The sequence below is a fragment of the Bacillus sp. 5mfcol3.1 genome (assembly GCF_900114335.1).
In the GTDB taxonomy this organism is placed as follows: Bacteria; Bacillota; Bacilli; order Bacillales; family Bacillaceae_G; genus Bacillus_A; species Bacillus_A thuringiensis_S.
This window is the reverse complement of sequence record NZ_FOST01000001.1, coordinates 57,672-114,526: the sequence shown is the minus strand read 5'-3', so window position 1 is coordinate 114,526 and position 56,855 is coordinate 57,672. Positions and strand designations below refer to the sequence as shown.

The window sequence follows — 56,855 nt, the reverse complement described above, 5'->3', positions numbered from 1 at the left end:
CGCGATCTAGTTCAACTACATTTGTTTCATCAACTAAAACATATCCAGAAGGATGCCCTGCATTGACATATTCAACTGTTCTATCTTCTGTATTAACAACTAAGTATATCGCCGTAAAATAATAAGGAATATTATCATTTTCATTATGTAAAAGGGTCATATATTTATTTAATTCTTTAATAACGAGTTCTGGATCAATTAAACATTTAATTGTTTCACGTAATACAGACGAAATAAACATACAAACTAATGAAGCAGATACACCATGTCCCATCACATCTAATAATATAATACCGTAGCGATTTTCATCGATTTTATACCAATAATACATATCTCCAGCTAGTTTAAATGAAGGTAAGTAACTTGCTTCAATTTTTATATGATCTTCTCTTAATGGGCTACTTAATAAGTTTCTTTGTACTTGCGTAGCTAAATCTAGTTCATTCCGAAGATTTTCTTCTTGTTCTTTATGCCAATTTAATTCTGATTTCAAGCGTAACGCTACACGCATACGTGCTAATAATTCAACTTTATTTATAGGTTTCGTAATATAATCCATTGCCCCCATATCAAGAGCTTCGGCCAATTTATTTGCATCCTCTAAAGCTGTAACAAAAATAATAGGGATATCTTTAAACTTCTCCTCTTTTTGTAATCGCCTACAAACTTCAAGTCCATCAATTTCAGGCATCATAATATCTAATAGTATTAAATCAATTTCATTATGCCTGGAAGAATCTTTTCCAAACTGTATGTATTCGAAGAGCTCTTGTGCAGAATTGAGCGATACAAGATCATGATATCCGGCTTGTTTTAAAATCTTCTCAATTACAAATATGTTAACCGGATTATCATCAACAATTAAAATGGACACAAGTTATTTCCCCTTTTCTTATTTAAAATGTAAATCTATTATCATTTTCTATTTTTCTAGTATTACATACTCAGTTACAAAATGAAAATTTCTTACTCAAACATATTTATACAACAAAAGAACAAACCCCTAGAAATAGGAATTTGTTCTTTCACTCTATAAATGTCTACTTTTAATTTAACACCATTGCTTTATCATTTAAAAGACGATCTAATTCTTCCATATGATTAGTTTCATCTGCAATCATATCTTCTAGTTTTACAACTAACTCTGTCATATTTAATTTCGCTGCCTGTTCTTTTCTCGTTTCATAACGCTTAATTGTTTCATATTCTGATTGTCTAGCGGATTCTAACATTTCTCTAACATCTTCTACTTGTTTCACTGGTAAAGGGATCGTAGTAGGTGTACCACCTAGCGTCTTAATTTTCTCCGCTAAATATAGGGCATGTCCTTGTTCATCACTAATTTCAGATTCAAAGAAAGGTTTTAACACTTGTCTATATATACCAGAAACTGTAGCTGCATTATGGTTATACATAATAATTGCTGAGTATTCTCCTGCTAAATCTTCATTCAATCCTTCGATTAGTTCTTTCACATCGTGTGACATTTTCATATCTCCTCCTATACTTAATAAGTACCCCTTTTCTCATGTTTTAAACATAATTATTTTTAATTTTTATGTATCTAAAAATGCGGCTTGCTTCAATTTACTTATCGCTTGTCTTTTAATACGAGAAACGTGCATTTGTGAAATACCTAACCGTTCCCCTGTATCTTTTTGATTTAAATTTTCTCCAAATATATAATGAATAACACTCTTTTCCGTATCATTTAATACGTTAAAAATATCCTTTAAAACGAGACGCCTTTCTGTCTCTTCATATCCTTGCTCTACTTCACCTACAGATTCAATTCTCGCTACCGAACTACCATCAGATGCATTTTCAACTACATCATCTAAGGAAGATACTCGATAATTATTTTTCGCATCCATAATCTCTAGAACTTCCTCTTCCGATAGTCCTAAATGATTTGCGATTTCTATAATCTTCGGCGAACGTTGCAGGTGATCTGTTAACTCCTCTATCGCAAGTTTAATTTTCCCGCCCAAATCTTTAATTCGTCTTGGAACGTGAATGCCCCAAGTTTTATCGCGTAAATACTTCTTTATTTCCCCTACTATCGTAGGTATTGCAAAAGGCTCAAAAGCATTCCCTATCGAATAATCATACCTTCTTATTGCACCTAAGAGCCCTAACATACCTACTTGTATAATATCCTCATGCATCGGCCCGCCTTTTGAATAACGATATGCAATGGAATATACGAGATTTTTATAATGATCAACTAACCTTTCCTGCGCTTCATTACATTGGTTTTGTTGGAATTCTGCAATTAGCTTAATAACGTCTTCTTTAGTAAGAGTTGTAGGTTGAGATTGGATTTCCATCATTCTCCACCTGCTCTCTTTGTATATATTTTGTCATTAAAACTGTCATTCCCTCATCATGCATAATTTGTATATCATCCATTAACGTATTGATTAAATATAAACCTAAACCATTTTCCGGCAAATGTTCTACTGGTTTACTAATATCATACGGACCAACTTTCCTTTTTAAGCTATTAAAATCAAAGCTAACCCCATTATCCGCAACCATAATTTCTAATCGATCTTCATATAAGCCAAAGACAATTGTAATTTCTCCAACGTCTTCTTTGTATGCATGTTGTACAATGTTTGTACATGCTTCACTAATAGCAATTTTCATATCTTCTATATCGTCATAAGCAAAGCCCATTCGATTCGCAACACCAGCCATTGTTAAACGAATAATAGCCACATATTCTGCCTTTGCAGGAATTTTCATTTCTATCTTTTCAAATCTCTCCATCATCCCTAGTCACCTTCTTTCTACTTTTTCAAAATCGGAATTCAAATTTAATATTTCTGTTAACCCTGTAATATCGAATAATCTTTTTAATCTTTTAGATACACCGATAAACTCTAGTTTTCCATCATTTTTCTTAACTGCTTTTAATAGCGCTATAAAAACACCTAAACCAGTACTATCCATATAATCTACGTTATGAAAATCTACTACAATATGAACCTCTTTTTCGCTTGTAATAGGCATTACCTTATTTTTTAAATCTGATGCCGTATACGCATCAATCTCACCATTAAGTTGTACCGTATAACCTACATCATTTTGCAAAATATTTATTTCCAAATTCATCATTTCCGCCCCCTTATCTCAAACTTTTACTATTTAATTACCCATAAAAATTAGTTTTAAACATATTTTTTTATTTTCATTATAAATAAATTTTCTACACCTTTCTCGGCTTAACACTTAAAAAATACTACCGAATGTTTAAACCTTATAAATTTGTGTATGTATAATGTATAAACATTATTTTTAGGGGGATCTATCTATGGAAGAGCACAACTTTAAAAAGGGAGATTTTGTTCAATTTTCTTATCGACACGATCATGCTACAACGTTAGTTGGTTCCATTATTAACATACTAACAAATACAATTGTAGTTGATATAGGTAATAGCGAGGACTTATCTCATATAGAACCGAGGCAAGTCGTAAAAATAAATAATTGTGAAAAAGTAACGATGGTTTAATACATAATAGAAAGTGTAATTTTAATGAGTGGGGGTTCTTCATCCTCCACTCTTTCCTATGCAGATTACATAAAAAAACATCCAATTATTTTAATCGGATGCTTTTTTATGTATATTTATCAGTTCATTAACTTTATAGCTATATATAATAAACTTAAGATTACTATTTATTATCATACTTACGCTTTCCGCAGCATTCTAGAGAAGAATGTAACGATTAAAATAAAGACGATTGCACCTAATAACGCTGGAAGAACGAAAATGCCTCCCCATTCAGGACCCCAATGACCAAATAACGCACTACCTACCCAAGATCCAATTAAACCAGCAATTACATTACCAACTATACCTAAAGGAAAGTCTTTTCCTGTAATCATTCCAGCTAACGCACCAATAAGTCCACCTACAATACACGTAATAATAAGTCCCACAATTAAACCTCCTATATTGTTTTTATATTTGATTTATCAAGCTTTGGTATGTAACCAAAGCTTGATAAACATGTATCATTCTTTATTATCCAATCCATCACTTATCTTTTGTTTCACTTTTCCGACTTTTTCTTTTATAGTTCCCTTCGTCTTCTCCCACTTCCCTTCATTTTTCAACTCTCTATCTTCTGTAACTTCACCAATTCCTTCTTTTAATTGCCCTTTTTTCTTTTCAACTTTACCAGTAATTTGTTCTTTCAGCCCGCTCTCACTCATATTTCCCATCTCCTTTTCGTAATAGATTTATAGATGTAAAGGGTACAAAATTAAATAGAATACATGCATCTTCTTTCGTGTAACCATTCACCGACTCTTTCTAAATCCTTAACGAATAACAAGATTTTCCCTTCATCTAGCTTTTCTTCGTAGAAGTTTGCTTCTTCCTCATTAAGCCCTAACTCCTGCATCTTATTTCTTAACTGATCTCCCGTTTTTTGAAAGACGTTAATAATGCTTGTCCCAAGTCCTTCCTCTTTTATTCCAATCGTGTTCACGTCTGCATTATCTGCGATTCTATCTGTCCTCTCTTTCTCATGTGTTAACACGTAAATATCTTTTTGTTCTATTCCTTTCTTCACTAGATCATTTGCCGCATTCATGACCTCTTTCTCCGTAATAAATTCATATACAAAAGGTTTACTATACTTCGTTTCCATCTTTAACTTCCTCCTTTAAAATGAATTATTTGTTATATTATATGTAGTACACCTATTTTCGAAATGTTAAACATAAAATATGAAAAAAGTTATGTGAATTTTAATTTTAATAGAAAATGAACAACATCATTTACCACTTTAAAACATCTTCTCCTTACAATAACCACCTAAATTAACAGAAAATTATTATGTTTTAATTTGAGGAGGGATACTATGAAAAAAATCATATCTATATGCGCTCTAACCGCTCTATCTTTCACTTTAATAGATTGTACAAACACCTCGGCTACAGATAAAGCTTCACAAGTTAAGCAAGAACACACACAACATACCTTTCAATTAAACTCCGCAAACATTTCAGACATTGAAATACTAAAAACAACAAATCATACTACTTCCAAATCTCAAACAGATAACGAAGAAATGATAAAATCTATCGTTTCAGCAGTTCAAAATGGGACACCTAAAACAATCACTTTAGATCAAAAAAAGAGAGAATCTGCACATTCTACTATTACCGTTACATATAAAGATGAATCAAAAGAAGAATTTCTTGTATGGGTTGATAATAAGGAACAAATTACAATCGCTAAAAATGAGAAGAAAGATAAGGTAGAAGGTGTGATAGTGAATATTAAAGATGCTAAAATGATGAAGGATTTCTTTTAAAATTCTAGTTAACGTTAAAAAAAGAGTAGGATTATCCTACTCTTTTTTTAATCATGCTCAATAAATAGATTTTTATAAAAGCTATTTAAGGTCTAATTTTGCTAAATCATGTTGTAAAACATTATTTCCTTCTTGTGGGTTAAATACGATTGCACTAAGACCAAAAACATTCGTAACAACATCTCTATCTTTCGGACGAATGATTCTTACTTCATAAGCAAAAAGTGCTGGAGGAAGAGCTGCTGAACGAAAAGTAACATATCGATTAGGTGGCAATGTTTGCGTTGAAGGGTCTATTAATGGTAACAATACCGGAGAACCAGATGACCAATCAAACATTTCAACAGTTACTCTACGGGTATCGTCGGGATCAACATTCATAGCATCCACAGTAAGAAATAACGTAGCGGAATGTCTACGTAATATACCCGTTGATAAAGTTTCATTATGATGTTCACAGCATTTTTTTGGAGGGTGACCATAGCCATAACTCATACCAATCCCCCCCTTTCATTTACAATTAAGGACAAGTATTCCTTATAATATATAATGCTAGTATTCTTTTATTGAAAGGTATAAAAGCGGATTTCTATCTATATTTTTGGATATTTTGTTTTTTATTTATTCGCTTTTAAAGAATGATATAGACTCTCCTATTTTGCCTTTGAATTCCTTCTAAGAATAAAGTGCAACTTTATTCTGCCCTCATCAATCGAGGTCTTACTCCCCGGCAAATAGCGGGATAAATCTATTTTGAAAAGGACCTGCTCCATTCATTCGTAAAAGCATAAAGTAAATGGAATCCGTTAAAACACATGAGTGACCCCTTGGTTTTCCCTTCCTGTTAAAAGGAGGAACTGTTATGGGCTTTGGTGGTAGTTGTGGTGGCTGTGGCTTCGCTGGAGGATTTGCTTTGTTAGTTGTATTGTTTATTTTATTAATCATCGTTGGAGCTGCTTGCTTCTGCTAAAAAACTATCGGAAAAGACACTTTTATATGAGTGTCTTTTCTTCATAAAAAATACGCAATGTGCAGTTTAAGTGTAAGATGTAGTATTACATCCCTCTCCAAAATGAACTTCGATACTATAAATTTCGTTTAGGTGCAATCTTAAAATTTTAGTTTAATAGCAATATGGTGAAACTCTATTCCATATAATATTGCTATTGCAGAAAAGTAAAACAAACTGGACAACCTAGATTTCAAACTGTAAGATTAGATGTTGGTGAAATTGGGCAGCAAAGCATATATAGAAAATAGGTGTTAATTTTGAAAATCAATAAAAAATTCGAACCAATAATTTTTAATATCTTTATGATTTTAGGTATATCTAGTATTATCTCTTTCGTCATGGTTTCAATGAATGTTGGATATACAGCTTTATTTCTCAAATCATGGATGAAAACATGGGGAATTGCTTTCGTACTTGCATTTTTAGCTTCTAAATTATTACCCTTTGTAGTTAAAAAGATAATGAAAATCTTCACTTTTATTGAGAATGATGCTTAAGAATAAAGTGATGTACTACTCCGGTTCATTCCAATTAAAAGAGTTTATTATCACAAATACTTAACCTAGTAAAATGTTTCAAATCGAAGGAAGGCATCTTACAGGTTGTCTTTTCTTTATAAGTAAAAAAAGCCCACCTATTTCCGTAGGCGGGCTTTATCTTTATTACACAATACGAAAGTATACTCTCTTTTTCTCTGAAATTTTATGTAATTTTACATATTCATGAACATACATGTCTTGATGGACTTTATCTATATACTCATGGCAGTAATCCATTGAAAATGTATCTTCTTGAAAGCAAAACTCTCTTTTAGAAAAAAAAGACACCCTAAAGTTCATTCCTCCGACTTGAACCTCTTTAATTTTAATAATATGTATTGGACTCTTATCTAAAAAATAATCTAATGTATTCCAATAAGAGAAAGATAATGATAAAATAAAAGTGCAACAAGATGTTGCTTAGTTTTTAAATTTTATGGGAATAACACAAAAGCTAGGTTTGGTCGCCAAGTTTTTTCATTCCTATCGGTCATGAAATACCCCGGTTGGTCGCTGGGGTATTTCTTTTTTTATTAACGTATATATAGGTCTATTATGGACAAAATAAAATATAATCTTAGTAGAAGATAGAACACTGACATCTTTGCCGCTTCTAAATCACTTTGGTCTTGTGCAAAGAAAGTATGGTCAGTACTTTCAGCTCAGTGTTCGATCTACTTTAGTTTTTGAGTTGAGTGTTGCTAATCATAGCAGCACTTTTTTACATTCCAATTTGTTCTTTGATGAATTGAATTATATGTTTTACAAACTGGCTTTGCGTGAAGAAGTAATGAATATTTCTCAGTACTGTCGTCCACGATGCTAGATTACTTACGAAAGACTGGGATTCTGTCTTTTTGGTCGCCTTTTTTTTACGTTTTTTCATTCCTGTCCCTCCCTTCATAAGGGAAGGGCAAAGATGGCACATTTTATATTTTAAAGAGTTATATAGAAGAGGACAAGCTATTCATTAGCAAAATAAAGAAAAGACACCCTAAGGTGCCTTCCTCCGACTTGAACCACTTTAATTTTAATAATATGTATTAGACTCCTATCCAACTATTATTTTACTATGTTAAGTTATTTTTGTTTATTGAGAAATACAATAATTTATTTATGTTGGTCGTCTGTATGGTCCATGCAGCGATTAACAAGAGGACAATAGCAGTGATGACACCTAAAAGTCATTGCTTGAGCCGATGGCTAGAAACATAAGCATTACTGTGTATTTATGAAATCTCATTATAAGCAACCTCCTAGTGGAACTACACATTGGTAGAAAAATATATATACTTCTACTTGATAAGTTCTTATTTTAATCATATATAAAAGGAAATGAAACCAGCTATAACAATCAATGGAAGGATTACTGCGAGTTTATTTTTTAGAGGGACACGCTTGTCTGGGACGCCGGGGATGGATAACAAAAGCTAGTAAAACAATTACTCCAATAATACCTAAAAGTGTATGAATGATGATCATCCTCCTAAGTAATATTATTATTAAAATTATATCACATTCAAATGTTTATAAAGTAAATATTTTACAATATAACCCAGATGTTGCATTTTTAAATTCAAAAAAGCCCCTCAAAGTATCAGCTTTAAGAGACCCCATCCTATCATCTTCTCTCTTCATACAATCGATTTGCTTTATACGAGCAAACGAAAAACATACATGTCGCAACGGGGATAAATGTCAAAAAAAGTCCTCTCATTAATGCAAATGGCGTTTCAAATAACAATGACCATAGAAATGATACACCTTGCTTATCCCATAATCCTGGCGTCAAGTATAGTTCTTTCGGATTTACAAAGGCTCCTAAATTCATTGTATTACTATACATAAATAAAAATAATATCGGCAAATAACAGATCGCTAATTCTAAAAATGTTTTAGATAGACGCTTATACTTCCCTGCCCGTGACATTGGATCTGAAAAAATGTCATCTTCACTTTCTTCATCTACCTTTTTAAAATATTGCGTACCTGACCACCGATTACCAGCTATATGCTCCCAGCCACTATCTTCAAATAATGTGCAGTAATTAATAAAATCACTTTTTCTACTAAATACTCTATGGTCTATTTTAATCGTCGCATCTTCTGGTTCTGTATATCTAAATGTATAACCAAATGTATTGCTTTCTAGTTGATAGCCTTTCCAAGCCATCTCTTCTAACCATTTTTCCTCTTTCTCAAAATCTAAAAAGAATTTCAATCTCCACATCATCGTTTCCCCCTAACTATACGTGTAATAAACTTTTTGTAACCGCAATAATGTGCTGCATTCTCATAAAGTCTAAGTGTAATACCTCTTTCCCTCGTTCCGTAATGACATACACTTTTCTTCGTTTATCTTCACTTTTTACTGATTCTATTAATCCTTGTTTTAATAAATTTTCAACCGCGCCATACAGTGTACCCGCTGCGATTTTCACTTGATGATTACTCAGTTCCTCCACCTTTTGCATAATTAAATATCCATGAGCTGGCTCTAACAAAGCTAAAAGAACGTAATACGTTGTTTCCGTTAATGGTAAATTTTTATCTCTATTCATAAAGACCTCCAATGTAACCATAAGTATATAGCTAAACTGTATAGTTCAACTGAATAGTTTCATTTTATACAGTCAGACTGTATATGTCAAATGTAGGAATAACTTTATAACCCAAAACAAAAACGCTACCTTTTTAAAAGATAGCGTTTTTGTTTTATCCTTGCTTATTCTTCGCCTTCATTTGCTCTTCATAAACAAACTTCGCGGTCATAAAGTCGTTAGAAAAATCTTTCAATGCATTCTTCATTACATTTAATTCTTCTTGTGATTTAATTTCAATACTGTTTAAGAAATCAAATGCTTTTGATTGTTCCTCCGCAACAAAATTTTGTGTCATATAGTCATCTTGGAAGTCTTGCTTCGCCTTTTCTTTTACTTTATTCATTGCATCTGTTTTGTTTATGCTTTTCATAGGGTTTTCGAATGCTCCAGTAGGTTGTTCCGGTTTTGGCTCTTCTTTCTTTTCCGGCTGTTGCGCTGGTGCTGGTTGTTGTGGTTCTTGCTTTGGTTGTTCTTGTTGAACCGGCTGCTGCGCTACTTGTTGCTCTTTTTTCGCTAACTCATCTTTTAACTTCTTCACTTGCTCATCAAGAGATTTTTTTTCAGTTTCTAACACACTCATATCACTTTTCAACTTTTGCGTCTCTTCAAAATGTTCATCTACTAATTTATTATATTCTTTCTCAGAGTACATTTTTTCACTGGTTGATGTCGTTTTCTCTTTCGTAACAACTACATTAATAATTATAAATAAGGCTACAATTCCTATTAACGCAGCGAAAATCTTCTTTTTATTCATGATTAATCCTCCAAAATGTAAAATTTCAAAAATTATCATAACAGACCAATTCGTTTTCACCTGTCATATTTTGTCGAATCAATATAATAAAAAAAAGCATCTAAAACAGATGCTTTTTTCTCATTCTTAATACGTAAACGTAATTGTCACTAAAGAATACCCTTCTTTCGCATTGTAAGGCTCCGCTTTATAAGAAACTCGATTTGCCCCTTGCGGATAATCGATTTCGCCAATTGCCTTTTTCACATCTTGCAGTGCACCATTCATTGATTGCTTGTACAGCACTTCAATTTTCTCTGGTTTCGCACTATAGCGCTGCTGCATTTTATTTTTTAATTCAGTATAGTTGTTTACGATATATTCATTTCCTAAATAGTTTAACTTTGTATCTTTTAATATTTGCTGATATGCAGGCGTTTTCGTACTACCTGCCGCAATTTTGTTTGTCAGTGTACTATAATAATTTGTTGTAGCTTGCGGATAGTCTCCGCGGTTCCACTCATGATTTCTTGCGATTTGTTCATCTGATAAATTGAAATACGAATACGTTACGCGGCCCTGTTCATCTGGAACCGGATCATCGAATGTTGTATCCAGGTGATACCATTTGTTTTCGATTTTCACTAAATTCCAAGCATGAGGTTGTCCGTCCCCAGTTCCTGTCACGAAATGATTTTCAATTCCTGCTTCTTTTAATAATTGATAAGTTAATAGTGCGTAACCTTGGCAAACCGCAGAACGATTTACTAGTGCTTCATATGCTGTGTAAGCTTTATAAGACGTATCATAAGAAACATGTTTTACTACGTAATCATGAATCGCCTTCACTTTTTCGTGATCATCCATTCCAACTTGAGTAATAGAAGAAACGATTGCTTTCGCTTGTTTCATGACATATTCCGTCTGTTCTTTCGTTTCACGATATGTAATCTTAAGTGTAAATGTATAATTTCCAGGTGATCCAGAAAGTCCATATGAAACATTCGATCTATTATTATTTGTATACTCATTTTTACTTGCAACTTCTTTATATGCGTTAAAAAGTGTATTCATCACTTCGTTTGTATTATTGTTTTTCGTTTTATATGGAAGTGTAATATTTGTCTCGTATGTATTAATACGCTTTTGTACTTCCTCTTTAAAAGCTGTTAATAATGCCGCATCTCCTGTGTCTTTCACATCAGCATTTTTATACTTCAAAGTTTTATATAAAAACTGCGCATACTGTTCACGTGTTACTGTGCCATACGGTTCAAAATTCCCGTTCCCTGTGCCATCTGCGATTCCATTTGACTGCACCGCACTAATTGCGTTTTCTGCCCAAAATGGATTTGGAACATCCTTAAAGGTATGTTTTTGTTTTGCCGCAAGATGGAAAGCATTTGTAAGAATTTGTGCCATTTCCGCACGACTCACAGAAGCTTTCGGTCTAAATTGACCATTTTCATCACCTTTAAAAACTCCTAAATTCGTTAAAGTTAATACCTCTTCTGGGAACATTGTAGAACTTTGATTAATATCACCGTAAGGATTTTTAAACGTAGACCCATCCTTTAATACGTAACGAGTTCCATCATTACTAAACGAACCGCCTTGTTTATTCGGTACTAACACTCGATAAATTAAAGCCGCAACTTGCTCCCTTGTCGCAACATCTCCAAAACCAAATATCCCATTTCCATAACCGGAAATAATATTTTTACTCGCTAAATCTTTAATCGCAGGATATGACCAATGTGATGTCGGCACATCAGAAAAAACACCCACTTCAGCAGCTTTTACATCGCTACCATTTGTATATAACAACGCACCACCAATAAGTGATAATGATGTAATTGATTTTAATAGTTTTGTATACATAATGTCTTCTCCCAATACATTCTCTATTTTTGTTGGTTTATGTCGAAAAATCTAAAAATATGACAAAATATATTATACAATTAAAAGTTTTTGATGGATATATTGAATTTTAAAATATGCAAAAATTCATATTGTTATAAGGATTCATAGTAATATTATGTTATTTTACTTGCGAATATACAAATAAAAAAACGCTCATTTGAGCGTTTCATCTATATACCTAATAATTACTTTTTCTTCACTTAGAACTCTTCTTCGGTAATAATCCTTTGATATAACAACTCTTTATACTTCAATATTTCTTCAACCCCACGGCTCTCCATGCGTATATTGTATAACACTTGTTGTATTGACCTCTGATTGGTCCGTTGAAACATTTACTCCATTTAATAGTATGACCGTAATTATTAATCCAATTGAACTGCTGATGATCCTTTTCATTTTAAAGCCCCTTTCTGAAAACCTTTTTCTTTTTCTTTATATCCTAAATAGAAGTATTCACTAGATTTTATTGAATTTCCTTCTTCATGATATTTAACCGCTAATTTTTCAGCATATTCCTGGACATATTGCCATAAACCTACTTCATTAAAGAAAGAAATTCCTTTAGAAATGGCTAACTCTAATTCTTCAGCAGAAACATTCTCATTCATTTCTTTTAGAATTGTAAAATGATGTTCATATTCTTTTTGTTCCAGTTCATTACAAATTATTAATCCTTTTTCAATTAAGGACGCTGCAAGCTTTGTCTTTCCTAACTTTAAATTCTCTCTAGCTTCCAAAAAAATCGCTCTAAAGTGATTCGGAATTTTTTGTGATACTTCTGATAAGTAACGAAGTGCTAAATCAGATAGGTTTTGCTCTGCATACATAACCCCTAAACTATGTCGAACTCGTAACATTAGCTCCTCTTCATTCTGCTTTTTCAAAATATCCAGAGACGACATGAAATAAACTTCTGCTTGTTCAAATTCATTTAGCTTTACACATGCTAAACCCAGAACATTGTCACATGCTGCCACCTTCCTGCTATACCCGTACAGCCCTTCAAATGTATTCCTTGCTCTAGTTGCATATTGAATTACTAAAATAGGCTGGCAAACGTGATAATAATAGCTTGATAGCTTAAAGTTAAATTCTGCTTTTTCAATTGGATCCTGAATATTTCCCAACAAAGATTCTGCTATTCCATAATGCTTTTCAGCCACTTTAAAATCACCGTTTACTGTAGCATGAGAAGCCTTAAAGAAATGGTAATAATATAATAAAGATTCATCTGATGGAGCTTCATCTAACTTCATTTTTCTTAGATCATTCTTAGATATGTCAGATTGATGGGGATAAAACTCTGCACTTAACATTTTAAATCTAAAATCTACAAGTGAATAAAACTCTGTATTCTTTCTATCTTCTTCCATACTATTAACTTTTGTATCAATACTTTGTTTTAATTCCTTTGCCTTAGAGAAATTCTGTGAACGAATTTCTCTATACCACTCATGTAAAAGTAAATTGATTTCTTCCTTTTTTATTACATGTACACTCATATAATCCCTTCTCCTTTGTCTATAGATTACTAACATAATAACAAAAATCTCCCAGCAAAACTTTTAATTTTCTGAATATTGTTGTTTCAAAAAAATTTCTCAATACAATCCCACCATTTTATCCCTTTAAACTATAACTTGTTCTGTTCCTTATTCGTTTCTATATAAAAATAACACATCATTATTAATAGTGATGACACATGAAAGTCTATCCTTTCATAAGAAAGCCTCTTTTCTTTTGTACATTATATCCATTAGGACTCATTTATTTTTTACGAAACCCACCCTTTTGCTTCCGCCGGCGAAGAGGAGTGGGGTTTTTGTTATCTTTTTCTAAAATTTGTTTCCTAAAAACATACGCAGAAATTTTACGTACAATGGTTTTCACAAATACTTTTAGAAGTTCAAACAAAACTCCATTAGAGATAGTTTTATAAAATTTTTCACCACTAGCCGTAAAAATATCTTATAATCTCTATATAACAAATTAATGTATTAGGGGTAGATAAAATGCCAGTTACACTCGAACTTATTCTTTTCATTCTTATAGCAATTAGTGCTGTTGGCTATTTAATAAAAGAATTTCAAAAAACTAGGAAACGAACACTTGGAATTTCACTAGAATTTTTAGTTCTTTTCTGGTCAATATGGAGAATATCAACTATTATAATCTAATTTATAAAACATAAATTCCTTCGAATGAAGTGAAACTCTAATCAGCGGGAGTTTTATGGGATAAATTTACCAGTATTTTTACCACAACATTCATGTTAAAATCCCTTGTGAGTACGACATAACTCGACCTTATGAAGCTCCGCAGCTTTTATCGCGGAGCTTTTTTTATTAAAATTAACGCTTTTGTTCACTTTTTTGATACATTTACGAAACATTCATATGTTACGTTATATAAGTCCTTTTTTAAATCTTATTCATTCTAGCAAAAAGTCCTAGTCCCCCTAGGGCTTTTTTGCATTCAAACAATGAGTTGTATTTTTTCTCAATAACCGAAACTACTTAACATGGTAAAATAATAATCGGACTGGCATTCAATACCATATTACAATGGATCAAATCGCAAAAAGGCACCTTAGGGTGTCTTTTTTATAGAGAATCAGTTTAAAAACTAAAAATAAAAGAACCTCAATAAATGAGGTTCAAAAAATCTACTATTTTAAATTACCTTCGTAAAAAGCAACTCCATTTTGAACATGTTTTAAGTACCACGTAATCGTCCCGCCACAAACATTTTCATTAAAGCTATTAGCATATACTCCATTTGAGTAATAAAGAGTTCTTTTGAATTTACCATTAGAATACTCATAAGGAATTGAGCATGTTGCTTGCTTCGGAGAGCTCACAGCTTTTTGCGTATCAGCTGAAGCTGCACCAATTCCCCCTGTTAATGCAATACCTGTTGCTACTGCTCCTACTACTAATTTCCTGAACATAATAAATCCCCCTTTAATAATTTTTATAGCTTACAACTTAAATGTATCACTTTTGTAATTTATGTAAATATCTTGAATATGTAGAAATATTTATTTAATTATTGGTAATATTAGGATTTTATTTTATCAAATGGATAATAGAGGGATTAGAAAAGCATGTAAAAATACAGATAAGTTTATATTAAATGAATGTGGTTCAAGTCGGCGAAAGGAACTTTTGGTGTCTTTTTTTGTACATAAAAAAATCTCACCATCTTATAGAAACGATAAGCCCTTTAAAACAATAATTGCAACTATATTAATTTTACATTACATTAAGGTTAGAGAATGTTCTTATATTAATAAAGTGCTAAATAGTAGGTGGAAAAATGGAATTTAACGATTTGGGTATTACCATTAAAGAACTTAGAATTAAAAAAAATATATCACAATCCGAATTATGTCATGGAATATGTTCACAAAGTCAAATTAGCAAGATTGAAAAAGGTATGATTTATCCATCTAGTATATTGTTATATCAATTATCAGAAAGACTTGGTATTGATCCGAATAACATATTTGCACTAACTCAAAATAAAAGATTAAAATATGTAGAAAATGTAAAATACGTAATAAAAGATTGCTTAAAGCAAAAACAATATAAAGAACTTTATGAAATAGTGAAAAAAGAGAAAAACTTAAATAATTTTCAAACAAAAGAAGAGAAACAATTTCTAATATGGCATGAAGCAATTGCTATATTTATGGTGGATAAATCATTAAAAACTGCTTTAGATTTTTTAAATAATGCATTAAAACTGACTTTAACTAATTCTGATTTTTTATCAGAAAGAGAAATAGATATTATGCAAACAATGGCTATATTTTATGCGGAAAATAAAGAATATGAAAAAAGTATTAATATATTAAAAAGATGTTTAACTAATTTTAATAAGTTAGATTTTCCTAGAGATAAAGAAATTAAATTAAAAATCATGTTAAATTTAGCAAAATGTTTAGACTTCACATATCAACATGAAGAGGCAATAAAATACCTTGATAAGGGCATCAAATTAGCAATTAATCTAAATACTTTATACCTATTAGGTGAACTATTCTATTTAAAAGGTCAGTATTTATTAAAAATTAAACAACATAATGTAGAAGATGTTATTTATAACTGGAAAAAAGCATTGTTTATATTTGAACTAACAGAAAAAGAATATTATACAAAAACGCTACCAGATCAACTTACTGAAATACAAAATAAAAAAAACTCATAATTTCGTAAAAACTACTTACAAATCCCACAGAAAAAATCCTTATAGCTTTTAAACTTAGATCGATAATATTAAAATAATTTAAGTCGGCGGAAGGCACCTTTTGGTGTCTTTTCTTTATTTTTACAAGGAGCTGTTCAATTAATTCTTAAAAACATAATAGGAAACATTGTTTTATTTATCCCATTTTCATTCATGCTATATATAAAATTCGTTAATAAATCCACCTCAAACATACCTATATGCATAGGAGTATGTTTGAGGTGGAACTCCTTCAAATACTAGTTCCTTTTATAAGCCGTTTTTTTGATGTAGATGACATTATTCTCAATACAATAGAATGAATTATTGGAACATATTTAGCAATATATATCAAAAAACAATATTAAGAAACCCCCTCCACCTTAAGGTAGAAGGGATCTTTTAATTTCTATTTCAAACTACCTAAAATTTCCGTAAAGATAACCCCAAGCGTATGTGCACCTGCATCTGGATATCCTAAACTTCTTTCACCAACTACCGCTCCTCTGCCGAATGATCTTTCAACGATAAATTATATGCCTTGAAGTGCTACTTGCAACATTCAATTCAGATATACGACAGTAAAGAATACATCATCACGGTGTCAGCAAGCAAAAGTGTATTCTGCATTTCTGAAAACAGTAGATGGCAGATTATGACCTACTGAATCTGCTAAGAAAGAATATACAAGAACATCCTTAACATCCTCTTTATTTCCACTAATGATGACATCAAGAAAATCTTCTATTTGGAATTCTGGAGTAAATAACACAATCTTAGTTGTTCTGTTTGGTTCTAAAGAAACAAAAGTACGAGAGATTTCAACTAATTCATTTTGAGTTGGGAAAAAAGTGTTTCGACTTCTCTTAACAGTTACCGTCACATTACTAGTATGGCAACGCGAATCATTGTTTAGCATAATGTTGAGAGCAGTTGGAATAATCCCATTTTCAGAGACTGGAACTCGGAACACTCCAGTAGATTTATGGGCCATATAATCACATCCTTTCAAAATAAAATATATTTACAATATATTAGATGCAAAAAACGTTCATTTTGATATGGACAAATTACATGATTAATATATCTATAATAACCCTCGGTATTACTAAGCCAATGTTTTAAAAGATTAACAAATATCGCGAGAACCAATCGAATGTATATTAAAAGTAAAAAGAATAAGTTGTCTAAAAGACCCCCTATTTTGAGCCAATAATGAGACATTATGTTAATCTTATATGTATAGCTGCACAAAATTGAGAAACTTAAGGAGACAGATAAATTTTATGAGAAAATTATCTATATTACTTACTTTCATTCTAGTATTAGTCAGTGTTACGGCTGCTTGCACACAAGATAAAACAGATAGTGCCGTTGAAAATGGTCCAATAGAAGAACCAACCGCAAAAAATGAAAATGAAGAATTAATAAATTTTGAAGAAAAAGAAGAGATGAGCCGCTTGGAACAAGGTATTTTATTAGTTGGCGAGAGTGTTAAGGGAGGCTATTACTTGGCCGCTGTTCAAAGTGCATATTTAAATGCTAGCAACGATTCCGCCATTGTTAATGTCTCTGTAAAAAATGTACGAGGGCAAACGATTGGACTATCAGAATTAAAATATAACCTAAAAGATGAAAAAGACGGAAAGATCTATAAAGGAAAGGTACTTGATCAAAACCCTTCTGATATACAAGTTAAACCAAATGAAACGGTAGAATTGAAAATAGCTTTTGAAGTACCACGTACCGCAGATGAATATATGTTTTATATTGAAAGCTCTTTAGACCCTCTACAAACATACTGGAAAATTGATAAGCTGCAATCACAAACAAACTAAGTCTAAAATAAGCAAAAAGCAATGAAAAATTTGATATAGATACAAATGAATACTATATAAACGTAAGACCATCGATTTAATGAATCGTTGGTCTTTTTCAAAAAATGCCCCATTAAAAACTAAGAGATAAAAAAGAACTAATCTCTAGAAGAGATTAGCTCAATATATCCAAAGCTATTATGGTACATAGTTTTATGAGCAAACGTTATATAATGTTGTATGGGATACATAACCTGTCATCCCTTTATATGTAACTTTTAACCACTGTTTAGAATTACTGTAATGACCTTGAACATATTCACCAGTTACCCATGTTCCAGTAATTTTCGTACCATCATTAAATGTATGTAAGACAGGTGAATCGACAGTATAACCACTGCGCATCTTTGCACCATATACACCTACCGTACCTCCCTTTGCACAAGCTGCTACTACATTTTCATTTTCAGTAGCATTCGTAGCCGCGAAAGCAGAGCCGTTAAATGTAAATAAAGTAAATATAAAAGCTGTTAGTACTGTACAAATAGATAAACGACGTAACAAAATAAATTCCCCCTTTTTTTATAATTTACTTCTTCACAAATGATTATCTTAAATATTCTAACTATTTTCAATATATTAATGTTGAGAAATATTAGTTGTATTTTTGAAATAAGATTTTATCAAAAACAGTAACAAACTCATATTTTACTGAGAAAGAACCGAAAGAAGTCTTCTACATATCAACTATATAAAAATCCCTCCACCTTAAGGCAGAGGGACTTTCTAATTATTATTTCAAACTACCCGCAATCTCCGTAAAGATAACTCCAAGTGCATGTGCACCTGCATCTGGATAGCCTAAGCTTCTTTCACCAACTGTACCGGCGCGGCCCATGCGAGCTACGATTTCTTTCGTGTACTCTGCGCCTTTAACGGCTGCTTCTGCACCTTTTTCAAAGGCAGTTTTTACGTCTACTTCGTTTGAGGCGCTATCTAACCAAGAATCTACACATGGAGCAAGTCCGTCAACTAATGTTTTGTCACCAACTACCGCTCCTCTGCCGAATGATCTTTCACCGATAGATTGTATGCCTTGCAGTGCTGCTTGCAACATTTCAGCGAATTCTTTCACTGTTAACTCACGCTTCTCGCCTGCTGCTTTACTAGCTGCGCGGAATGCTCCGCCCCAAATTGGACCAGAAGCGCCGCCGCAATGTTCCATAATAATCATCGAACAACCGTCAAGGAATGATCCAATCGTTACATTTTCTTGTTCTACAATCGAATGCCACTCACGTTTTAATTGCTTAAATCCTTTTGCAACACTCATTCCGAAGTCGCCGTCACCTGCATGTGTATCTAACTCACAAAACGGTACTTCATTTTTAATAATAATATCGCTCATTTTATCAACGAGATAAATCATGTTGTTTAATGTAATGACATTATTTTTAATAACAGCGTGCTCTTCCGCTGTTTCTATTTCAAATGAAACTTCCTTCTCTTCTGCCTCTTCAAGTACATTCACGTACTCTACACTTTCAACTGGTCCATCTACTTTAAACGCAGGTGTATTACATTCTTTAGATAGTAATGTTTTTAGCTCTTCATCTAACTTCATTACCGTTAAAGACATACCAGCCATATCAATACTTGTCATATAGTTACCGACGAATACTCTATTAATTTTAATGTTTCTAGCTGCTAGTTCTCTCGTAACGGCGTTGTTAAATAAGTAAAGTTCTTGCAGTGGTGTTCCGCCAAAACCGTTAACTAGAAGTGCGATTTCCTCGCCATCTTTTACTCCTAAATCTTTCATTAAATCATTTGTCATACGGTTAGCTAATTCATCAGCCGACAGCATTTTTTCACGCTTAATTCCTGGTTCGCCGTGAATACCTACGCCGTATTCCATTTCATCTTCCGCAAGTGTGAAAGTAGGTGATCCGCTCGCTGGAACTGTACAAGACGTTAACGCTAAACCGATTGTGCGCACGTTAGCCGCTGCTTTTTCTGCTACAGCTTTCACCGCTCCTAAATCCATACCTGCTTCCGCTGCTGCGCCGGCAATTTTATGAACTAAAATAACTCCCGCAACGCCGCGGCGTCCTACTGTATATAGGCTATCTTCTACCGCAATATCATCGTCCACTTTTACGTAGTCGACTTCAATTCCATCTTCCGTCGCTAAATGCGCACCGTTTTTGAAATTCATAATATCGCCGCTATAATTTTTAATAATTAATAACGTACCTTTTTTACTAGCTGTTTCTTTAATTGCTTGATATACCTGAATTTGTGAAGGTGACGCAAACACATCTCCGCACACTGCCGCATCTAACATTCCTTTTCCGACTAATCCTGCATGTGCCGGCTCATGACCACTACCGCCGCCGCTAATTAACGTTACTTTATTTTCGTTCATTTCTTTCTTCTTAATGACTTTATGTTTTTTCAAAAGCTCAAGCTCTGGGTGAGCCATAACCATTCCGTTACACATTTCCATTACTAATGTTTCTGGTTTGTTTATAATCTTTTTCATTGTAGTTCTCCCTCAATTCCTTTAATATATTGTGATATATTTGAAATCTTCTTCTTACTACTCATGTTAAAATGAAAGCGTTTTATAGTAAACGGACAAAATGGACAATCTGTCTAAAGACACCGCTCTCATTTATAGATAGGATTTTTATATTAATAACATTCTAGGGATGATTCAGATGACCTCTTCTATAATTTCTAAAAAGATAATCGCGAACTCATTGAAGTATTTAATGGAAACAGAGTCGTTTCATAAAATATCAGTGAGCGATATTATGTTACACTGTCAAATGCGTAGGCAAACTTTTTATTATCATTTTAAAGATAAATTTGAACTATTAAGCTGGATTTATAGAGAAGAAACGAAAGAAAATATTATAGACTTTCTCGATTATGAAAAATGGGAAAACATTTTCGATTTATTATTTGATTACTTTTATGAAAATCAAAAATTTTACCGAAATGCTTTTAAAGTCATTGAGCAAAACTCGTTTAATCACTATTTATTTGAGCATACGAAAAACTTATATATGAAGATTATTGATGAATTATCTGTGAGCTGTGGATTCAGCCTTTCTGATGAGACTAAAAATACGATTGCCTCCTTTTATAGTCACGGCTTCGTTGGAACGATAAAAGATTGGATTGAAAGCAAGTGCGAAGTAGATCCATCCGTTATGTCTTCTCTTATGAAAAATATGATAAACAATCAATTACTACTATTACTTGAGCAATCAGCAAAGTAATTAAAGGGTGGCAAAAGCAATGAAAAAGATTATGAATGATGTACAAAATATCGTTCAAGATATGCTGCATGGCTTTTATTTTGAACATAACGACAAAGTAAATTACGATGAAACAAATAACATCATTTATGTAAAAGATATCGAAAAAATGAAGCAAGACGTCGCTATTGTAAGCGGCGGTGGTAGCGGACATGAACCTGCTGATATTGGTTATGTAGGAAAAGGTATGCTTACAGCGGCAGTAAACGGCAATATTTTCATTCCGCCTACAGTGGAACAAATTGCGGCGGCAACTCGCCTCATACCAAAAGATAAAAGTATACTATTCATCATCAAAAACTTTAAAGATGACGTAGAAAACTTTCTAGCAGCAAAGCAAATTGCTCAAGAAGAAGGAAGAAAAGTTGACCATATCATCGTAAATGACGATGTTTCAATTGAAGATGATGCTTCGTTTAATAAAAGAAGACGCGGCGTCGCTGGTACTGTTTTCGTTCAAAAAATACTTGGTGCGGCCGCTCTTGAAGGTCACTCTTTAGAAGAACTAACAACAATTGGCCGTTCTGTTACAGAAAACTTACACACATTAGGAGTTGCTCTTTCACCTGCAAACGATCCAGTGAAAGGAAAAGCTTCCTTCACATTAAACGATGATGAAGTGTTTTATGGCGTCGGCATCCATGGAGAAAAAGGTTACCGTAAAGAAGCACTATCCTCTTCTGAAATATTAGCGATTGAACTGATGAACAAACTAAAAAGCATTTATCGCTGGAGAAAAGGAGATAACTTCGCTATCCTCATTAATGGACTCGGCGCAACTCCATTAATGGAACAATACATTTTCGCAAATGACATTCGTCGTTTGTGTGAATTGGAAGGCTTACAAGTTACATTCGTAAAGGTTGGTACGTTGTTAACTTCTTTAGATATGAAGGGTGTTTCGCTCAGTTTGCTTAAGGTAGAGGATTTGGATTGGGTGAAGTGGTTGAAGGCGGATGTTAGAGTGGGTAATTGGTAAGTAAAAATCATGATGATAAAAGCCTTTAACTATAACAAGTTAAAGGCTTTTTACAAATTGAAATATCGCACGAGCGTTCAAAAAAAATTCGTAATCACCTCACTGAATGATGACAGGTCTTCCAAATAAAGCTGGATGATAAATTAACATCGCCCCTACAAATGAACACACTAAACAAAAAACAGCCTCGTATTTTATAACTAGAGAAGAGTTGATATCAAGCTTTTTCCCCTCTCTTCTTAATATCATTTTAAAAGCTCTATATAATAAATATCCAATAATCGCCCCGAGAGTGTTCGTAAATAAATCATCAATATCTGTAATTCTATTATTAAGTAATTGATTTAACTCAATTGCCAATGAAAAAAGAAATCCTGCACATACGGTGTTTTTCATTTTTCTAAAGTGCGGCCAAATCATCGGTAATAAAAAACCTAACGGCATAAACAGTACAATGTTCAAAAGATACGTAGTACTACCTGCCGTATCAAATAGAGTCAAATTGATTTGACTTACACGAATCCACGTTTCATATCTACTTATATCCCATACAGTCGCGATTTGCGTCACCTTATACACTAACGAAAGATAGAACAGAAAAACATACACCCACAAAAAATGCCGAATAGATATAGTTCTTTTCGCTTTAAAATAAACTCCAATTTGAAACACAATACAAAACATAATAGTAAAGAAATAAGTATACAAATAACTAATCAAAACTCCTGTATCCATGTAGAATCCCCTAACTTTACATTTTCATCTATGACTTTGTCTTTTTTAGTCTCCTTCATGATGTAACTCATTTATAGGATAGGAAAAACTTTTAAAATAAAGAGTGGGGTAAATATAAAATTTTTCTTAAATCTTCAGTTGGGTTTTATTATTACTCTTCTGAGGCATCCGCCATTGATAGCTAGGCAACAACATGCTTAAACCTAACAATACTATCATTTTTGCACGTAATCCTCGTAGTACTTTAACCGATAAAGCATATATAAAATCATGTGACTCGTTTGTTCAGTTAAAACATGAAATTAATAAATATATGACGTACTATAATCACTCTTGCTATCAATGGAATTTAAAGAAGATGACTTCTGTTTGCATACAGAAATCATCTTTTTTAGGTTGCCTAACTTTTTTTAAAATGTCCTTTACAAAGGGTACAGATCAAGAGCACCTTATTCCTATTCGAGGGGATCAACTATACCTTCTTCCCTTAAAATCACACAAACCCATTTACAAATCTATAAAAGTAGATATAATATCCTTATGGAACCTTCATTAATTTATAAAGCATTGTCAAATGAAACAAGATGTCAAATTCTATCATGGTTAAAAAATCCAGAAAACCATTTCGACGAAAAACCTTATTTAGAACAAGGGATTAATTTTCAGATTGGAGTGTGTGTAGGAGATATTCAGCTTAAAACTGGCTTAGCCCAATCGGTTATTTCTAGTTATTTATTAACTATGAAAAAGGCAGGACTACTAGACTCTGACCGAATTGGAAAATGGACATATTATCGTCGAAATGAAAAAACAATACAAGCGTTTTCTGAATACGTTCAAAATGAATTATAAAGTAAAAGCAAATAATCAACCTACCATTGATTATTTGCTTTCACACATTCTGCTTTTATATAGCTGCCCAATACATTCTTTTTAAAACTTCGCTACCTATAAAAGAAAGAAACATAGAAAGGAGCATCTTTTTTAACATATCATATCTAGTTATTTAGATATCTGTGTTTGTGTTTAACATTACATAATTCTATTACTATTGACATCCAATCATGCTCATTTCCTTGTTAATAAATCGATTTCACTTTCAAAATAATAAGAAGAATGGAGAGTTTTACAAATGAAAAAAGTAAGTCCTTTACTTATTCTTACACTAGCAATAGGGGTGTTTGGAATTATTACTACCGAGATGGGTATTGTCGGTGTATTACCACAAATCACTCAGAAATTTGGCATTTCAACTGCACAAGCAGGGTTTTTAGTAAGTATATTCGCACTAGTCGTTGCTATTTCTGGTCCGTTTTTAATTCTGCTCGTCTCTAGTATTAATCGTAAAATAATTTTATTAATAGCAATCTTTGTTTTTGTTATTTCAAATATAATTTACGCTTATACAACACAATTTGAAATCATGCTTATTTTTCGTATTTTACCTGCAGCACTTCACCCACTCTTCTTTTCAATCGCTCTTGTAACTGCTGCTAAACTTGTCCCTCCTGAAAAGAGTGGTCAAGCGGTTACAAAAGTTTTCATGGGAATTACGGTTGGCTTTGCACTAGGTGTACCATTAACCTCTTACCTTGCAGATCAATTTTCATTAGAAATTGCTTTCTTATTCGGAGCGCTTATTAACGCCCTTGCATTCATTGGAATACTAATCTCACTTCCTTCTATGCCCGTTAAAGAAAAAATGTCTTTCGGCAAACAAATTCGTATACTCGGCAAACCAGGATTATGGTTAAATATTTTAACTGTCACATTCCTTTTTGCAGCCATGTTTTCCGTATACAGCTACTTTGCCGAATACCTTGCGAAAGTAGCTTCCATGAATGGATCGCTCATCAGTATCATGCTATTCATATTTGGTATAGTTATGATTTTAGGCAATCATTTATTTGGTAGTCTTCTGCAAAGAAGCATAGTAAATACAGTAATATCGTTCCCTATTTTATATTCTATTGTTTACATATTGGTTTATTATTTAGGTCCTTATCTTGTTCCAATGATTTTTATGGTATTCATTTGGGGAATCGTGCATGCTGGTGGATTAATTGTTGGTCAAACATGGTTAATAAGTGAAGCAAGAGAAGCACCCGAATTTGGTAATAGCCTATTCGTTTCATTCTCAAATCTTGGAATTACTCTAGGAACAACTATTGGAGGCTGGTTCATTTCAAACTTAGGTATTCATCAACTTATTTGGAGTGGATTTATATTTACACTACTTTCATTTCTATTAATTATAATAAAACTAAAATTTTTCACTTCTAATAACCTAGCTTCATTATCAAGCTAGTACATTTTCAGTTCCAAACTGGATAAAAAACATTATACAGTGAAACTTTAATCAGCTCTCACCAATCGGGCGTTTATGGGCAGCCCGGCAAATAGTGGGATAAATTCTATATAAAATACTGGTTATTCTTCTTATAAGATTTTATAAACTATAAAGTATGACACTCAGAGCCTTTAGCTATAAATACAAGTTAAAGACTTTTTATATAAAAACAGCTTTAAAAGGTGCTAATTTTATGGAACATCATCAAAATAGAATACTAAAAAAGGCTCCATTGCTGGAGCACTCAAAAAATAATATAACTAAACGAATTAAAACAAGGAACAGACAATTAAAATATACAAATAAAACATAAATAAATCTATATATATGTAATATTACATATAAAAATCCTATTTATCACTGCTATAATAAACTTACTCGATGATTGTTATATTATTCATAGGTTAAAAGCAATAAGTTACCTTCTTAACACCAATTTACAAAGAAAAAAGACATCTTAATTGATGTCTTTTTTTATTTTCCAAAGGACCTGCTCAATTATTGCGTAAAAAACATAAAGTAATTTGAATCCGTTAAAATACATGAGTGTACCCTTGTTTTCCCCTCTTATTAAAAGGAGGAACTATTATGGGTTTTGGTGGTAGTTGCGGCGAAGGCTGCGGTTTTGCTGGAGGATTTGCTTTATTAGTTGTACTGTTTATTTTATTAATCATCGTTGGAGCTTCTTGCTTCTGCTAAAAAACTATCAGAAAAGACACTCTTATATGGGTGTCTTTTCTTTATAATAAAGTGAAACTTTATTCCTCCGCATCCCTCATACTGTAATACCCCAAATTAATAATAACCAAGAAATACCCACCCATAATTCCGGCAGCGAATGTCCACATGAATTCATGGTGTTCAATTTCATACATAATAATCGCACCTAGTATTGCGGCTGCAAACCGATTTATCATTCCGAGCATCGGTGCTTTTTCTTTTTTTACAATGCTATCTCCGAACTTTTCAATACGCCTTCCTAAAATCCAGGCGCAGTACATACTCACCAAAAGGCCAATGCTTATCCCTACAAACTGGGCTGAAAAAGGTGTCACGAGCCAGCCCAATAACATTACGCCTAGCAAACAATACATTTGTATGTTAAACGATTTTAGTGCCATACGAATCATGTTATTCTCCTTTATCTTTCTCATTGTAATTCCGTATCATCAGTCCAATCTTCCAGGCTTCAAGCTTTCAGCTATATCTTTTTTAAAATGAGGGAATTTGATTTTGCTCACCATTAAATAAGCGAGTGCGCATGTACCAAACGCCACGGAAACTGGATTCTTTAAAAAACATAAAATGAGGAGACACATTGCCGCAAATGGAATCGGCATGCCGATAAAGGTCGGGAGTTTGCTTTGCTGTGTGTTAAATCTTGCAAGCCGAAGCATTCCGCAAATACTATAAGCAAGCGCACATATCATCCCGATAGACTGCAAATCTTTTAAAGCGACACTATATGCAAGAATAGACGGTGCCACACCAAAAGTAACTAAATCCGCAAATGAGTCCAACTCTCCACCAATTTCTGAAACAGAATCCAGTTTCCGAGCGACCATGCCATCAAAAAAGTCAAACAGCATACCTGTAATAATAAAAACTGCTCCCAAATAAATATCGTGAACGAAAAGAGCGTAAATAGCTAAAAGCCCACATACAAAATTTGCTATCGTAATCATATTTGGTATGAAACTCATAATGCACTTCTCCTCCTTTCTACTAATTGCTTCATCTAAGTTCTTACTCATTACAATCAAGATCCTTCTGCTTTTCTTCCAATATCACTTTATTTATTTTCGTTAACGTATCTGTCATTTGCTCTAGGGCGTTTATATCGATTTTAGAAAAATATTTCTCAATTAATACATCATCTAACTCAGACAACCGCTCTATATACTTACTACCGTTTGGACCAAGTGTAAGAAAATACTCCCGTTTATTATTAGGGTTTACTTGTTTTGAAATCATCTTCTGTTTCTCCAATTTCGATAAAACTTGGCTAACGGCACTTTTTGATACATTAAAAGTAGTCGCAATGTGATTTGCCGTCGTGTTTTCATTTAAATTAATATGAAATAGCATGCTCTCTTGCTGTCCTGTAAGACCGAACTCATCTTTTAACTCCTGGAATAGTAAAATGTAGAATTCATTATAAGCTCGGTTCATTTCATTAATTACTTCTTTATACGTTCTAGTCATAGCGTTATTCCTCCATGCTTTTATTTCGTTTCACTCTATAGTTAAGTTTACTTAACTTAACTATAGTATACCGTTATGTTCGTGTAAAGGGAAATATAACTCTACACTTTACTCACAATGATACAAAAAAGAAGACACTCTTCTAAAACAAGTTAAGTCCCTTCTTCCTCACCGCTTCCTTCATCCAAATACCCGATTAATCGTTCTGAATAATCAAAAAGAAAATCAATTAAATTCCATATAGACCCATTACTGGTTAAAATGTTATAATGGAATTACCCTACATAGTTACTCATAGCCAGACTGAGGAACTAGCGTCTTATTAAGTAATGCGCATAACTAAAATAAAAAAGACACTTTACGGTGTCTTTTTTATTTATATTCCTAGGAATTATCTCTTTTATAAACAGACTCTATCAAACAGTAAAGGAGACAAACAGATGGAACATCCTGTTGCAAGAGAATTACGTTTTATACGGGTATGTCTTATCATTTTGATTATTGTCATTGCATTCTGGAACCGGGAGAAAACTGTGGAAATTACTGATCACGGTAGCGATCCTATTTTAAACACCAGCAATATGACCCAAGTTGGTGAGAATACATTTGCATACAAAGACGAATCGAATCAAATTAAAATATTTAAGTTTAATCCAGATACAAATGAAATAAAATTAATAAAAGAGTTTTATGCTAACGAATATTAATTACATGAATTAAATAATTCAAATCTGTAGAAGACACTTTAAAGTGTCTTTTCTTTATGAACTACAAAGTATGAGGACCCAAGCCATTAGCTGCAATTACAACTAAGGCTTTTACTATATAAAAAATAAAACATAGTAAGAATAGAATACTCACTTAAATTATTTTTCACTTCACAAACTACATCCAAAAAGTTGGATAACTTCTTTTACTACTCATATTATTAACGAATAAAGCAATAACTACAATAACAACGGAGCCAATTAAAACTGGTGTTACTAAATAACTCCAACTATTTGCCCCTAAAATAACGATAATCGGATCGGCGCCTGCCGGAGGGTGCGTCGTTCTCGTTAACATCATAACGGCTATTGCCATCCCCACCGCTAAAGCAATTGTCCAATATTCATTCCCAAACAAATGATATATTGATAGACCAATGAAAGTTGAAATCAAATGTCCTCCAATAATATTACGCGGCTGAGATAATGGCGCATTCCAAACTCCAAACGCTAATACACAACTCGCACCAAATGGAGCCATTAATAATTCTGTAGAGGTTATGCTCGTTAAATATGTTAAGGTAAGAATTGTTAAACCCCCCCCTAGTAGTCCCGTTAAAGAGTCCTTTACATTTACTTGTAATGGGCTTCTTCCTTTCCCTTTCATTTTTGTAAAATATCGTACACTTATTGGTTGAGGATCTTTCTGCTTAGTTACTGTTATATTATCCATCGTTCTCCTCCTTTATTTACCAACAATTATAACTCGACATAACTAACCTGTAAATATTAATTTAAGGGGTTAGTTCTAAAGTACAAAAAAAGAATCAACTGTTATAAGTTGATTCTCTAAACTTCTTCAAATTTTCGATCCTGAAATTTTGCTACCTTTTTCCGGTTCCCACATATTTTCATAGAACACCATTTTCGTTTTCCACTCTTATCTATAAATAATAAAACACAGTCAGGATTTGAACACCTTTTAAGGGAAATAAGCTTATTTTCTGCTATTAACGTTAAAGCGTCAAATGCAATTAACGATGCGAGTACATCCTCGATTTCTCCAACTGGGATAGATACTAGCTGCTGTTCAATGATTTTATATGTAAATGGTGCCTTCTCAATTTGTTTTTCTAAATACGTAATAAAATCATTAGAAATTTCTTGCTGATCAGCAATTGCCTCAAACTGTTTTCTCAATACTTCTCTTACCTCTAATATGCTAGATGTAACTTGATCCATTCGCTTCTGAATTCCTATAAGTGTTTTTTCATTCCAAAAAGGAAGATTAACCTTTATTACATGTAGCCATTCTAATACATCTTCATCTGTTATTAATAAATCATAACGTTGTCCACGCCTAACTAACTCTGTATTTACTAAATCTAATGAGAGATTTCCCGATATAAGCGGGAATTGTTTTGTTTCCTGCATGTACTCATCACCTTCTCTTTAAACAATCATATTCCAGATTAATACAGCAGTGCAACTTTTTTATAAACTACAAAGTATGAAGATTAAAGCCTTTAGCCATAATTACGACTAAAGGCTTTTTGTATGTAAGTAAATGAAAAAGGAGCTAATTTTATGGAACATAATAAAAATGGAATGCTTGCTTTAATTGTTTTATTTTTAGGATTAGTGTTTTTTGTTAGTGGAATGGTTTATCATTTATGGGGCTCATTTTAATTTCAACTTTTAGACAGATAAATAATTCGAATCAGAGAAACGCACAAATCTTTCCCTTTTCCTTCCAAAATCAATATAATAAGATATAAAATGTAATACATATAAAGACAAATATATATAGCACTCATTAAAAGTGCTTCTATTTTGGAAGGAAGAAACAAACGATGAACAAAAAGTTATTAGCATCATTATTATGTAGCACATTCTTGTTTGGAGCATCGGCTTGCAGTTCACATGATGCGCCTGCGAAAAATGAGCAGGCGACTTCTAAAAAAACAGAGAATGACAAACTTAGCAGCAAGGATCCGCAAAAAGAACTTCCTACCAATGTAGATTCCTCTGATGTATACATGTCAATGGGATCTGCCGAGTCATTAGATGTTCTAGGGACTGGAGAAGTTAAAGCACAAGGTGTCTTTAAAGTATTAGACATCGCCGTTTATAATCGTAAAGAAGAACCCATTACACTAGATATTAACAACTTTAAATTAATTGATGGATTTGGAAGAGAATATCACATTTCCAATGAATATCAGTCAGTACTTAAAGCTGCAAATATCTCCACATTCAAATTTAATATTGTTAATCCTAATGAAAGTTCGGAAGGAAACATTGTATTTGATGTACCGAAAAACACGCAAGGATTAACTTTAAAAATTAATAATGATAAGTTAGATAAAGAACTCCAATTAAAAGTGGAATAGGCCAATAAATGCGTCTCCCTTAACATTCTCTACCGACATAAAAAAGTACAGTCTTTTCTACAGCAGACTGTACTTTTTTATTTATCATTTCACATAACATTCCCTAATTTTTTTGACTAGATGCTCTCCAATCACGAAAAGATGTTGGGCGTCCAGAAAAAGCTCTTTGCTTTGTAACAGATGGTTTTTCTTCAGGAGTCATTGTTTTTTCTTTAAGAGTCGCTGGTTTTTCTTTAAGCGTCACTGATTTTTCTTCAAGAATAGTCACAGCTGTTTGCATTTTCTCTAACTGTTCTTTCAACAATTGTTGTTCAATCTTTAAATCCGTAAGTAAACGTAAAATCATCTCAGAATTAGCCATAAGATCCTCCTTCCCCCAATACACAGAATAAAATACAATATGTAGCAGACGAAATACCGGTGACAAAAATAAGGTCGTCAACTCTTTTTAACTTCCAAAATCCTTTTATTTTTTTAAGGACCTGCTCCATTCACCCTTAAAAACATAAATTAAATTAAATCCATTAATAAATGGTCTTTATGGAAGGAGGAGTTAATATGGGCTATGGAGGTAGTTGTGGTGGAGGCTGTGGTTTCGGCGGCGGATTTGCCTTACTTGTTGTGCTCTTCATCTTATTAATCATCGTTGGCGCTAGCTGTTGGGGCGGCGGATTCGGCTGCTAAGGAGAGGCACTCTTGAGAGTGTCTTTTTTTTGATATGTGGCTCGTATACATATTGTTCAAATCTATATAATTTTTAAAAATATAGTTTTAAAGCATATTTCTCAATGAATAAAACAACTTAACATGGTAAAATAATATTTGGATGGGAGTCCAATATATTATTAAAATTAAGATGGTTCAAGTCGAAGGAAGGCACCTTAGGGTGTCTTTTCTTTATGACTTCTAACATCAATAAAGGGTGGTACAAACTATTACATATGTTTGTACCACCCTTTATTGATGCGTTTAGACTTCACAGGTGTTGAAGTTTTAGACTTCTCCCTTAGTGTACCCATATTATTAGAACATCCTGTAATCTGTAGACAAAATGTAGCTAATAAAAACAATATTAATAATTTCTTCAATAAATCCTCCTACATACATAAAACACCATATGTTACAAAACAAACATAACATCAACTCTTCATAAAAACAATATAATCCTTGGTCCTTAAGCTATCTCTTAACATAGGAGTACTTCTACATATTCATCAAGCTAAGATTTTTAAATATCCCCTACTTAAGGAATTTGTAAGTATCAAGTAAGAAAAACGAGAACTTTGTTTCGTATAATCAAAATATAAAGTGAAGGAAGAAAGATTATTTCTGGGATTAATATGCATGTGACAAGAGAAGAAATCTACGTTTTTTTAGAATAATAATATGAGTATGTCCAAGTTTTGGAGATTGCTTGCAAATATTTTTAAGTTTTCGCACCAGAACCCTAATTACCCTACCTGTTTTTTACCATCACATATTGGAGGTTAAAACATGAATAAAAAAAAGAAAATACAAAGATCAGCACTTACCTTTACCCTACTCTTTTCTTTAGGCGTTTCATCTTTCCCGCTTACAACAACTATTCACGCAGATACACGTGAGAAACAATCTGCTGAAAAGAAATTAATCTCTTTAACGGAGCGTACATCATTATTTTTTGAATATCTCCAGCAAGGTAAGTATGCAGAGGCACTACAGTTGACGTCTACTGCTTTTCAATCCAAATTTACAGCAACCACATTACAAAACTGGTGGACACAAAGTGGCTGGAGCGGGATAAAAAGCATGGGAACCCCCGTGATAAAAGAACGAAACTCGGTCCATCAGACGGTGGAAATTCCAGCAGCTACCGAAGGAACTACCATACCGCTACTCCTTAAATTCACACCTGGCGGGAAAGTAGATGAAATTGGAGAAAGGCCACCCGAGGAATATTTTACCATCCCCCATCCTAGCTATGATCAACCTGACTCCTATCAAGAACGTGAAATCGTCATTGGAAATTCTACCTATCCGTTACCAGCGACATTAACAGTTCCGAAACATAAGCGTGGTGAAAAGCTGCCCGTAGTTGTTCTTGTTCATGGTGCTGGCATCCATGATCGCGATAGCACATATATGGGAACTAAAATCTTACGCGACCTTGCGGTGGGCCTTTCATCCAACGGAATTGCAGTGTTGCGCTATGAAAAACGTACCTTAGAACATGCATTAAAGATGAGTGCAGAACCTGTTACGTTAGATCGTGATACTACAGATGATGCTATATATGCAGCAAAATCAGCAGCGCAGCAGGAAGGCATTGATCCAAATAATATTTTCATTCTTGGACATAGCCTAGGAGCCGGCACAATGCCGCGTATACTGAGCAAAGCGCCTTCCTCACTTGTCCGAGGAAGTATCTTACTCGCACCACCTACACGCCCTTTGACTGACATTGCCATTGATCAGTATCAATACCTTGGGGAGTCAAAGGAAGTAATCGATGAATTAAAAAGACAGGTCGCTTTTATCCAGGATCCTGCTTTCAATCCTGACCATCCTCCAGCTGGCTACAATTTTGGGTCACCTCATTTTATGTATGATGTTTCTAGGTGGCGTCCAGTTGAAGAAGCACAATCACGAAAGGAGCCTTTACTCATTTTGCAAGGAGCACGCGATTATCAAGTAACAGTAAAAGATGAATATACAAAATGGCAGAAAGGACTTTCAAACCGCGGGAATGTTCAGTTCAAAAAATACCCGAAATTGAATCATTTCTTCACGGAGGGTGACGGGGAATTAAGTCTTCCTAGTGAATACGAAATTCCTGCTAATGTTCCCGAGTATGTCATCCAAGACATTATTACATGGGTTAACGAGACAAAAAAATAAGAAAACATCAAAAGCCTTCATGCAATCATCATTGCGTGAAGGCTTTTTGAAACTAGTGATTCAGAGATAGCTATTATAATGGATCAAAACGAAAATTATATTTTTCTACGTACTAAATAAAACGCTAAGGAACCCATAATAACAGGTGCAACGAAGTCAAAGAAATATGAAAAAGAAAAATTAAAAAGAAAAAGAAATGGTATAAGTGTATAGATAACTGCTAGTCCTATAAATAAAGGAATTCCAAATTGAAACTCTCGACATCGTTTAATTTTCCTATATAAGACTTCCCCAATTAGACAAGCTATAAGAGCTGGTATACTACCATAAGTGACGATAGTTTTTATGAACCCCTGTAAAACGTCTGGGTGAATAAAGCTAGGATTAAAAATATATGAAATTAAGAACCATCCAAAAATAAAAGCAAATAGACTTGCAGCATAACTAACTACAAATTTTATCAAAGTAAGCAACGTAATCATCCTCACAATTCCCTAATATTATCTTCATTTTATCATTTTCTCTTAAAAAGATTCCAAAAGGGTATACTTGCCCTTCAGCTTTCTTTTTTAACGCTTGTTCAAGACGTATTTTTTGATGTTATTCTGTATAAAAAACTTTTGGGAGCAACCTGTTCGAAAAATTGATAAAGAATAAACGATTGAAGGATGAAAACAGAAGACTACAAGGAAAACTGTATGAACAAATATAATGAAACAAGGCTCTTACTTTGTAGCGGTATCCACGAAGTAAGAGCCTTGTTTTTTCTACTCATTTTTTATATCAGTCTTGATTTTCCAATGGAAAGGCACAGAAAATCTACTACAGAAGTTGTGATACCTCTAGGATTAACAAATTCTTTAAATTTCTGTGTACTACGTACAAGCCCTCTACTTTTTGCATGTGCCTCTAATTCAGCTCGAACTTGTATTGTATCCGGAGCCATTCTTTCTAAAGCATGTTCAGAATATTTACGAACATTGATTTCAAGTTTTTAAAACTCATTTATTGTAACTGTAAAATGTGGCTTGAATTTTACTTCGATTGTTTTGTTTTCTACGCCACCTTGGACATATAATGAGTCATTACGGGTATAGATTCGTTTCGCCGAATGCATCTTGGTTTCAAAGATGCGTTTATTTTTATAATACAAATTTAATTCAACAGTTTCCTCGTAATAACACATAATCATTACTAATTCAAAGCCTAATTTATCTATTTTATTATATCTATATGCACCTGCACCTGGAATAAAATAATCTTCTGGTTCACTCTCGAATATTTCTAATAATTCATATTCATCATATTGCATATTCAATTTAATAACTCCTTACGTGAATGGGCTCAATCCACTTTATTTATAATATTCACGATTTATTAGGTACAACGGATACAACATCGCCATTATCATTCAATACGACTCTAACATCTTTCCCATCGTATTGCCATAGACCAGGTTTATTTCCAGGTTTTTTAGTAGCATGCTTAATTGTTTCTTCTACTACACTTGGTGTTACACCACGTGGATCAACTTTTTTTAATTCCTCCATGTATTCTTTTGATCCGAATGTGTAACCATTCCTTTCAGCTCTTTCACGTGCACGCTTTGTAAGCTCCGCTCGAACTTGAACTGTATCAGGTGCCATTCTTTCAAGTGCATGTTCAGAGTACTTACGTCCATCAATGACGCCGTCACCTCTTGGCATACTCCATCCAATCTCTTCAGTTACCTTTGATACTTTTCCTAAATCCTTCGCTTTTTGCTCTAACTCTCCATATTTACCAAATACTCGACCAATAACTTTAGGAGTGCCACCTACAACTGTAGAAACAGTTCCCCATACATAATCATTCGGCTCATATTTTCTGTCTGTGAAAAATTCTCTTCCATTATAAATTTGTAAACCTTGTTTAATTTGTCCAACAACTGGAATAAAATCAAGCGCCATAGATCCTAATTCATTCGTTCGCTTTTGTTCTTCCAAATATTCTTTCATTTTTCCAGGTGGTACACCAAAATCTTTAAGGCGGGTTGTTAACCCATCCATATTACCAACATTTTTAACAACATTAGACGTATCTATTTTGTAGCCTGAAATCTTATTAGCAGAATCCATCATATTATTAGCAGCATCTAATCCAGACATAATATCTGTATGTAGTGTTGGAAATGCTTGTTGAGCTTCTGCAACATGCGTTGAAACACTATTAATTAGTCCATTTTTGGTCATATGATAGATAAATTAGATTACAAAGATTGTCAAACCTTTGAATCCCTTGAGCTCAACATAAAGGATTATATAGAAGAGTATAATTATAATCGTTATCAGTGGACATTAAAAAAGATGGCCCCCGATCGAATATCGGAACCATCTTTTAAGTGCTTGATTTTTTAGAGCTTTTTTATTAAACTGCCCATTTTATAGGGTACAGTTCACAAAATACCGTAGCTATTTTAAAAGCAACATAAGAATATCGACAGTTCTAAAAACACTGATAGTTAGCTGCCTCATTAACCCGTACTTATAAATAGGAGAAATGATCATTATTATAGATAGGGTTGAAAACCTTATTAAAGTTCACATAAAAAAAGTAGGGGAAGCCCCTACTTTTTTCATTCACTCCTTATTCTAAAATCTCTTTCTTATTACCAATACGTACTTCACCTTCATGATAAAACTCTATTGCATATCCTAGATTTGGAGAATAGAGCCAAGTATCAAAACTTACTGCTGTAACATCATCAATTACCTGTAGTATTTGATGTAAATTCGTTTTTATGATTGGTAAGGATGCTTCATCCCAAATAATATAAATGATATAAGAGTCTAAACCGTATTGTTTATTTAGATATGCTTCTATATCATCCAAATAAACGATATTTTGGAAATCACTGAATTTATCCCAATCAATTCTGGCCCAACTTGTAATTGGAAATGAGTTTTCAAAGCTATCTAAGATTTTTTCTCTCTCTTCACCTTCAAAAACTACTATATTTTCTCCTAATGCCTCGATACATTCGTCTAACAAAGTTGCCATTATATTTATCACCTTACTTGTTTAAATGTTTTAATAGTGATTTAAATAACTCTTCATCACCTTCTATTGGAATTGCATATTTAGTAGATTTACTTCCTTTACCGTTTCTAAAATCGTCTACATTCATATGTAGACCTTTTTCAGGATCATAATCTAATCGCCATCTTGCTTTTTTATCAGCAGTTTGTCTTCCAATTACTTTACCATATCCTGCACTTTTTTTCATTGTTCCAACCATTGGAATAGAGTCGCTACCTAAATTCCCTAAAAGATCCATTGCTTGATTTCTAGCTTGTTCATAGGTTTTGACTTTATCAAGAACAATTTCACCCGATTGAGCACCTTTTGAAACCTTGCCTAGTTTCTGTGCATTTTTCTCAAGATCGCCAAGTTTACCAAATGTACGGCCAATTATTTTTGTTGTACCGCCAGTAACTGCAGCAAGCGTTCCTGTTACAAATTCACTTGGACCATATTTTTCATGAGTAAACATATCCTCGCCCGTAAAGAGCTGGATACCTTGTTTTAGTTCTCCAAATCCAGGAGTAATATCAAGCAGGAATGAAGTTTGTTGAGCAGAACGTTTTTCTTCTTCCAAATACTCCTTCATTTTTTCAGGTGGCACACCAAAATCACGTAACGTGTTTCTTAGTCCATCCATATTCCCTATGTTTTTGGATGCCGCAGGCACATCAATTTTATAACTCGCAATTTTATTAGCAGAATCCATCATATTATTAGCAGCATCTAATCCAGACATAATATCTGTATGTAGTGTTGGAAATGCTTGTTGAGCTTCTGCAACATGCGTTGAGACACTATTAATTAGTCCATCAGCCATTACTGCTTGTTTATGAAGTGATGCACCAGCTTTTTGTACAGAATCTCCAAACTTATGGAAACTTTGATTTACTACGCGTAAATCACTGGCCATTTGTTTATATTCAGGCAATCTGCTTTTAAAACCTTCATGCATAGCTGTAACTTGTTGTCCGTAGTCCCGAACCCCATCAGCAAATTTACTGATTTCATCTTTTGGTAATGTACCAACCCATTTTTCTGCTGGCTCAACAAATGTGTCATTGATTGTTAGCCAGTAAAGACTTGTTTGGTCAATAAGCGATACCGTTAGATCCGTTACTGCATTCAAAGTATCAGCATACCATTCGACCAATTGTTTTTTATACGCCGTCATATCATTAGCATAGTTTTGAAGCTTAATTTTATCTTGTTGTGCTAGGTTTTTACCATTCTGAATTTGTTGAATAATATTACCTGAATCCTGATTCGCTTTATCTAAAACCATTATGCTATCTTTTAGTAGCATTAATTTGTGGATCTTGCCAAAATCCTCATTCATCATCTCTAAAGTAGCGATGGTAGAATTGTATTTTTCTTTTATAGCTGGATCAGCTTCTTTTTCGTAGATTTTATTCACTAAATTCGTCATATCAGAATTTTTTATGGTAGTTAGAAATCCTGATAAGCTTGCTGCAAGTTCACTTGAATCTACTAGAGCCATATCATAATTTTTAGTTTCTTTTGCTTTTTTAAAGCGTTCGGAATATATTTTTACCAAATTTGCAGTAGTTTTTAAATCTGCAATGTCCTGACGAATTGTATCTATTTTATTAGATAGAGATTGATCAAACACGACTGCAAATAATTTTTGCACAACGTATGTTTGACCATTGTAGTTCACCTTAAACCATAGAGGACCGTCTTCCCCTACTACTTCAAGAATTTCATCCTTTCTAACTTTTATTGGGTCAAATCCCCTTACAACTGTTCTGGATTTGTAGATATTTTGGTCGAGGGATTGGATTGTTATCCACCCTTTTACCATTTTACCTGTTCTATCAAATTGGAATTGTTTTCCTTTGTAGGTTACATTGCCTTTTTGAATCACACCGTTATCGTCTGCATAATACCAATGGGTAGTTTGAGAGAACCATCCTTTTTGTGCAGCTCCACTTACCGTATCAAAATAGTAGTCCTTTCCGTCTACGGTATTCCATCCTGAAGCTAGATTACCATTTTTATCGAAGAAATAGGTATCCTCCCCTGAACGTAATAATCCAGTATGTTTCACGCCTGGTTTGTCATAATAGTATTTCTTTTCTCCATCTACAACCCAGCCAACCGATTCATTGTTTTTTATACCTGATGTTGCCATGATTGTCCTATATAAGAACACAGAAAATTGCTCTCTTGTGACAAGTCCATTTGGATTAAAATTGCCATCACCAGTACCATTTGTGATTTTATTCCCAGCTAATATTTTGACATATTCGTTAGCCCAATGACCTTTCATATCCGTAAAGTCAAAATTCCCTTTCGGTTTTAAATCGAATGTTCTGACCAGTACTGCAGCCATTTCAGCACGCGTCATATTATTTTTCGGATTGAATTGTTTCTCTACATTTACGCTAAATATGCCCCGTGCAGTAAGTGCCAAAATTTCCTTTTTAAAATTGCTATCACCAATATCAACAAATGGATTATTGGTACTATCTTGCGGTTTTAAATATCGATACAAGAATGCAGCAAGATGTTCGCGAATAATAGGATCCGTAGCACCGAAATATCCATTTCCGTATCCTGTTATAATCTTATTTTCAGCCATATACATCATTTCTTTATATGCCCAGTGGGTTTTAGGAACGTCAATAAAAGATGATGAATTCACTTGACCATTTTGTTCTGCATACGCTGTTCCTACTGTACTGAATAATAAAATACATATCACAGAACTTAAAAATAATTTCTTAATTGTATTCATAATAGATCTCCTATTCAATTTTTAAAAATATAATTGCAAAATCAGCACTTATTTTATCCTTCATTTACGGCGTTTTATATAATTATCAAATTTCTATTCATACTAATATTTCGCATAAGGACAACCTAAGTCATTCTGTCTAAACAATAATTAGTTCATAAGATGTTTCATGTTTTAAATGTAGTAGCCCGTTTATGGAACCTTCTTAATAAACAGTAAAACCAAGTTTTTTAATTTGAAAATCCCTTAGTCTAAAATTCGCATTATGTTGAAGAGATCCATAATAATACTAATCTCCTTTCTCTTTGACGCGGCCTATTTGATTTAAAACTTCGACTTCCTCTGTAAACATTGGTGCATAGGTAGAAAGTAATTAAAATAATGATAATATAAGTCCTATGGTTTTCTTCATACTCGCATCTCCTTATCAATTCGTAAAAAACTTTTTAATTATATATTAGGTTTAATTACTATTAAAATAAAAAAATATAAATATGCATAATTACATATTTACCTTCTCAATAGAGTGTACTCTATTGAGAAGCTTACAAGTTATTGATTTTAAAGGATTTAGAGTTTCTCAAATACACTTATCAAAATCGAAGCGTGGTATTTAATTTCAGAGTGGCCCTTGAAACCCATAATCGTTTCCGTACCCCTATAATGCTATTCATTTTTTTATACATTCCTATCCTGGCGTGGGTTGCAGAGTTTCCGTTTTTTACTGAATTAGCCGAAAAACTGTATAAAATCCTGCATGCTCTTAGCGTGTTTTTTTCCAAAATGCTGGCCGTACCCCATCGCTATCAACTTAAGAAATTAATTGTTCCCCAAAACGAAAAAAATGAACTAAATTCCCATGGACACCTATGAAAAGATGAAATTTTAGTTTTGGGGCAACCTGTTCTGTTAGGTTGATGGGCATGAGGTGCCGCCAGCATTCCGAAAAAATCACGCTAAGCAAAAAATATAATAAGCTGTCGATATAGACAGCCCTTTACATAATTATCTTTATTGGAATCAAAATAAGCTTACACATCCAAGCTGTTGATGATAGCTAATATTTGATGATCTGTCCATTTGCCATTAATCCTTATATTTTCTTTCGCTATACCTTCTTTTTTAAATCCCACTTTTTCTAATACACGAATAGATGCTAAATTATCAAGCATCGCTCCTGCTTCAATTCTATGTAACTTTAATTCCCTAAAAGCAAAATCTACAACAAGTTGAAGAGCCTCTGTTGTATAGCCCTTTGCATTATGCTCCTTATCTAAAGTAAATCCCGTATAACAGCTTTGGAGGTCTCCCCTAACAATTTGAGTTAATGAAATGTCTCCAATCAGTTTATCATTTTCTCTTAAAAAGATTCCGAAAGGGTATACTTGCCCTTCAGCTGTCTTTTTTAGAGCTTGTTCAAGACGTATTTTTTGATGTTCTTCTGTATAAAAAACTTCTGGGAGCAACGGGCAAACTCGTTGAAAAAATTCGCGATTTCTAATATGTAAGTTAGCTAACTCGTTAGCATCAGCAGTTTTATAAAGCCGAATATAAATGTGCTTCCCTACTAGTTTCATAACATCCCTCCAACATTTTTATATGTCTAATGAGGAAAAAATATACCGTATACTATATACAGTTGGATATTATCAGGAATCATTTTGCACGAAAGAAAAGACACTCCATATGAGTGTCTTTTCCAATAGTTTTTAGCAGAAGCAAGAAGCTCCAACGATGATTAATAAAATGAATAACACAACTAATAAAGCAAAGCCTCCCGAGAAGCCACAACCGCCACAACTACCACCATAACCCATAATAGTTCCTCCTTTAGATAAGAGGGGAAAACTAAGGTTCACTCATGTATTTTAATGGATTCGTTTCATCTTATGTTTTTTCGTATTGATTGAGCAGGTCCTTTCGAAAACTATTCACATATTAACTATATTTTTAAAAATGAATAATTTAACTATAACAATAAATAGATAAATTAATATAATGTATTAATTCTAAAAGAAGGGAGGAATAGCTATGCAATTAGTTTGTTTTAAAATAGTAAGTGGTCAGTATTTCTTATTTGTAGAAGGTATTCAAATTCCTGTACCAATTCCAGCAGTTGCCGCAGCTTTATTAATTGGTTTAGGAGTAATTCCACTTTGTTCTTAATGTAAGGAATTCGGATCATTCCTATCTTTCCATTGGAAAAGCCTCAAGTATATGAATACTTGAGGCTTTTCTTATAATTGAGAAAGACACTTTAACGTGGCTGAAGATCTCCTGATTTAACTAATGCGGCCGTTACATCATCACCGAAAGTATTGAAACAGAATACTTTCTCGTCTATCTTATCCATTACTGTAGCTTCACCTATCTTGCCACCTTGAAGTTTAATAAAATAGTTATGTTCTTCTAAAATTTTACTAAAATCTCTGTTTGCCCATCTTTCAGTAATTGCTAATAGCTCTTCTTTATTCTTGAAATTGTTTCCGTTTAGAATGTTTCTTACTTTCTCTGCATTCTTTTTGGACATAGGGGTTGCTCCCTTTCCTTCACACGCTTTTACTTTTTGATGAGTCATGCTATGCATAGCTGAAATAACTTCTTCTTCAGTAGAAGTTACTGTAATGTGAAGTTGTGCATTTGAGCCTTTCACTTCTGCTTCATTCGATAGTGTGTCTTCTTTATTAACCTCTGCAAAAACATGGTCCTCACTCTCAAGCGGGACTTCAGCAAACTGTAACATTCCATAAGTCATACCAGTTGCAAGTACTACTCCCCCTATAATAGATGCTAGCCAATACGTTAGCTTCTTGTCCATCTTCATTTCCCCTGTCTTCGTTTAAATATATTAACTAAAGAATACCATATTTAATTCCTTTTTATTGAAGTGTCTCTAATTTTTACTATAAAAAACGTATAAATCATTTAATACCAATATAACAACTTCACAATCATGACTATGCCTATTCTCATAACAGGATCTATATACGATGTCACTAAATCATCTGGTGAACTATTAGTTATTAGTACGGCTTTGCATCCTTATTCTCAAAAAGGATAATTATTGTACATACCAATTCTTATGTATGAAGACCCCAAAACAAGTGTTACGAAAAAAATATAAAAAAGACATCTTTTCTAGGGAAAGATGCCTTTTTTATATAAACCTTAATGTTCGTTCTGTAAAACCCTCGCTGCCTTTACTCCTTCTTTCTCTTCTTTTAAGAATAACGATACGATAAATGCAACAATAATAAAGATTAACCCAAGTGCAAATGCACCTTGGAACCCTGACGTTAAACCGTTTAACTTCTCTACTGGATCCAGTGGATTTGCGGAGCTTTCCATATACTTAGTTGTTCCTGAAGACATTTTCGAAATAAAGATAGCTGTACCAATTGCACCAGCTACTTGTTGCAACGTACTAAATAGTGCTGTTCCGTGCGGATATAAATCTGGTGTTAATTGATTTAAACCGTATGTTTGTGCTGTCATGACAAACATGAGTCCAACCATTAATACGCTATGCATGACAATAATTTGTACCATTGATGTATCAGGAGTAATGCCTTTAAATAAGAACATTGCAATTCCTACTAAGACAATGCCGGGAACGATAATAACTTTCGGACTAAATTTATCAAATAGTTTACCTGCGATTGGTCCCATTATGGCGCTAATAACACTTCCCGGAAGCATGATAATTCCTGATTTAAAAGCTGTAACGAGTAAAACAGTTTGCAGGAACATCGGTAATAAAGTCATCGTTGAAAATAACGACATCATCACAATGACAATTAATCCAACTGATAATGTAAACATCGGAACTTTAAATGCTCGTAATTCTAAAATTGGATTCTCAATTTTCAATTGTCGAACGGCAAAAATACATAATGAGATAAGCCCAACAATTAAAGTGCCATACACTTTTGCATCGGACCATCCTAAATCACCCGATGCACTAAAGCTATACACAAGCCCGCCAAATCCTAATGTCGATAAAAGGATAGATGGGTAATCTACTTTTGGCCTTGTTAACTCTGAAACATTTTGAATGTACTTCATCCCAATCATAATGGAAATGATCACGATAGGAATAACAATATAGAATAACCAGCGCCAATTTAATGAATCCACAATTACTCCAGATAATGTAGGGCCAATTGCCGGAGCTGCCATCATCACGAGTGCGATTAATCCCATTGTCGCACCACGTTTTTCAGGTGGACAAATGATTAAAATCGTATTCATTAATAACGGTGTAATTAACCCCGTCGCTACAGCTTGGACGATACGGCCAATTAATAAAACGGAAAATGTCGGTGCGAATCCCGCAATTAATGTACCGACTAAAAACGTTACCATAGCGATCAAAAACATTTGTCTCGTTGTGAGCCATTGCTGAAGTAACGCTGTAATTGGAACTAAAACCCCAACTACTAACATGTAAGCTGTAGAAAGCCATTGAATCGTTGAAGCGGTTACGTCAAATTCTTTCATTAATACCGTTAACGCATTACCAAGTAATGTTTCATTTAATAATGCAACCATTGCTCCTAAAAGTAATGCAATTAAAATGGGGGTATGTTTCAAATTAGAAGTATCAACTTTGCCACTTGTAGGGCTCTTAGTTGTCATATTCATTTACAGATTCTCCTCCTGTTTCTTACTTAAAAAACTTTAAATACACCAGAACACATGTAATATAATATACATATGTAGATTAAAAAGGGAGAATCAATTTTCAGCCACTGTATATTTAATCTACAAAAAAGGAGAATTGTAGATGAATGATAATGAAAAACAACTTGATTTACGTATTAGACGTACACATAAATTACTGTGGGATTCCTTATTTGAATTAATGACGCAATCAAAACAGAAATATAGTACGATTACGATTAACCAAATATGTGACCGCGCAATGGTACACCGAACAACCTTTTATAAACACTTCGAAGATAAAGATGCTTTATTAGCATTTGGATTTAAACGATATAGCAAGATGATTGCTGAAATACCGGTTTCAGATCGATTAAGTAAACCATTTCAAGTAATGGAACAATTTCTACACCATGAAGAAATCGGTAAAATATTAGAGACACAAATGTCTGATGAACAATTTATTAACCGGACACAGTATTTAAGTCACGAAACGAGAAAACAAGAAATAGAAGCGTTACATCAACTGCGCAAAAATCATACGATGCCAAATGATCTAATCATTGAATTTTATTCAGGGGCAATCACCTCATTAAGCGCATGGTGGTTTAAAAATGAAAGAAGCGTTTCTGCGGCTGAAATGGATAGGTATCTCCACCAACTTATTAACCGGGATATTTTTCAGTTTGAAGAGGAATAACTTCCCAACAAAAAAAAGGCTGTTTTATAAACAGCTTTTTTTGATGAAATAAAACGTCGATAAATTTAAGTTAAAAATATTCAGAATTAATATTAAAATGAAGGATGGGGATAGGGGTATGGGATTATAAAATTTATACATAACGAGGGAATAGAAATGAAACTACAATTAAAAGCGGATTTAGGGCTACTACTAGTTACATTCTTTTGGGGTGCATCCATCTTACTTACAAAGGTTGGACTCGAAGGCATTGAAGAATACAACTTAATCGCATTACGATTTATTATCGCCTTTCTTTTATCAGGTTTAATATTTTACAAACATTTATTCAAAATCGATTTTAAAACGGTAAAACATGCATTTATACTCGCTTCTGTCTTATTTATCGTTTACATTTTCGCGACTTTCGGCACAAAGTACACAAGTGTTTCTAACGCTGGTTTCTTACTATGTCTCACAGTCATTTTCATTCCGATATTATCAGCCCTATTTTTAAAACACATTCCGGAAAAGAAAGTGATAGTAGGAATCCTTTTAACGATAATAGGAATCGGCTTATTAACATTAACGAGCGAATTCAAGATCGGTAACGGCGATATATTTTGCATACTGTCTGCCTTATTTTATGCAATCCACGTCATCATTACTGGCAGCGTAACAAAACATGTGAACTCCATTGCACTTGGCGTCATACAACTCGGTTTCGTCGGCCTATTTAGCCTTATATTTTCATTCATTATCGAAACACCAAAACTACCTAGCACAACCAACTCATGGCTCATCATCTTAGCCTTAAGCATATTTTGCACCGCAGTTGCTTTCATCGTGCAAGTAATCGCCCAGCAGTACACGACGCCTACACATACAGGACTTATCTTTTCATTAGAACCTGTCTTTTCCGCAGGCTTCGCTTTCGTTTTCACAGGTGAAACGCTAACAGGAAAAGGATACTTAGGGGCGACGCTTATATTAGTAAGTGTGTTGATTGCTGAGGTTGATTTTAAGGGATTGTTGCGGGTTAATTATAAGAAGAATATGGAATAGTTATTTCGCTAAAGTACATAAACATACCCCGAAAATATTCATTTGTATTATTTTCCCCCTCTTACCTTAATTGTTTTAGATGCTACCTTCGAATAAGGTAGCATCTAAAATATGTTACAAGGAATTATTATATTTATGTAGCCTGCATAGTTAACCTTTTCTACATTACTTACTGCACATAGTCATACAGATTTTTCGCTAACAATAAACAAGTTACTGTAATGAAAAGAGCACGAACATACCCGCTTCCTTTTTTTATAGCAAATTTGGAGCCAACAATCCCTCCAGCAATTTGAGCAATCCCCATTACAAAACCATACGCATAGTTCACTTGCCCCACATACATAAATATTAACAATGCACCAACATTACTTCCTAAATTAAGAAACTTCGCATTACCTGCTGCTTTTAAAAAATCATACCCAATAAATAAAAGAGCAAACATTAAAAACGAACCTGTGCCAGGCCCTAGAAATCCATCATAAAAACCAATAGCAAAAATAAAAAAGGTAAAAATAATGACGTGTCGACCAGATAATTTCTTATGAGTAGAAATACTACCCCAATCCTTTTTAAATATCGTATAAATAGCGACTGCACCAAGCATTACCAGCATCAATGGCTTCAGTACTTCTGGGTTCATTAAATGAACGGTCCATGCACCTACTATAGAGCCTATGAAAGTGATTGGAAATAATTTTAAAGCCGATTTCAAATCAAGATTACCAGAACGATAAAACACAATATTACTAGTTGCACTCCCCATTGTTGATGCTAATTTATTCGTGGCTACTGCACTTGCTGGATTCAGCCCTGTAAATAATAAAGCTGGTAAGGCGATCAGTCCACCACCTCCTACAACTGAATCAATAAATGCAGCCACAAACCCAAAAACAATTAAAATCATTAATATAGATGGGTCTAAATACAAATCCATACTAGTAGCCTCCTCTTTAGTCACTATTGTAATAGTAACTATCAATTTGCTAAATGTAAAGAGTTATTGTAACGTTGAAATATAAAGTGAAACTTTAATCAGTGGGGGGCTTTGTTCATCCCCCACTGATTATTAGTTGAACCAATCGGGCTTTTACGGGCAGCCCGACCCCCACCTAACTTCTTTGCTTCCGCTGAATTTTGAGGTGGGGGTCTTACTGCCCGTTAAAGCGGGATAAAAGCAAACATCGGAGGACGAAAAAGTGGACTACATAGTACAACAGCTTAAAAAAATTGGTTTTAATGAATATGAAGCTAAATCTTATGTATCTCTTGTGAAACAGGGGCCTGCTACAGCCTACCAAGTAAGTAAGGATTCAGGGGTCCCAAGAGCGCGAATTTATGAGATTTTGGGTAACCTTGTAGAAAAAGGAATTGTCATGAAGGAAGAAATAAATGACACCACTCGCTATTCACCTCTACCTGTTGAAATCTTTTTACAGAAAGCTCAATCAGAATGGCAGTCTACTTATGAAGGAATCAGTGATTCATTAAAAAAACTCGAAACTTCCGAGGAAAAAACGGATAATCGAGTGATTACTTTAAAAGACAACAAAACAATCATTAGCTATTGTCAGACATTAATAAAAAAAGCAGAACAACGTATTGTCATTTCAATGTGGGATGAGATGTATGAAGCGTTAAAAGAGGAACTATGTGAGGTAGCTGATAAAGTTTCAGTACAAGGTATTACCCTACATGTTGAAAATCCAATTAAAAATCTAGAAGCTCATCGTATCACACCCTATACAGAAACTCTGTCTACAGAACATTGGTTTATTTTATCGATAGATTCTAAAGAGATGATTTATGGACCATCAATTGAAGAGCGTAATATTGCTTTTTATACAGATGACCCCGTTCATATATACTTACTAGAGGATTATGTATGGCATGATGTTTTAGTAAATCGACTTGTCCGACGTAGCCAAGATGATTTTGAGCAATGGATTACGGCAGAGAGAAAATCTTTCTTTATGGGGAAATAAGAAACATATTCAAAGAATCAAAAAATAAAGCATAAGTTAATGAAATGGTACACTTATGCTTTATTTTATTTACAAAGTGATACTCAAGTCTTTTAACTATTTCCCCTCCACAAACCGCCCAAACTCCTTCAAAAACCTCAGCTTAAAACTCCCCACAGGCCCATTCCGATGCTTCGCCACATGAATCTCCGTCATCTCTTTCTGCACCGTTTCCTTATCATAATAATCCTCTCGATACATAAGCATAATGACATCCGCATCTTGCTCAATTTGTCCTGTCTCTCTTAAGTCAGATAAAAGAGGTCGCTTATCTTGCCGTGCTTCTACGGAACGAGATAATTGCGATAATGCTACTACGCAAACATTTAATTCACGTGCTAATACCTTAAGCTTACGAGAAATTTCACTAATCTCCTGAAATCGATTGCCCTTATGCTTCGGATCGCCCGTAATAAGCTGCAAGTAATCTACAATGACTAAAACCTTCTTATCACCGTGCTTTCTCTTTAACTTACGAGTTTGCATCCAAATATCTTGCACCGAAATGCCTGCGTTATCGTATATTTCAAGTGGTAATTCCCCGATCTCCGCAAATGCCTTACTCACCTTTTCCCAGTCCTCTATCGCAAAACGATGCTTCGGATTTTTCAGCCTACCTCCTGACACTTCACCTATACAAGACGCCATCCTTTTCAGCAATTGCTTACTACTCATCTCTAACGAAAATAGTCCAATGGCGGCTCCAGACTTCGCCGCATGCAGTCCAACATTTAACGCAAACGCAGTCTTTCCCATAGAAGGACGCGCACCAAGAACGACAAAATCACCTTCCTGCAATCCGCACGTCATTTTATTTAGCGACATATAACCAGTCTCAATACCCGTAATCTCTTTCGCATCTTGATGAAGCTCTTCATATAAATCAACTAGTGCATCCTTCAAATCAAACTCACATACACAGTCCTGTTCCTCTAACTCACAAAGTGCCGTAATCGTCTCACCAATAATCTTCTCATTCTTCTCCGCAATAAGACGCTCTCCCATCTTGTGCCCGAGAACACCCGCCTGATACATTTTCCAGGCACCTCGAACAAGCCCCTCATAATAAGAAAAGTTGGCAGTTGTAGGCACACCATCCATTAACCCTATAAAATACTCCATTCCCCCGATCCCCTCTAAAAACTTCGGATCTACCCTAGAAATGAACGTCACAAGATCAATCGGTTGCCCCTCTTCTTCCATTTTCGCATTAACTGAAATATAGACTTATGCACTGACAGAGAAAAATACTGCTCCGTCAAACGGCACTCCTTAATAAGCTCTCCATCAAGTAATAGAGAACCTAACACCGTCTTTTCCGCCTCCACATTTTGAATACTCATGGACGCCACCCGCGCTCCGCTAAAAAGCGCTGCAACTCTTCCTCAGACGGCGCATTCTTCTCCCACTCCTCACACCTCGCCAAAAACTCCTCCGTCTCCCCCGTACTAACAGACGAATCCTTCTTCCGAAAGCTCGCCGTATCCGCCTCAACCTCAGAAACTTTCGTAAATCCTTTCCCGTGCCACCCTCTCAAAATTCCCTTCACATAAGCAACCGTCCGCTTATTATTCTCAAACGCAATTTGAAGAGCCTTTAGCACAAGCTCTTCTGACAAATCTTCCATCCACGCACTCAGTTCCTCCACAGTATGCGGAGACAAACTACCAAAATGTTGCTCATAAAAAAAAAACACGCGACTTCCCGTTTCTTCCTCTATAACCTCTTCTTCCACCTCTGTCTCTTCACAAACTGACTCGGCATCATCCATAGCCAAATCACTCGGCATACCGAAATGTGCTAAAAGCATCGGAACATTCAGCTCCTCCTCTACGCACTTCTGAAGAAACATATGTACAAACTCCTTATTCTTCACACCCTTAAGCTCACGAAGCACACACTTCTCCACATTCGTATTCGTCACCGGATTATAACGAAGCCAATTTAAAACGAATAACTCTCTGGTATCCGCATCATAAAGAATCTTCCCATAATCAATGAAGCGCTGCACAAGCTTATCCACAGTCTCCCGATTATAACCCGTCTCCATCTCAGCTAACCGCTTCGGAAAAGGAAAAATCCCACACTGCGTCGTCTTCGAACAAGTTAACAAATAAACATAAAAATACCGCTCCTCCGGCGTCAAATCCAAAACAAAATCATCCTGCCAAAAATTCACCTGCACAGTACGATACACCGCCATCCTAATTCCTCCCGTCTCCGTTCAAAAGTAAAAGCCCCTTCATAATATATATGGGGGACTGGCCGGGTTTTTGGCGTGTTATTTCAAAATTTTTTTCGACTACTACTACGGTGTTTGTTGGTGTTTTTGTTTTGTTATGTTTTTTCTTAGTGATTTATTACTTGGTAGGGGCTTAGGAGGGGTTAGTTACCGGTTACTTCGATTAGAAAGACTCGATCTGAGAAGCCACTTCGCTCTTCTGCTTTCTTTTTACGGATGTTGTTGATTTCTTCTAGTGTTGTGCCTTCGTGTTCGGCTAGGGCGTTAATTAGTTCTAGGAGGTCGGAAAGTTCTTCTAATTTATATACAATACAATATATTATATTTCTTACCCCTTAATAAATTTATTAATTATGTTATAATGCTAATGTAATATTTTATCGAATTAATTAAGAAAGGTGCTTTACATGAATAAATCTACTTCAACTCAACCAAAATATACCACTATCGGTCTGTATCAGTTACTTTTTTGGATTTTAATCTTCCTTTCTAGCATTCTCTTTAAAGATATGAAAAACGAATTAACAATCAATCCAAATGATATACTTCATGAGAATTTTATTACTAACTCAGGAAAATTCCTTTCATTTTTCATTGCTTGGGCTTTTATTTTTATTTACTCTCACTTTTCTTCTCTTCCAATTAATAATATGTACTCTACTTTTTTAAACTTAATAAGTGATAATATAAAAAAATTACTCTCTCCAAAAATAATATTGATTACTATAATTACTCTCTTTATTTTCTGTTTGACATTAAAAAACGAGGATGTAGTTAGCTTAACTATTGCCACTATACTTCTTATTCTTCATATTATTAATACGTTTTTACTTTATTATATATCTAAGGATATCTCCAAAAAATTTTCTACACGAGTTATCTTACTATATATTTTTATATTCTTTATAGCTACGGTTTATGTTTATCTAAATAATTCTCTAGAAATAAATTCCATAGTTTCACTTGTGAATTTTTTCTTTTTATCGTTTTCCTTTGCATTTATATTATTTTTGTATCTATCCCTTCTATTAATGGCACTATACACACTATATTCTATAATGTATGCAGAATATTCTGCCGCAACATTAGGAAAGATAATATTAGAAAATAATTTGAGATTAAGAGAGTTAAAATCTTGCAAAATACCTGATAGTGATGGAAAAACATGCACATTCAAAGACTCGTCTGACCTATTTCAAAAAATTGAAAGCGCAAATACTAAAAGTAACTATATGTCTGCTATCACAGACATAGTAAAAAAAACTACTGTTCCTGATACAGTGAAGGATTCCATACTCAATACATTTAATTCTGTTCGAGTTTCGAAAAAAGAGCTTCAGAAGGAAAAAACATCCTATGTACAATTGAGGAATCAAACCAATCTCCTTATTTCTGTATTTACAGCTATAATTACTCTTATAATAGTCATAATTTTTACTTTGATTTCGGTTATAGAGCTTTCCTATATAAAGAATTTATTATTCGTTATATACACTTTTGTTTTTTTAAGACTCCTATCTCGTTGTTTTGAAATTTGTATAGCTTTTTATCAAGATATTATTGCCAAGAAATCCTTGAAAAACACATTACTCACTGGAACAGACCGAATTAGTTTGGCGATAAAGAGTATAATAGAAATAATTTTCACTGTTGCTACTCTTTCAATTATAGAAATTTTATATGGGACTGATTTGCTGAATATCTTAAGAGAACAGTATGATTTTGTACAATTAATAAAGCTAATTATCTTTAGTTTTTCTAACAGTATCGCAACTTCCCTGTTCAACATATCTTTTCCTGGTAGCACTCACAATATAACGCTTTTAACCTTAAGTCATCATTTAATTCATATAATGCAAGTCATTACAAGTTTAACACTTATTACTTTATCTATAGCAAACTACATCAATTTACCTAAATATAGTTTTTATTATGAACTACGTGAAACAAATACAGAATTAATTTTATATAAAGTTTTTTATACCAATAATACTAATTATGAAAAATTAATTCTTTCAGCTCATAGCATAGATTCACTATCTTTCATATTATATTCTTCCTGGCAGAATGGGACATTAACCGATACTGATTATTTAGAGATTGAAGAATTTCTAAATGATAATAAAAATAAATAATATATCTATATAAGCTGTGAATAGTTTTTCACAGCTTATTAAAATTTTCATCATACATATTTTTTCATTTTATTAACTATTTATGGATTGAGAACATATTAGTTTATTGTAGATTGGCATAAAAAAACAGTTTAACTAGGTGTTAAACTGTTGCATTGCTTCTTTTATATAGTTTTCTTCTTCAGTTGTGAAGAGAGCTGGGAATTCGGATAGTGGAAGGTTTGATTTTTGGATTATATCCTCTATATCACTTTGAGATATATCAAGATAGTTCGTTACCTCTGCTATTACATTGAAAAATCTCTTCAAGGTAACTTGAACATCATGATGACTCGGATCCTTCTCCTCTTTCTTATACTTTTTCAACTTTCCTATCACATCCATAAAACGCCGATCAAACCTTTCTTTTAATTCCTTATTGTTATAAAAAGCTTGAACACTCTCTTTTAAAAAATGTTCCTCTAACCATTCTTTATTTTCTTTCTCCCATATAAAAGTTTGAAGAAAAGAAGAAAACAAAGCAACATCCACTCGTTCTTCCTTTTGAAACTTCTTCGTCATCTCATCCATATGCGAAAGCACCTTCGCAATTCTTTCTTGCTCCGCCAAAAGCAATTCCCTTTGAAAATGCATCTGTCTTAAAAAATCTTTCGTCTCTATATCACGCTGCAATATAATATTTTGAATTTCACCAAGCGAAAAACCGAGATGCTTAAACGATTGAATTTGCTGTAGCACATACAAATCATCTTTCGTATATAACCGATGCCCACCCTCAGTATAATCGCTTGGCTTTAATAAATTAATCTTGTCATAATAACGAAGCGTCCGCACCGTAACATCCCCAACACCTGCAAACTCACTAATCATCCACGCCATATCATCACCTACTTCACTAACTTCTTTCTCACATATTGAAGCATATGAGAAAAACTCATCTCATTCTGCCTACAACATTGAAATAAACCTACAACAAGTAATAAAAAAGGAACATTACCTCTATAACGATTTTCATACTCGCTAATACCATCATAGAAGTACTCATACTTTCTTTTTCGTAAAACAATATAAATCGCAATAAACAACACTGTAATCATAGCGAAAAATCGCTTTCCCTTTATCTCCACTTCTTGTTTCATCACCTATTCTCCTTCCACGACATACTTATCTTCTTTAAATAAAGGAATTCGAATGAAATAACGATATGGCTCGTCGCGTATTACTTTCCACGCAACAAAGATCACTTGAACTACCTCAAAGGCAAACACAATCCAAAACAAAACATCACTAATACGCGAACTAATATTAAATAGAAGAAAGATTAACAAATGAAAGTTGAACGCCTTTCGGCAATGGTATTTGTACACCTCACTTTTACGTGCCAGTGTGATGTACATGAGTAGTGGTGAAAAGATTCCTATCGCGGCTGAGAGTAGTAGCATGATGATGGTGTTTCTTTTTTCTTTTGTGGTGGTTTTCATGAGTGGTTTGGTCCCCCTTTTTGATTTGTCTTCTTTAGGTTAGGGGGTGACGTTGGGGGAGATGCAAGAAATAAACTATAATTAGTTCTGAAAAAATAGACACAATAAAGTATCTTACATACTCCATTGTGTCTATTTACCTCATAAAAAACTAATCATCTATCAAAAAACATTTGAAATACATACTGCAGCCAAAATAACATACATGTAATAAACATCCCAAACGCTATATTTTCATTAAATTTCTTAACAATAAAATTCCATTTAACAACAATATATTGATTCACAACACACCAATAGAGAAGAAATAAAATTGAAATACCGGTCAAAAGAATCATAAAGTTCAACACTCTTCCTCCTTTCAATTTTATGATTCTCTTATTATACCCCCCACTAAATTAAAAGATCAACTATATACATACTCTTTAAACACTAAACTTTTCTCTAATTATGAATTCCCCTCACCTTTATCTATATAAAAATCATTCAAGAATTTTAGAAGACTTGACAAGGAAGACCTTCTATTATTTCTAAGTTTCAACATGATTAACAATACAAAAACCACCTCAAACAAATATACCGTCCAAGGTGGTTTTCATATCACTATTAAATTACTACTTCAATCTATCCTGCAACGCACTAATATTAATGATCACAGGACTACCCGACTTCAACGTACCATCTTTTTGTAACATTGGTCCCGAAGTGATACATTGACCTTTCTTTAATGTTGCAAGTCGTTTTTCCCATTCTTTACGTACAGCTGAATCTTGAGCAAGGTTTGATGCAATAGCACTAATTTCATTTTCTGGTGGCATGAAATACACTTTTTGACTTGAATTCTGTAGTCGTGAAATTTCATCCATTGTAAATTGTCCTTTTAATGATTGTGTTGCATACCAACCTGACCAACCAAATTTTCTTCCTTCAGTTAAAATTTTGGCACTTGGTGATTTTTCTCTATGATCAAGATTTTGCGCTTCATCTAATATAACTGGGAATGGTTTATTTTTGTCTCCATGGTGTAATTGATAGTTCCAAATATCCCATAAGATAAACTCTGTAATCATGAGCTGTACATCTCTATTAAAGCCCGTTAATTGTACAATAAACACTTTACCTTTTTGGTTCAGTATGTCTCCCCAATCATATACAGCATTATGATTAAATGGATTCTTATCAATAAAAGGCTTAATTTGTGATCTTGCTGTTTTAGCCGGCCCAGAAGTATCCTCTTCTAATTCTGCTAATAAATAATTTAAATTCATACCTTCGCCATATTTATCTAAACCGCGCATTACTGCCTCATATATAGCGTTTTGTTGCTGAATGCCTAAATCTTTATATACAGCTGAAAATACACTTTTAATTCTTTCAGCAACATCTGTATTATCTTCATCGATATAAATTCCTTCATCCAATTCTTTTTGATTTCGCTTAAATGGATTTACTGGGAATTTATCTTTTGCTACTAGGAATTGTTCAATATTATCTTGGAGTTTCTCTTTGAATTCCGGTTCTAACTTAGAATTCTTGAATCCATCTGTATAGTCAAATATCATACTAGAAATTCCATTTTGCGCCAGCTCAAGTAGTAAACATTGAATGAAGTAACTCTTACCTTGTCCTGATTTACCCGAAATTAAAATATGTCTATTTGCTAGCTCTGAATTTCCGAATTCCCAATATATTTCTTGAGTCGATCCCTCTACTGTTCCTAACAAAACGCGGATGTCTTTTAATTCTTTTGTTCCTCCTGTTCCTTTTTCTTCCTTTTCTTCTTCAGAATGAGGTACAGTTGGAACGACTTTATTGCTAGTTTTTTTTAACACTTGATTAGAATCATGATTCTGATTTAATAATCTATCTGGATTAATATCAGTTCCACCCGAATGGATTTTCATTTTGAGTGCTTCAATTTCTTCGATTACTCCTTCATATCCATCCTCTTCGGTTAATTCCACTAATAAAATATCTTCTTCTATTTTGATGGATCTCCATGATTGTTCCTTTTTGAATGATAAAATTGCTCCTTTTCCGATTTTATCATCCAAATGTCCACTCATTTCATAATCATCATTTAATAATCTTTTCTTTAGTTCTTCAATTTTCTCATAAGATTTTTCTGGCCAAATGTTGTTTGCAATAAATTTCTCGGCATTTGCTAGCAATAACTGTACAAAGAAGTTTCGGAAAAACTTATATTTAAATACATGTAAACCATCTTCACTTGTTTTAGAAAGTTGCGTATCAAATAGTTGCTTAGTAGCATTAATTTGCTCTTTTGCTTTTGCAATAGCACTGTCTTGATTTAAGCCGATTTTCACTTCCACTGGATAATAATGCACTGATAATTTATCATCTTGCATTTCTACTCCAATTAACAGTAAATCGTCACTATGTGCACCTTTTCCGCCTAGATTTTTCGCAGAAAATACACCTTCACTTTTCGTTAATTTCACCGCTCCAGCAACACGCAATATTTCTTCTAATGAGATAGGAACCCATAAAATATTCTCATGATCTAAAGCACTTAATATATACTTCACAGCTGAAATAATACTTAACTTTTCTCTTGAGAATTGTCCCTTACTTCCTATAATTCGTAGTAACCACTCACCATTTAAACTATTGAAAGCTCTAATAGCTGTATTAATTTTTTCAGGTGTCGATACAATTTCTTTTTCCGCTAAATACTGTTCAATAACCGCTCGGTATTGTCTTGCTTTATCCGTTACTGTAATTGCATCATACTGGCTTGATGAAGAATATTGATCACTATAATGAATAACCAATAAATTACGTGATGAATCTTGGAAGAAATCTAAACCAACATTAGGTTCAATAAATGTTACCCAATAAGAAGATTCATATAAATGTTCCAAAACTTGTTCATCATAGGTAGATGTTCTCGTAACAATTGTTTCGTTCTTACGGTAAGGGTTTGTACCATCGTTATTTAAATTACTTCC

General features: G+C 33.6%; 65 protein-coding genes and 4 pseudogenes (2 of these 69 cut by a window edge). 22 read left to right on the top strand and 47 right to left on the bottom strand.

The features are described 5' to 3' along the window. From BM089_RS00595 to rsbV, 5 genes are all read right to left on the bottom strand, one after another. On the bottom strand, positions 1-874 hold the 5' portion of the coding sequence (locus BM089_RS00595) for a fused response regulator/phosphatase (RefSeq protein ID WP_029442048.1). Its footprint begins 269 nt before the window's first position; 874 of the gene's 1,143 nt are visible here — the first part of the coding sequence; its start codon is at positions 872-874; the stop codon falls past the left edge of the window. Between the two features lie 172 nt (positions 875-1,046). Then, positions 1,047-1,487, bottom strand: a complete 441-nt coding sequence (locus BM089_RS00590) for a ferritin-like domain-containing protein (RefSeq protein WP_000017755.1) — start codon at positions 1,485-1,487, stop codon at positions 1,047-1,049. Between the two features lie 69 nt (positions 1,488-1,556). Continuing rightward, positions 1,557-2,333, bottom strand: a complete 777-nt coding sequence (gene sigB / locus BM089_RS00585; protein ID WP_002153364.1) for an RNA polymerase sigma factor SigB — start codon at positions 2,331-2,333, stop codon at positions 1,557-1,559. Continuing rightward, positions 2,296-2,778: an anti-sigma B factor RsbW gene (rsbW, locus tag BM089_RS00580; protein WP_000970583.1), complete on the bottom strand. Its 483-nt coding sequence runs from the start codon at positions 2,776-2,778 to the stop codon at positions 2,296-2,298. Before rsbW ends, sigB begins: the two co-directional genes overlap by 38 nt. Positions 2,779-2,784: 6 nt before the next feature. Further along, positions 2,785-3,123: an anti sigma b factor antagonist RsbV gene (rsbV, locus tag BM089_RS00575; RefSeq protein WP_002106052.1), complete on the bottom strand. Its 339-nt coding sequence runs from the start codon at positions 3,121-3,123 to the stop codon at positions 2,785-2,787. Between the two features lie 196 nt (positions 3,124-3,319). On the opposite strand from rsbV, the gene BM089_RS00570 reads away from it, so the two are divergent. Continuing rightward, positions 3,320-3,520: a hypothetical protein gene (locus BM089_RS00570; RefSeq protein WP_000391014.1), complete on the top strand. Its 201-nt coding sequence runs from the start codon at positions 3,320-3,322 to the stop codon at positions 3,518-3,520. Between the two features lie 179 nt (positions 3,521-3,699). Here the strand turns inward: BM089_RS00570 and BM089_RS00565 are convergent, their stop codons facing one another. The 3 genes from BM089_RS00565 to BM089_RS00555 all read right to left on the bottom strand — a co-directional run bounded on the left by BM089_RS00565 (position 3,700) and on the right by BM089_RS00555 (position 4,667). After that, positions 3,700-3,951: a GlsB/YeaQ/YmgE family stress response membrane protein gene (locus BM089_RS00565; protein WP_000522903.1), complete on the bottom strand. Its 252-nt coding sequence runs from the start codon at positions 3,949-3,951 to the stop codon at positions 3,700-3,702. 75 nt (positions 3,952-4,026) lie between these two features. After that, a complete protein-coding gene (locus BM089_RS00560) occupies positions 4,027-4,227 on the bottom strand; it encodes a CsbD family protein (protein ID WP_053565102.1) in 201 nt (66 codons plus the stop codon). Between the two features lie 50 nt (positions 4,228-4,277). Beyond that, on the bottom strand, positions 4,278-4,667 hold the full coding sequence (locus BM089_RS00555; RefSeq protein WP_016125605.1) for a YflT domain-containing protein: 390 nt from the start codon (positions 4,665-4,667) through the stop codon (positions 4,278-4,280). Between the two features lie 213 nt (positions 4,668-4,880). Here BM089_RS00555 and BM089_RS00550 point away from each other — a divergent pair, with 213 nt between their 5' ends. Then, positions 4,881-5,336 (top strand): hypothetical protein, encoded by a 456-nt coding sequence (locus BM089_RS00550; protein ID WP_090975708.1) that lies wholly within the window; start codon positions 4,881-4,883, stop codon positions 5,334-5,336. An 81-nt stretch (positions 5,337-5,417) separates the two neighbouring features. On the opposite strand, the gene BM089_RS00545 is transcribed toward BM089_RS00550, so the two are convergent. Continuing rightward, entirely contained in the window at positions 5,418-5,831 is a 414-nt protein-coding gene (locus BM089_RS00545; protein ID WP_000120208.1) for a hypothetical protein, read from the bottom strand. 367 nt (positions 5,832-6,198) lie between these two features. On the opposite strand from BM089_RS00545, the gene BM089_RS00540 reads away from it, so the two are divergent. Both BM089_RS00540 and BM089_RS00535 read left to right on the top strand, forming a co-directional pair. Beyond that, entirely contained in the window at positions 6,199-6,306 is a 108-nt protein-coding gene (locus BM089_RS00540) for a YjcZ family sporulation protein (RefSeq protein ID WP_000505670.1), read from the top strand. 299 nt (positions 6,307-6,605) lie between these two features. After that, entirely contained in the window at positions 6,606-6,845 is a 240-nt protein-coding gene (locus BM089_RS00535; protein WP_090975706.1) for a DUF2798 domain-containing protein, read from the top strand. 763 nt (positions 6,846-7,608) lie between these two features. On the opposite strand, the gene BM089_RS30890 is transcribed toward BM089_RS00535, so the two are convergent. The 7 genes from BM089_RS30890 to BM089_RS00505 form a co-directional block, all read right to left on the bottom strand. Further along, the gene (locus BM089_RS30890; RefSeq protein WP_000746319.1) at positions 7,609-7,773 is read right to left on the bottom strand and encodes a hypothetical protein; all 165 of its coding nucleotides are present in this window, start codon (positions 7,771-7,773) and stop codon (positions 7,609-7,611) included. A 735-nt stretch (positions 7,774-8,508) separates the two neighbouring features. Further along, on the bottom strand, positions 8,509-9,120 hold the full coding sequence (locus BM089_RS00530) for a DUF2812 domain-containing protein (RefSeq protein WP_003269697.1): 612 nt from the start codon (positions 9,118-9,120) through the stop codon (positions 8,509-8,511). A gap of 13 nt (positions 9,121-9,133) precedes the next feature. Beyond that, complete coding sequence (locus BM089_RS00525; RefSeq protein ID WP_001078063.1) at positions 9,134-9,448, bottom strand: PadR family transcriptional regulator; 315 nt, start codon at positions 9,446-9,448, stop codon at positions 9,134-9,136. Between the two features lie 154 nt (positions 9,449-9,602). Then, entirely contained in the window at positions 9,603-10,247 is a 645-nt protein-coding gene (locus BM089_RS00520) for a hypothetical protein (RefSeq protein ID WP_063675046.1), read from the bottom strand. A 126-nt stretch (positions 10,248-10,373) separates the two neighbouring features. Beyond that, positions 10,374-12,107: an S-layer homology domain-containing protein gene (locus BM089_RS00515; RefSeq protein ID WP_016513686.1), complete on the bottom strand. Its 1,734-nt coding sequence runs from the start codon at positions 12,105-12,107 to the stop codon at positions 10,374-10,376. A 303-nt stretch (positions 12,108-12,410) separates the two neighbouring features. Further along, positions 12,411-12,548 (bottom strand): Phr family secreted Rap phosphatase inhibitor, encoded by a 138-nt coding sequence (locus tag BM089_RS00510; protein ID WP_000821342.1) that lies wholly within the window; start codon positions 12,546-12,548, stop codon positions 12,411-12,413. Beyond that, entirely contained in the window at positions 12,545-13,654 is a 1,110-nt protein-coding gene (locus tag BM089_RS00505; protein ID WP_016082632.1) for a response regulator aspartate phosphatase, read from the bottom strand. The genes BM089_RS00510 and BM089_RS00505 overlap by 4 nt, the downstream gene beginning before the upstream one ends. A gap of 510 nt (positions 13,655-14,164) precedes the next feature. On the opposite strand from BM089_RS00505, the gene BM089_RS30885 reads away from it, so the two are divergent. Then, complete coding sequence (locus BM089_RS30885; RefSeq protein ID WP_001145511.1) at positions 14,165-14,329, top strand: hypothetical protein; 165 nt, start codon at positions 14,165-14,167, stop codon at positions 14,327-14,329. A 491-nt stretch (positions 14,330-14,820) separates the two neighbouring features. Here BM089_RS30885 and BM089_RS00495 read toward each other — a convergent pair whose 3' ends face one another. Beyond that, the gene (locus BM089_RS00495; protein ID WP_000488870.1) at positions 14,821-15,102 is read right to left on the bottom strand and encodes an LCI fold-containing protein; all 282 of its coding nucleotides are present in this window, start codon (positions 15,100-15,102) and stop codon (positions 14,821-14,823) included. 368 nt (positions 15,103-15,470) lie between these two features. Here BM089_RS00495 and BM089_RS00485 point away from each other — a divergent pair, with 368 nt between their 5' ends. Continuing rightward, positions 15,471-16,364 (top strand): helix-turn-helix domain-containing protein, encoded by an 894-nt coding sequence (locus BM089_RS00485; protein WP_090975702.1) that lies wholly within the window; start codon positions 15,471-15,473, stop codon positions 16,362-16,364. 427 nt (positions 16,365-16,791) lie between these two features. Here the strand turns inward: BM089_RS00485 and BM089_RS00475 are convergent, their stop codons facing one another. Together BM089_RS00475 and BM089_RS00470 are read right to left on the bottom strand one after the other, a co-directional pair. Continuing rightward, on the bottom strand, positions 16,792-16,911 hold the full coding sequence (locus tag BM089_RS00475) for a DAK2 domain-containing protein (protein WP_071713771.1): 120 nt from the start codon (positions 16,909-16,911) through the stop codon (positions 16,792-16,794). Between the two features lie 75 nt (positions 16,912-16,986). Continuing rightward, entirely contained in the window at positions 16,987-17,376 is a 390-nt protein-coding gene (locus tag BM089_RS00470) for a hypothetical protein (RefSeq protein ID WP_000940659.1), read from the bottom strand. Positions 17,377-17,668: 292 nt separating this feature from the next. Here BM089_RS00470 and BM089_RS00465 point away from each other — a divergent pair, with 292 nt between their 5' ends. Next, the gene (locus BM089_RS00465) at positions 17,669-18,220 is read left to right on the top strand and encodes a DUF4352 domain-containing protein (protein ID WP_090975700.1); all 552 of its coding nucleotides are present in this window, start codon (positions 17,669-17,671) and stop codon (positions 18,218-18,220) included. Positions 18,221-18,412: 192 nt separating this feature from the next. On the opposite strand, the gene BM089_RS00460 is transcribed toward BM089_RS00465, so the two are convergent. Beyond that, the gene (locus BM089_RS00460) at positions 18,413-18,763 is read right to left on the bottom strand and encodes an SH3 domain-containing protein (RefSeq protein ID WP_000946191.1); all 351 of its coding nucleotides are present in this window, start codon (positions 18,761-18,763) and stop codon (positions 18,413-18,415) included. 229 nt (positions 18,764-18,992) lie between these two features. Then, positions 18,993-20,744, bottom strand: a complete 1,752-nt coding sequence (gene dhaK, locus BM089_RS00455) for a dihydroxyacetone kinase subunit DhaK (RefSeq protein WP_090975698.1) — start codon at positions 20,742-20,744, stop codon at positions 18,993-18,995. Positions 20,745-20,922: 178 nt separating this feature from the next. Here dhaK and dhaS point away from each other — a divergent pair, with 178 nt between their 5' ends. Next, positions 20,923-21,489: a dihydroxyacetone kinase transcriptional activator DhaS gene (gene dhaS / locus BM089_RS00450; protein WP_000204213.1), complete on the top strand. Its 567-nt coding sequence runs from the start codon at positions 20,923-20,925 to the stop codon at positions 21,487-21,489. 19 nt (positions 21,490-21,508) lie between these two features. Then, positions 21,509-22,507 (top strand): DhaKLM operon coactivator DhaQ, encoded by a 999-nt coding sequence (dhaQ, locus tag BM089_RS00445; protein ID WP_090975697.1) that lies wholly within the window; start codon positions 21,509-21,511, stop codon positions 22,505-22,507. Between the two features lie 99 nt (positions 22,508-22,606). On the opposite strand, the gene BM089_RS00440 is transcribed toward dhaQ, so the two are convergent. Continuing rightward, positions 22,607-23,242 carry a VanZ family protein gene (locus tag BM089_RS00440; protein ID WP_000379422.1) on the bottom strand — a complete coding sequence of 212 codons (636 nt, stop codon included), beginning with the start codon at positions 23,240-23,242 and terminating at the stop codon, positions 22,607-22,609. A gap of 244 nt (positions 23,243-23,486) precedes the next feature. Between BM089_RS00440 and BM089_RS00435 the strand changes: the two are divergent. The 4 genes and pseudogenes from BM089_RS00435 to BM089_RS00420 form a co-directional block, all read left to right on the top strand. Next, a pseudogene (locus BM089_RS00435) lies at positions 23,487-23,637 on the top strand (IS3 family transposase); the annotation flags it as partial. 145 nt (positions 23,638-23,782) lie between these two features. Next, positions 23,783-24,094, top strand: a complete 312-nt coding sequence (locus BM089_RS00430; RefSeq protein ID WP_000433732.1) for an ArsR/SmtB family transcription factor — start codon at positions 23,783-23,785, stop codon at positions 24,092-24,094. A 280-nt stretch (positions 24,095-24,374) separates the two neighbouring features. Continuing rightward, a complete protein-coding gene (locus BM089_RS00425) occupies positions 24,375-25,550 on the top strand; it encodes an MFS transporter (protein WP_090975695.1) in 1,176 nt (391 codons plus the stop codon). Positions 25,551-26,180: 630 nt separating this feature from the next. Continuing rightward, positions 26,181-26,291, top strand: a complete 111-nt coding sequence (locus BM089_RS00420; RefSeq protein WP_000505669.1) for a YjcZ family sporulation protein — start codon at positions 26,181-26,183, stop codon at positions 26,289-26,291. Between the two features lie 59 nt (positions 26,292-26,350). Here the strand turns inward: BM089_RS00420 and BM089_RS00415 are convergent, their stop codons facing one another. The 3 genes from BM089_RS00415 to BM089_RS00405 are packed head-to-tail and all read right to left on the bottom strand — an operon-like array spanning position 26,351 to position 27,797. Next, entirely contained in the window at positions 26,351-26,722 is a 372-nt protein-coding gene (locus BM089_RS00415; protein WP_000620577.1) for an ATP synthase subunit I, read from the bottom strand. A gap of 39 nt (positions 26,723-26,761) precedes the next feature. Beyond that, positions 26,762-27,295, bottom strand: a complete 534-nt coding sequence (gene pssA / locus BM089_RS00410; RefSeq protein ID WP_090976700.1) for a CDP-diacylglycerol--serine O-phosphatidyltransferase — start codon at positions 27,293-27,295, stop codon at positions 26,762-26,764. Positions 27,296-27,338: 43 nt separating this feature from the next. After that, positions 27,339-27,797, bottom strand: coding sequence for a MarR family winged helix-turn-helix transcriptional regulator (locus BM089_RS00405; RefSeq protein WP_000198941.1), 459 nt, complete (start codon positions 27,795-27,797; stop codon positions 27,339-27,341). Positions 27,798-28,237: 440 nt separating this feature from the next. Between BM089_RS00405 and BM089_RS00400 the strand changes: the two genes are divergently transcribed. Continuing rightward, a complete protein-coding gene (locus tag BM089_RS00400) occupies positions 28,238-28,504 on the top strand; it encodes a YmzC family protein (RefSeq protein WP_000400971.1) in 267 nt (88 codons plus the stop codon). A gap of 178 nt (positions 28,505-28,682) precedes the next feature. On the opposite strand, the gene BM089_RS00395 is transcribed toward BM089_RS00400, so the two are convergent. Further along, a complete protein-coding gene (locus tag BM089_RS00395) occupies positions 28,683-29,237 on the bottom strand; it encodes an HPP family protein (RefSeq protein ID WP_090975693.1) in 555 nt (184 codons plus the stop codon). A 116-nt stretch (positions 29,238-29,353) separates the two neighbouring features. Then, positions 29,354-29,938, bottom strand: coding sequence for a CGNR zinc finger domain-containing protein (locus BM089_RS00390; protein WP_001158435.1), 585 nt, complete (start codon positions 29,936-29,938; stop codon positions 29,354-29,356). A 419-nt stretch (positions 29,939-30,357) separates the two neighbouring features. Between BM089_RS00390 and BM089_RS00380 the strand changes: the two genes are divergently transcribed. Further along, entirely contained in the window at positions 30,358-30,897 is a 540-nt protein-coding gene (locus BM089_RS00380) for a DUF4352 domain-containing protein (protein WP_001035572.1), read from the top strand. A 103-nt stretch (positions 30,898-31,000) separates the two neighbouring features. Here BM089_RS00380 and BM089_RS00375 read toward each other — a convergent pair whose 3' ends face one another. Beyond that, positions 31,001-31,258 (bottom strand): hypothetical protein, encoded by a 258-nt coding sequence (locus BM089_RS00375; RefSeq protein WP_000013694.1) that lies wholly within the window; start codon positions 31,256-31,258, stop codon positions 31,001-31,003. A gap of 197 nt (positions 31,259-31,455) precedes the next feature. Here BM089_RS00375 and BM089_RS00370 point away from each other — a divergent pair, with 197 nt between their 5' ends. Together BM089_RS00370 and BM089_RS00360 are read left to right on the top strand one after the other, a co-directional pair. After that, entirely contained in the window at positions 31,456-31,581 is a 126-nt protein-coding gene (locus BM089_RS00370) for a YjcZ family sporulation protein (RefSeq protein WP_000540377.1), read from the top strand. 810 nt (positions 31,582-32,391) lie between these two features. Next, complete coding sequence (locus BM089_RS00360; protein WP_090975691.1) at positions 32,392-33,774, top strand: alpha/beta hydrolase; 1,383 nt, start codon at positions 32,392-32,394, stop codon at positions 33,772-33,774. Positions 33,775-33,869: 95 nt separating this feature from the next. Here BM089_RS00360 and BM089_RS00355 read toward each other — a convergent pair whose 3' ends face one another. From BM089_RS00355 to BM089_RS00315, 8 genes and pseudogenes are all read right to left on the bottom strand, one after another. Next, positions 33,870-34,256 carry a hypothetical protein gene (locus BM089_RS00355; RefSeq protein ID WP_000631589.1) on the bottom strand — a complete coding sequence of 129 codons (387 nt, stop codon included), beginning with the start codon at positions 34,254-34,256 and terminating at the stop codon, positions 33,870-33,872. A gap of 25 nt (positions 34,257-34,281) precedes the next feature. Next, positions 34,282-34,404 (bottom strand): annotated as a pseudogene (locus BM089_RS31330) (N-acetyltransferase); the annotation flags it as partial. Positions 34,405-34,768: 364 nt separating this feature from the next. Then, the gene (locus tag BM089_RS00350) at positions 34,769-35,092 is read right to left on the bottom strand and encodes a hypothetical protein (protein ID WP_090975689.1); all 324 of its coding nucleotides are present in this window, start codon (positions 35,090-35,092) and stop codon (positions 34,769-34,771) included. Positions 35,093-35,141: 49 nt separating this feature from the next. After that, positions 35,142-36,005, bottom strand: coding sequence for a hypothetical protein (locus tag BM089_RS00345; RefSeq protein WP_254791350.1), 864 nt, complete (start codon positions 36,003-36,005; stop codon positions 35,142-35,144). A 394-nt stretch (positions 36,006-36,399) separates the two neighbouring features. Continuing rightward, positions 36,400-36,813: a CDI toxin immunity protein gene (locus BM089_RS00335; protein WP_000212599.1), complete on the bottom strand. Its 414-nt coding sequence runs from the start codon at positions 36,811-36,813 to the stop codon at positions 36,400-36,402. 13 nt (positions 36,814-36,826) lie between these two features. Continuing rightward, a complete protein-coding gene (locus tag BM089_RS00330) occupies positions 36,827-39,595 on the bottom strand; it encodes an S-layer homology domain-containing protein (RefSeq protein WP_090975687.1) in 2,769 nt (922 codons plus the stop codon). 1,031 nt (positions 39,596-40,626) lie between these two features. After that, positions 40,627-41,172, bottom strand: coding sequence for a GNAT family N-acetyltransferase (locus BM089_RS00320; RefSeq protein ID WP_044783246.1), 546 nt, complete (start codon positions 41,170-41,172; stop codon positions 40,627-40,629). Positions 41,173-41,304: 132 nt separating this feature from the next. Further along, positions 41,305-41,412: a YjcZ family sporulation protein gene (locus BM089_RS00315; RefSeq protein ID WP_000540375.1), complete on the bottom strand. Its 108-nt coding sequence runs from the start codon at positions 41,410-41,412 to the stop codon at positions 41,305-41,307. 214 nt (positions 41,413-41,626) lie between these two features. Here BM089_RS00315 and BM089_RS31740 point away from each other — a divergent pair, with 214 nt between their 5' ends. After that, the gene (locus BM089_RS31740) at positions 41,627-41,761 is read left to right on the top strand and encodes a hypothetical protein (protein WP_001177693.1); all 135 of its coding nucleotides are present in this window, start codon (positions 41,627-41,629) and stop codon (positions 41,759-41,761) included. 91 nt (positions 41,762-41,852) lie between these two features. Here the strand turns inward: BM089_RS31740 and BM089_RS00310 are convergent, their stop codons facing one another. Continuing rightward, on the bottom strand, positions 41,853-42,413 hold the full coding sequence (locus BM089_RS00310) for a PRK06770 family protein (RefSeq protein ID WP_090975685.1): 561 nt from the start codon (positions 42,411-42,413) through the stop codon (positions 41,853-41,855). A gap of 350 nt (positions 42,414-42,763) precedes the next feature. After that, positions 42,764-44,239 carry an MDR family MFS transporter gene (locus BM089_RS00305; protein WP_001057560.1) on the bottom strand — a complete coding sequence of 492 codons (1,476 nt, stop codon included), beginning with the start codon at positions 44,237-44,239 and terminating at the stop codon, positions 42,764-42,766. Between the two features lie 142 nt (positions 44,240-44,381). On the opposite strand from BM089_RS00305, the gene BM089_RS00300 reads away from it, so the two are divergent. After that, positions 44,382-44,957 (top strand): TetR/AcrR family transcriptional regulator, encoded by a 576-nt coding sequence (locus BM089_RS00300; protein ID WP_090975683.1) that lies wholly within the window; start codon positions 44,382-44,384, stop codon positions 44,955-44,957. A 156-nt stretch (positions 44,958-45,113) separates the two neighbouring features. After that, positions 45,114-46,001 carry a DMT family transporter gene (locus BM089_RS00295; protein ID WP_090975680.1) on the top strand — a complete coding sequence of 296 codons (888 nt, stop codon included), beginning with the start codon at positions 45,114-45,116 and terminating at the stop codon, positions 45,999-46,001. Positions 46,002-46,170: 169 nt separating this feature from the next. Here BM089_RS00295 and BM089_RS00290 read toward each other — a convergent pair whose 3' ends face one another. After that, a complete protein-coding gene (locus BM089_RS00290; protein WP_016117319.1) occupies positions 46,171-46,938 on the bottom strand; it encodes a TSUP family transporter in 768 nt (255 codons plus the stop codon). A 262-nt stretch (positions 46,939-47,200) separates the two neighbouring features. Between BM089_RS00290 and BM089_RS00280 the strand changes: the two genes are divergently transcribed. Beyond that, positions 47,201-47,986 carry a TrmB family transcriptional regulator gene (locus BM089_RS00280; protein ID WP_016117318.1) on the top strand — a complete coding sequence of 262 codons (786 nt, stop codon included), beginning with the start codon at positions 47,201-47,203 and terminating at the stop codon, positions 47,984-47,986. Between the two features lie 96 nt (positions 47,987-48,082). Here BM089_RS00280 and dnaB read toward each other — a convergent pair. The 3 genes and pseudogenes from dnaB to BM089_RS00265 all read right to left on the bottom strand — a co-directional run. Continuing rightward, positions 48,083-49,368, bottom strand: a pseudogene (gene dnaB, locus BM089_RS00275) (replicative DNA helicase). Beyond that, complete coding sequence (locus tag BM089_RS00270) at positions 49,365-50,228, bottom strand: DnaD domain-containing protein (protein WP_090975678.1); 864 nt, start codon at positions 50,226-50,228, stop codon at positions 49,365-49,367. The pseudogene dnaB and the gene BM089_RS00270 overlap by 4 nt, the downstream one beginning before the upstream one ends. A 182-nt stretch (positions 50,229-50,410) precedes the next feature. Next, positions 50,411-50,572, bottom strand: a pseudogene (locus BM089_RS00265) (phosphoribosyl-ATP pyrophosphohydrolase); the annotation flags it as partial. A 102-nt stretch (positions 50,573-50,674) separates the two neighbouring features. Here BM089_RS00265 and BM089_RS00260 point away from each other — a divergent pair. Further along, positions 50,675-52,402 (top strand): hypothetical protein, encoded by a 1,728-nt coding sequence (locus BM089_RS00260; RefSeq protein WP_016117315.1) that lies wholly within the window; start codon positions 50,675-50,677, stop codon positions 52,400-52,402. Positions 52,403-52,537: 135 nt separating this feature from the next. Here the strand turns inward: BM089_RS00260 and BM089_RS00255 are convergent, their stop codons facing one another. The 5 genes from BM089_RS00255 to dptH all read right to left on the bottom strand — a co-directional run. Further along, positions 52,538-53,281 (bottom strand): MerR family transcriptional regulator, encoded by a 744-nt coding sequence (locus BM089_RS00255; protein ID WP_090975676.1) that lies wholly within the window; start codon positions 53,279-53,281, stop codon positions 52,538-52,540. Positions 53,282-53,289: 8 nt separating this feature from the next. Beyond that, positions 53,290-53,541: a hypothetical protein gene (locus tag BM089_RS00250; protein ID WP_000808313.1), complete on the bottom strand. Its 252-nt coding sequence runs from the start codon at positions 53,539-53,541 to the stop codon at positions 53,290-53,292. Positions 53,542-53,544: 3 nt separating this feature from the next. Next, complete coding sequence (locus BM089_RS00245; protein ID WP_090975674.1) at positions 53,545-53,883, bottom strand: magnetosome magnetite crystal formation protein family; 339 nt, start codon at positions 53,881-53,883, stop codon at positions 53,545-53,547. Between the two features lie 155 nt (positions 53,884-54,038). Further along, positions 54,039-54,221, bottom strand: a complete 183-nt coding sequence (locus BM089_RS00240; protein WP_233462297.1) for a hypothetical protein — start codon at positions 54,219-54,221, stop codon at positions 54,039-54,041. 276 nt (positions 54,222-54,497) lie between these two features. Further along, positions 54,498-56,855: the end of a DNA phosphorothioation-dependent restriction protein DptH gene (gene dptH, locus BM089_RS00235; protein WP_090975673.1), read on the bottom strand. Its footprint extends 2,736 nt past the window's final position; 2,358 of the gene's 5,094 nt are visible here — the last part of the coding sequence; its start codon lies beyond the right edge, outside the window; its stop codon occupies positions 54,498-54,500.

Coding starts and splice junctions, on each gene's coding strand:
- BM089_RS00590 (WP_000017755.1), bottom strand. CDS start 1,487: ATGTCACACGATGTGAAAGAACTAATCGAAGGATTGAATGAAGATTTA.
- sigB (WP_002153364.1), bottom strand. CDS start 2,333: ATGATGGAAATCCAATCTCAACCTACAACTCTTACTAAAGAAGACGTT.
- rsbW (WP_000970583.1), bottom strand. CDS start 2,778: ATGATGGAGAGATTTGAAAAGATAGAAATGAAAATTCCTGCAAAGGCA.
- rsbV (WP_002106052.1), bottom strand. CDS start 3,123: ATGATGAATTTGGAAATAAATATTTTGCAAAATGATGTAGGTTATACG.
- BM089_RS00570 (WP_000391014.1), top strand. CDS start 3,320: ATGGAAGAGCACAACTTTAAAAAGGGAGATTTTGTTCAATTTTCTTAT.
- BM089_RS00560 (WP_053565102.1), bottom strand. CDS start 4,227: ATGAGTGAGAGCGGGCTGAAAGAACAAATTACTGGTAAAGTTGAAAAG.
- BM089_RS00555 (WP_016125605.1), bottom strand. CDS start 4,667: ATGGAAACGAAGTATAGTAAACCTTTTGTATATGAATTTATTACGGAG.
- BM089_RS00550 (WP_090975708.1), top strand. CDS start 4,881: ATGAAAAAAATCATATCTATATGCGCTCTAACCGCTCTATCTTTCACT.
- BM089_RS00545 (WP_000120208.1), bottom strand. CDS start 5,831: ATGAGTTATGGCTATGGTCACCCTCCAAAAAAATGCTGTGAACATCAT.
- BM089_RS00540 (WP_000505670.1), top strand. CDS start 6,199: ATGGGCTTTGGTGGTAGTTGTGGTGGCTGTGGCTTCGCTGGAGGATTT.
- BM089_RS30890 (WP_000746319.1), bottom strand. CDS start 7,773: ATGAAAAAACGTAAAAAAAAGGCGACCAAAAAGACAGAATCCCAGTCT.
- BM089_RS00530 (WP_003269697.1), bottom strand. CDS start 9,120: ATGATGTGGAGATTGAAATTCTTTTTAGATTTTGAGAAAGAGGAAAAA.
- BM089_RS00525 (WP_001078063.1), bottom strand. CDS start 9,448: ATGAATAGAGATAAAAATTTACCATTAACGGAAACAACGTATTACGTT.
- BM089_RS00520 (WP_063675046.1), bottom strand. CDS start 10,247: ATGAATAAAAAGAAGATTTTCGCTGCGTTAATAGGAATTGTAGCCTTA.
- BM089_RS00515 (WP_016513686.1), bottom strand. CDS start 12,107: ATGTATACAAAACTATTAAAATCAATTACATCATTATCACTTATTGGT.
- BM089_RS00510 (WP_000821342.1), bottom strand. CDS start 12,548: ATGAAAAGGATCATCAGCAGTTCAATTGGATTAATAATTACGGTCATA.
- BM089_RS00505 (WP_016082632.1), bottom strand. CDS start 13,654: ATGAGTGTACATGTAATAAAAAAGGAAGAAATCAATTTACTTTTACAT.
- BM089_RS30885 (WP_001145511.1), top strand. CDS start 14,165: ATGCCAGTTACACTCGAACTTATTCTTTTCATTCTTATAGCAATTAGT.
- BM089_RS00495 (WP_000488870.1), bottom strand. CDS start 15,102: ATGTTCAGGAAATTAGTAGTAGGAGCAGTAGCAACAGGTATTGCATTA.
- BM089_RS00485 (WP_090975702.1), top strand. CDS start 15,471: ATGGAATTTAACGATTTGGGTATTACCATTAAAGAACTTAGAATTAAA.
- BM089_RS00470 (WP_000940659.1), bottom strand. CDS start 17,376: ATGGCCCATAAATCTACTGGAGTGTTCCGAGTTCCAGTCTCTGAAAAT.
- BM089_RS00465 (WP_090975700.1), top strand. CDS start 17,669: ATGAGAAAATTATCTATATTACTTACTTTCATTCTAGTATTAGTCAGT.
- dhaK (WP_090975698.1), bottom strand. CDS start 20,744: ATGAAAAAGATTATAAACAAACCAGAAACATTAGTAATGGAAATGTGT.
- dhaS (WP_000204213.1), top strand. CDS start 20,923: ATGACCTCTTCTATAATTTCTAAAAAGATAATCGCGAACTCATTGAAG.
- dhaQ (WP_090975697.1), top strand. CDS start 21,509: ATGAAAAAGATTATGAATGATGTACAAAATATCGTTCAAGATATGCTG.
- BM089_RS00440 (WP_000379422.1), bottom strand. CDS start 23,242: ATGGATACAGGAGTTTTGATTAGTTATTTGTATACTTATTTCTTTACT.
- BM089_RS00430 (WP_000433732.1), top strand. CDS start 23,783: ATGGAACCTTCATTAATTTATAAAGCATTGTCAAATGAAACAAGATGT.
- BM089_RS00425 (WP_090975695.1), top strand. CDS start 24,375: ATGAAAAAAGTAAGTCCTTTACTTATTCTTACACTAGCAATAGGGGTG.
- BM089_RS00420 (WP_000505669.1), top strand. CDS start 26,181: ATGGGTTTTGGTGGTAGTTGCGGCGAAGGCTGCGGTTTTGCTGGAGGA.
- BM089_RS00415 (WP_000620577.1), bottom strand. CDS start 26,722: ATGATTCGTATGGCACTAAAATCGTTTAACATACAAATGTATTGTTTG.
- pssA (WP_090976700.1), bottom strand. CDS start 27,295: ATGAGTTTCATACCAAATATGATTACGATAGCAAATTTTGTATGTGGG.
- BM089_RS00405 (WP_000198941.1), bottom strand. CDS start 27,797: ATGACTAGAACGTATAAAGAAGTAATTAATGAAATGAACCGAGCTTAT.
- BM089_RS00400 (WP_000400971.1), top strand. CDS start 28,238: ATGGAACATCCTGTTGCAAGAGAATTACGTTTTATACGGGTATGTCTT.
- BM089_RS00395 (WP_090975693.1), bottom strand. CDS start 29,237: ATGGATAATATAACAGTAACTAAGCAGAAAGATCCTCAACCAATAAGT.
- BM089_RS00390 (WP_001158435.1), bottom strand. CDS start 29,938: ATGCAGGAAACAAAACAATTCCCGCTTATATCGGGAAATCTCTCATTA.
- BM089_RS00380 (WP_001035572.1), top strand. CDS start 30,358: ATGAACAAAAAGTTATTAGCATCATTATTATGTAGCACATTCTTGTTT.
- BM089_RS00375 (WP_000013694.1), bottom strand. CDS start 31,258: ATGGCTAATTCTGAGATGATTTTACGTTTACTTACGGATTTAAAGATT.
- BM089_RS00370 (WP_000540377.1), top strand. CDS start 31,456: ATGGGCTATGGAGGTAGTTGTGGTGGAGGCTGTGGTTTCGGCGGCGGA.
- BM089_RS00360 (WP_090975691.1), top strand. CDS start 32,392: ATGAATAAAAAAAAGAAAATACAAAGATCAGCACTTACCTTTACCCTA.
- BM089_RS00355 (WP_000631589.1), bottom strand. CDS start 34,256: ATGATTACGTTGCTTACTTTGATAAAATTTGTAGTTAGTTATGCTGCA.
- BM089_RS00345 (WP_254791350.1), bottom strand. CDS start 36,005: ATGACCAAAAATGGACTAATTAATAGTGTTTCAACGCATGTTGCAGAA.
- BM089_RS00335 (WP_000212599.1), bottom strand. CDS start 36,813: ATGGCAACTTTGTTAGACGAATGTATCGAGGCATTAGGAGAAAATATA.
- BM089_RS00330 (WP_090975687.1), bottom strand. CDS start 39,595: ATGAATACAATTAAGAAATTATTTTTAAGTTCTGTGATATGTATTTTA.
- BM089_RS00320 (WP_044783246.1), bottom strand. CDS start 41,172: ATGAAACTAGTAGGGAAGCACATTTATATTCGGCTTTATAAAACTGCT.
- BM089_RS00315 (WP_000540375.1), bottom strand. CDS start 41,412: ATGGGTTATGGTGGTAGTTGTGGCGGTTGTGGCTTCTCGGGAGGCTTT.
- BM089_RS31740 (WP_001177693.1), top strand. CDS start 41,627: ATGCAATTAGTTTGTTTTAAAATAGTAAGTGGTCAGTATTTCTTATTT.
- BM089_RS00310 (WP_090975685.1), bottom strand. CDS start 42,413: ATGGACAAGAAGCTAACGTATTGGCTAGCATCTATTATAGGGGGAGTA.
- BM089_RS00305 (WP_001057560.1), bottom strand. CDS start 44,239: ATGAATATGACAACTAAGAGCCCTACAAGTGGCAAAGTTGATACTTCT.
- BM089_RS00300 (WP_090975683.1), top strand. CDS start 44,382: ATGAATGATAATGAAAAACAACTTGATTTACGTATTAGACGTACACAT.
- BM089_RS00295 (WP_090975680.1), top strand. CDS start 45,114: ATGAAACTACAATTAAAAGCGGATTTAGGGCTACTACTAGTTACATTC.
- BM089_RS00290 (WP_016117319.1), bottom strand. CDS start 46,938: ATGGATTTGTATTTAGACCCATCTATATTAATGATTTTAATTGTTTTT.
- BM089_RS00270 (WP_090975678.1), bottom strand. CDS start 50,228: ATGGCGGTGTATCGTACTGTGCAGGTGAATTTTTGGCAGGATGATTTT.
- BM089_RS00260 (WP_016117315.1), top strand. CDS start 50,675: ATGAATAAATCTACTTCAACTCAACCAAAATATACCACTATCGGTCTG.
- BM089_RS00255 (WP_090975676.1), bottom strand. CDS start 53,281: ATGGCGTGGATGATTAGTGAGTTTGCAGGTGTTGGGGATGTTACGGTG.
- BM089_RS00250 (WP_000808313.1), bottom strand. CDS start 53,541: ATGAAACAAGAAGTGGAGATAAAGGGAAAGCGATTTTTCGCTATGATT.
- BM089_RS00245 (WP_090975674.1), bottom strand. CDS start 53,883: ATGAAAACCACCACAAAAGAAAAAAGAAACACCATCATCATGCTACTA.
- BM089_RS00240 (WP_233462297.1), bottom strand. CDS start 54,221: ATGATTCTTTTGACCGGTATTTCAATTTTATTTCTTCTCTATTGGTGT.